Origin of the sequence: Streptomyces sp. NPDC002467, assembly GCF_042889825.1 — a bacterium.
Classification (GTDB): domain Bacteria; phylum Actinomycetota; class Actinomycetes; order Streptomycetales; family Streptomycetaceae; genus Streptomyces.
This window is the reverse complement of the sequence record NZ_JBIARJ010000004.1, coordinates 237,233-293,296: the sequence shown is the minus strand read 5'-3', so window position 1 is coordinate 293,296 and position 56,064 is coordinate 237,233. Positions and strand designations below refer to the sequence as shown.

Below are 56,064 nucleotides of genomic sequence, written 5' to 3'. Positions count from 1 at the left end.
GTCCGCAACCCTGATCGGCACCCTCGCCCGCACCACCGAGCCGCAGACCGCGCTGCGCCGCTTCCTCGCCCTCGACTCCGTGGTCACCACCGGAAACGGGCTGGCGTACGCGGCCTTCTCCGCGCCGCTCGGACGGCTCCTCGGGGTCGGGCAGGGACTGCTGCTGGAACTGGGGCTCTTCCTGGCCGTCTTCGGCGCCGGCGTCGGCCTGCTCGCCTCCCGCCGCCGGCCGCACGCCTTCGCGGTCAGGTTCGTCATCGAGGCGAACTACGCCTGGGCCGTGCTCAGCCTGGTGTCCCTGGTCGTCTGGTTCACGCCCACCACCGCAGGCCTCGTGTGGATCCCGGCGCAGGCGCTCACCGTGGCCTCGTTCGCCGTGTTCCAGCAGCTCGCCCTGCGCTCAGTCTCCGAGTGACCGCAGGTACTTCACCGTCGCCGGGTCGGCCGGGAGCATCGTCTCGATGGCCAGCTCGGCGACGGTCACGTCCATCGGCGTGTTGAACGTCGCGATCGAGGACACGAAGGACAGCAGGTGCCCGTCGTGTTCGATGACCAGCGGCAGCGCGATGTACGGAACGGCTTCCTCCGGTTCGGCGTCGCCCGGCCGCTCCGGCGCGGGGTAGGCCGACACCTCCTCGTACAGCGCGCGCAACGGTTCGGAGCGGGCCAGCGCGATCTGCCGCTCCATCTGGGCCAGGAGGTGTCCGCGCCACTCCTTCAGGTTGCGGATCCTCGGCGCCAGGCCCTCGGGATGCAGGGTGATCCGCATGGCGTTCAGCGGCGGGGTCAGCAGGTGGTCCGGCAGCCCCTCCATCAGTATCATGATGCCCCGGTTGGCGGCGACCACGTTGTACGTGGCGTCCACGACCAGCGCCGGATACGGCTCGTAGCCGGTCAGCAGCCGCTGCATGCCCTCGCGCAGCGTCTCCATCGACGGGTCGTCCAGGGCCGTCTGCGCGTAGTGCGGGGCGTACCCCGCCGCCAGGAGGAGCGCGTTGCGCTCCCGTACCGGCACGTCGAGGCGGTCGGCGAGCCTCAGGACCATCTCCTCGCTCGGCCGGGAGCGTCCGGTCTCGATGAAGCTGATGTGCCGGGACGAGGAGTCGGCGCGGCCCGCCAGTTCCAGCTGGCTGATCCCGCGCCGCTCCCGCCAGGTTCGGAGCAGGGCGCCGACCGTGGGTGTCGTGGTGGTCATGTTCACGACGTTAGCCGAGAAGTTCGCCCCGAGTCGGGCCGGTTCAGCCCAGGTCGAGGACGTTCCGCAGGCCGAGACGGTAGCGCCACAGGTCGTGCCGCTTGGCGGACTCGACCTCCGGAGCCCGGTACAGAGGCCGGATCGAGCACCGCGCGCTCGGGGAGCCGTCGCGGTCCAGGAGCGAGTTGACGGCCGCCCGGGCCGAGGCGTTCGCGCCCTCCATCGTCGCGAGGTCGATGTCCACCGCCACGTAGTCCCCGCTGAGGAAGAAGTTCGGTACGCGGGTGCCGGCGCTCGGCCGGTTGTGGAAGGTGCCGACCGGATGGATCAGCAGTTGGTCCTGGTTGGTGGGGTTCGGGGTGCCGAGCCCGTCCACACCCGGGTCCAGGTGCCAGGAGTGCAGTTTGGAGTCGCTGAGGAGGGTCTTGCCGGTGTCGTTGAGGGAGGCCTTCAGTTGGGCCCACACCTCGCGCGCCACCTCCTCGCGCGTGCACTGCTTGGCCGTCTTCCCGTACAGGATCCCGGGCTTGTCCCACTCCGAGATGTCCACCGACAGGCAGTCCACCGCCACCCCGTCGCCGTAGTCGGCGGGGAAGTCGCGCGAGGGCCAGTGCTCCGCCTGCTGGATCGCGGTCAACGACCAAGGGGAGTCGATGCAGTTGAGGTGCCCGTGCACCAATGCGGCGCGTTCGGTGAGGTAGAACTGGATGCCCGTCATCCAGTCGGTCTCCAGCTTGTCGCAGCGCCCCAGCATCGGGTCGGCGGCCCGCAGTTCCGCGCTCCAGGTCCGGCGGGCGTGCTCCACGGGCAGTGCGCTGACGTAGTGGTCGGCGGTGACGGTCTGCCGGGCGCCGTCCGGGCCCTCGACGACGACCCCGCTCACCCGACCGCCCCCGTACCGCACCTCGCGCACGGTCCAGCCGATCCTGAACTCCACTCCGAGGGAGCGCAGACGGGCCTCCCAGGGGTCGATCCACGCCTCGTTGGTGGGCAGGTTCAGGATCCGGTCCGGCGGGCCGTCCGCGCCGCGCCCCAGCAGGTTGAAGACGAAGGCCTCGCCGAGGGTGCCGACCGTACGGGTGGAGGCCTCCTCGGCCTTGGTCGCCACGATGTTGCGGGTGATGCCGACGGCGAGGATGCGCTGGTACTCGCTCGACATCTGCTCCGCGCGCACGAACTCCCACCAGGGGGTCCGTTCCCAGACGTCGTTGCGGCGCTCGTCGCAGCTGGTCAGGAAGACGAGCACGCGGTTCACGAAATACGCCGTCTCGTGCGGGGGCAGCCGGACCAGGGACTGCAGGATCCCGGTGAGGGCCCGACGCAGCTCGTCGGGCGTCAGCTCGGCGGGGGAGTGCTCGGGCCACGGGATGGGCCCGCGCAGGTCGTCGCGGCCGCCCGACCGGGCGAACATCATCTCGCGCGGGGCGACGAGGTTGTCCCAGACGCCGTTCGCGTTCCCGGGGAAGGGGATGCGCCGCATGGTGTCGGGCAGGTTGTGGTAGATGCCGGGGATGAAGCGGAAGCCGTGTTCGGCGGGGAGCGGCCGGCGGCCGCCGCGGGCGCTGTCGGGTACGTCCATGCTGCGGGCCTTGCCGCCGAGCGCCCGGCGCTCGTACACGGTGACGGCGTAGCCCCGCTCGGCGAGTTCGTGCGCCGCGGTCAGCCCGGCCACCCCGCCTCCCAGTACGGCGACCCGGCGGCCGTTCGCCGCCGCCCGGGCCGGGGAGGCCGTGGCCGCCGCCGCGGGAGCCGCCCCCACGGCGGTGGACAGGGCCCCCGCGGTGGCCGCCGCGCCCGCGCCCGCGATGAACGTACGCCTGGAACCGCCTGTGCCGGTCATGTCGATCCCGCCCCTTCGTCCCTTGCCCGTCGGTATGGCCCCCGACGCTGCTGTTACCGGTGGTAACGGCAGCGTCGGCGCAGGAGCCTATGGCGGGTGGGGCGGGTGGGGAAGGCGCAGGAGCACCCGAGCGCACTATGGCGCGAAAGGATTGCCCGGGCGTGCGCTGTGGGAACCTTGACTACACGTCACGGGGAAAAGGAGCCGGTGCATGCCGAGTGAGCCGCTGTCGCAGAAGGAGATCGAGGACCGGTTGCGGGAACTTCCCGGCTGGGCCTTCGAGGACGACCACATCCTCCGCACCTACCGGCTGGACACGCACTTCGCGGCGAGCGCCCTCGTCGCCCACATCGCCTCGGTGCAGCAGGAGTTGAACCACCACTCCGACCTGACCCTCGGCTACAACACGGTCCGGCTCTCCGTGAACAGCCACGACGCCGGCGGCGTGGTGACGGCCACCGACTTCGCGCTCGCCGAGCGCGTCGAAGCCCTGGCCCCGGCGCACGGCGCCAACTGATGACCACGCACATACCGGATCTGAAGCCGCTGCTCGACTACGACGCGGAGGCCGAGGCCTACGACGCCACCCGCGGCGGCGCCCCGCGTGCCGAGGCCGCCGCCGCGGCGGTGCTCGGCCTGCTCCCCGCCGACACGCGCACGCTGCTCGACCTCGGCTGCGGCACCGGCATCGTCACCACCCGGCTGAACCGCCCCGGCCTGCGCGTCCTCGGTGCGGACGCCTCCCACGGCATGGCCCGGGTCGCCCTGCGGCGCGGGGTGCCCGTGGCCCTCGCCGACGCGGCCAGGCTGCCCGTGCGCTCCGGCTCCCTCGACGCCGTCAGCGCGGTGTGGCTGCTGCACCTGCTGCGCGCCCCCGGCCTGGTGCCGGCCGTGATCGCCGAGGCCGCGAGGGTCCTGCGGCCCGGCGGGGTCTTCGTCACCACCGTGGACAAGGACTCCGCCCACGACGTCGGCAGCGACATCGACGCCGTCTTCGCCGCGCACCTGACCCCGACCCCGGCGGACTCCTCCGGGGAGGTCGAGGGCCACGCGGCGCGCGCGGGCCTGCGCCCCGCCGGAGAAGCCCTCTTCCGGGGCCACGGCCAGGGCCGCAGCCCCCGCGCCTCCGCCGAGGCACTGCTGGCCGGCCAGTACGCCTCGCGCGTGGTCCCGCGCGGCATCACCGCCGCGGAACTGGCCGCCCGGCTGGAACTCCTGCCCGACCAGGACGTGCCGCGCGCGGAACCGACGTACCGGCTGCGCGGCTTCGTACGCCTCTGACACGGGCGGGGCGGGGGCGGGGTCAGACGGGTTCCAGCCGCCACCACTGGGCCGGCGAGTCACTGTCCTCGCCCTGACGGGCGCGGCCCTCCTCGTCGGCCTCCAGCAGCAGGTCGCTGATGCACGCCACCAGCGAGACCACGCCCGGATCGTCCAGGTGCCGCTCGACGAGCCACTCCTGCGCGCCGAAGGCGTTGGCCCGCCACACCTGCACGCGGGCACCGCTCTCCGTCGAGGCGTTCGCGACGTCCAGACGCCGCTCGTTGTCCTCGCTCACCACGTGGAAGACCCCGCCGCCACTGTGCACCGGCGCGATCCGCCAGCGGCGGGCCGCCTCCGGAGCGGGCGGCCCGTCCGGGCCCACCCGCACCCGGGAGGCGCCCTCCAACTGGAGCACCAGCCCGCTCTCCACGTTGCGGATCCGGTACAGCCCCTCGGGAAGATTCACCCGACCGGCCTCACACGTCGAATTCGGCCGGGTCCGGACCGATCCGCCGGCCCGCCGGGCCCGAGCCCAGCGCCTCCAGCGCGGCGACGTCCCCGTCCTCCAACTCGAAGCCGAAGACGTCCAGGTTCTCCCGGATGCGCGAGGGGGTCACGGACTTCGGGATCACGATGTTCCCGAGCTGAAGGTGCCAGCGCAGCACGATCTGCGCGGCGCTGCGCCCGTACTTCTCGGCGAGCGCGGTCACGGCCGGGAGCGTGAGCAGCTCCTGGCCCTGGCCCAGCGGGGACCAGGCCTCGGTGGCGATCCCGCGCCGCGCGTGCTCGGCCCGGAGCTCGGCCTGCGGGAACAGCGGGTGCAGCTCGATCTGGTTCACGGCCGGGACCAGCGGGCTCTCGGCGGCGAGCCGCTCCAGGTCCTCGGCGCGGAAGTTCGACACGCCGACGGCCTTGGCGCGGCCGCTCGCGGCGATCTCCTCGAAGGTCTTCCAGATGGAGACGAAGTCGTCGCGCATCGGGCGCGGCCAGTGGATCAGGTACAGGTCCAGGTGGTCGAGGCCCAGCCGCGTGAGGGACTCGTCGAAGGCGCGCAGCACCGCGTCCCGGTCCCACGTCTGCGAAGGCCCGTTCCACAGCTTGGTGGTGACGAACAGCTCCTCGCGCGGGATCCCGGAAGCGGCGATGCCCTTGCCCGTGCCGGCCTCGTTGCCGTAGATGGAGGCGGTGTCGACGCTGCGGTAGCCCGCCTCCAGCGCGGTGCCGACGGCACGCTCCGCCTCCGCGTCCGCGACCTGCCAGACGCCGTAGCCGAGCTGGGGCATGAGCGTGCCGTTGTTGAGCTTGATGGTGGGGACCTGGTTCACGTGTCCTGATTCCTCGCGTCGGCGGTACGTCCTCGTACGAGGGGCGACAACCGGCCCCCCGTACGACGTATTCCCGCCGCCCCGCCCCGACCGGCCCCACCACCCGGTCGGATCAGCGGGTCCCCAGGTAGGCCTCCCGGACGGACGGATCGGCCCGCACCTCGGCCGGCGTGCCCTCCGCGAGCACCGCCCCGAGGTCCAGTACGACCACACGAGCGCAGAGGTCCATCACGAAGGCCACGTTGTGCTCGACCAGCAGCACCGCGCAGCCCTCCTCCTCGGCCAGCCTCCGCACCACCCGTGCGAGCTGCTCCCGCTCGGGCGCCGACATCCCCGACGCCGGTTCGTCCAGCAGCAGCACGCGCGGCGGATCGGCCACCGCGCGGGCCAGCTCCACCATCCGTGCCTGCCCGACCGGCAGACCGCCGGCGTACGAGGCGCCGAGCGCGCCGATCCCGCAGTCCGCCAGCACCCGCTCGCCGCGGGCCCGGCGCTCCCGCTCCCGGCGGCGCCGGGTCGGCGAGGCCAGCAGATCGGCGGCCGGCCCGCCCCCGCCGCCCCGCCACTCCTGTGCGACCAGCACGTTGTCGGCCACGCTGAGCTGCCCGAAGAGCTGCTGCCGCTGGAAGGTCCGGCGCATGCCGTGCCGGGCCCGCCAGACGGGGGAGCGGCGGGTGATGTCGGCCCCGTCGAGGAGAAGCCGGCCCTGGTCGGGGCGCCGGATGCCGGACAGGACGTCGAACAGGGTGGTCTTCCCGGCCCCGTTCGGCCCGATCAGCCCGCACACCTCGCCCGCCCGGATCCCGAGGTCCACCCCGGCCAGGGCCTTGACCCCGCCGAAGCGCACGCCGACGCCGCGGGCCCGGAGCACGTATCCGTCGCTGTCCCGCTTCATGACCCCATCCCCAGGTAGGCCTCGGCGAGCCGGTCCGCCTCCACCTCGGCGCGCGGGCCGCACCAGGAGACCCGGCCCTGCGAGAGGTAGGCCACGGTGTCGGCGATGCCGAGGATCTCGGCGGCCTTCTCCTCCACCAGCAGCAGGGCGGTACCGGCGTCGCGGAGCTCGGTGAGCAGTGCGTACACCTCGTCCACGACGCGGGGGGCGAGGCCGAGCGAGGGCTCGTCGGCGATGAGCACCCGCGGTGGCCGCTGCAACAGCGGCGCCAGCGCCAGCATCTGCTGCTCCCCGCCGGACAGCGCCCCGGCGGGCACCCCGCGCCGCTCGCCGAGCCGGGGGAAGCGGTCGTAGACGGCGGCCCGGGCGTCGGGCTCCTTGAGGTAGAGCGCCAGATTCTCCTCGATCGTGAGCGAGGGGAAGATCCCCCGGCCCTCGGGGGCGAGGAGCACGCCGGCGCGGGAGCGGAGCACGGGGCCGTCGCGGGTGGCGTCCCGCCCGTCCGCGTACACCGTCCCGGTGATGACGGGCAGCGCACCGGCCGCCACCCGGCAGGCGGTGCTCTTGCCGGCCCCGTTGGGCCCGAGCACGGCGAGGATCTCCCCTGCGCGGACACTCAGGTCCACCCCGTGGAGCACGAGCCCCCCGTCGTACCCGGCCGTTATGCCGCGCAGCTGCAGAGCGGGTGCGGGCCTGTCGGGGGCTCCGCCCCCGTACCCCCGCTCCTCAAACGCCGGAGGGGCTGGATCGTGGCTGCTGCCGTCCGCGGGGTTCGGCTCGCCTGCCCGGAGGGCAACGCCGAGCCCGCCGGAGGCAACTTCGGCTCCGCCGGGGGCAGATCCAGCCTCGCCGGCGTTTGAGTCGCGGGGGTCCGGGGGCGGAGCCCCCGCGGGGTCCGGGGCGGAGCCCCGGGAGCGGCGTCCGGGGTCGCCAACCCCGGTTTCGGGAAGGGGCGGGGTGGGGGATGGCTCCGCGGGGACACGGGCCGCACGCCGCTTCGCAAGGCGCACCGGCACGGCCGCACAGTACCCGTCGGGGTCATTGGCCAGGGCCAGCCCGGCAAGACCGAACAGGATGACGGGAAGGTGCGCCGACGCCGTCACGTAGTCCGCCAGCACCCGCGGGGCAACGGCGAAGACCAGCCCCGCCACCACCGCGTACACCGGCCGCCGAACCCCCGCCGCCACCACGACCGCCAGCCACACCAGCCCCGTCATCGCCGTGAAGTCCGTCGCCGTGATCCGGGTGTTGTACGAGGCGTACATGACGCCCCCGAAGCCCGCCAGCCCCGCCGACAGCGTGAACAGCAGCAGCTTCGTGCGCAGTACGGACACCCCCGAGGCCGCCGCCGCAGCGGGCGCCGAGCGGACCGCCAGCATGGCCCGCCCCGACGGGGAGTTCCGCAGCGCGCTCAGCCCCGCCGCCACCAGCGCGACCACTACCACCAGGGCCACCCCCAGCGCCCGGTCGTCCGACAGGTCCACCGGACCGAACACCGGCCGCGGGATCGACCACCCCGAGTCGCCGTTGCGCAGCCAGCGCAGCTGGAACAGCACCTGGTCCGCGAGGAACGCCAGCGCCAGGGTGGCCAGCGCCAGCGACCTGCCGCCGAGCCGCAGCGCCGGCAGCGCGACCAGGGCCCCCAGCAGCGCGGCCACGCACGTGCCGACCGCCAGCGCCGCCACGAACGGCCAGCCCCGGCTCATCAGCAGCCCGGCGACCAGTGCGGCCGCCGTCACGAAGGTGCCCTGCGCCAGCGAGACCATCGCCCCGAGCCCCGTCACCACGGTGAAGGACATGAACACGAGCCCGATGGCCAGTCCTTGCGCCAGCAGCCCGCTCCAGAACGGCGTGGTCACGGTGTAGAACGCCACGCACAGCAGCCCGGCGCCCACCGCCCACACCCCCCAACGGCGCCCCCACGACGCCCCGGCGAGGTGGTCCACCGGCGGGGCGTCCACCGCCGCGACCCCCGCCGCCCGCGCCCGGCGGGTCAGCACCAGCAGCCCGCCGAAGAGGATGAGGAAGGGGACGGCGGTGCGGAAGCCGGTGATGGACTCGGCGAAGGAGGCGTACCCGGCGACCAGGTTCTGCAGGACGCCCAGCCCGAGTCCGCCGGCGAAGGCGAGCGGCACGGACGCGAACCGCCCGATGACCGCGGCCGTCGCCGACACGAAGAGGAACAGCGTGAAGTCGTGCGCGGACAGCCCCAGCAGCGGGGTCGCCAGTACGCCCGCCAGCCCGGCCAGCCCCGACGCGATCATCCACGCCACCGACGACAGCCGGTCGGCGCTGATCCCGCGCAGCTCGGTCAGCGAGCGGTTGTCGACGGCCGCGCGCAGTTGCAGCCCCAGCCTGGTGTGCCGCATCAGCACCCACAGGACCACCGCCACCACCGCCGTCACCGTCCAGGTGATCAGCTGGTCGGAGTCGATGCCGACCCCGTCGGCGAGCTGCCAGGACTTCGCGGGGCTCGGCCCCACCCCCGGCAGCCCGAACTGGTTCTCGGCGGGTTTCACCGGCGCGCCCGCGTCGGAGAGGAGCTCCACCGCCCACAGCCCGGCGGCGGGCAGGGCCACCAGCAGTCCGATGGTGGCCACGATCTGCGCCGTCTCGCCGACCCGCGCGAGCCGTCGGAACATCAGCCGGTCCAGCCCCCACCCGAGGCCGGGTGCCAGTACGAACACCACCAGCAGCGCCGAGGGCACCGCGGGCAGGCCCAGGCCCGAGTGCACCTCGTAGAAGGTGAGGGCGCACAGGTAGGCGGTGGCCCCGTGCGCGAAGTTGAACAGCCCGGACGCCGAGTACGACAGCACCAGCCCCGTGGCGAGCAGGGCGTACAGGGCCCCGGAGACCAGGCCGCTCAGTACGAAGACGAGCAGATCACCCATGGCCTTGCCCCCGCCCTACTTGAAGGGGATGGGCTCGTGGCACTTGAACGGTACGGAGACCTCGTACGCGCCGTTCTTCAGCTGTACGAGCGCTCCGCAGCCGAAGCTGTCCTTCTGCCCCTTGGGCTCGGCCCGGTCGCCGACGAGCGTGCCCTTGTCGGAGAAGCCCTGCGCGGCGGCCTGGAAGGATTCGACGGTCAGGTCCTTGCCGGCCTTCTGGGCGATGGACACGAAGAGGTCGGCCGACATGTAGCCGGTCAGCATGTGCATGTTGAGCGGCACGTCCTGACCGCCCGCCGCGGCCTTGATGTCGGCCTTGAACTGCGCCATCTGCGGGTCGGTCGACTCGAACGGCTGGAACTGGAGCAGGACGTGCACCCCGTCGAGGGCCTGCTTGGTGGCGTCCTTGGCGAGCAGACCGGGGTCGTAGTCGGTCGGGTCGGACAGCACCCCCTTGTACCCGGCGCGCTTGAGTGCGGTGAACAACCCGATGTTGTTGGGGGTCTGCATGACGGAGACGACGGCGTCCGGCGCCTTGCCGCCCTCGCCCTCCAGGATGTCCTTCACGTACGCCGACCAGTCGCTCGGCACGGTCGTCGAGGGCACGGAGGCCTTGGCGTAGGACACCTTGAACCCGGCGCTGGTGAAGCCCTGCTGGAAGGTGCGGATGCCGAACTTCCCGGCGTCGCTGTCGTTGGCGATGATCGCGACCGACTTGCCCTGGGCGCCGCCGAGGACCTGGCCGATCCCCTCGGGCCAGGTCTGGTTGAGGGTGCCGCCGGGGGTGGGGACCAGGCAGCCGTTGAACCCGTAGATGTACTTGGGCCCGCAGAAGGACGGCAGGGTGCCCCAGCCGAAGGTGGGGACCTTCTCCTGCTCCAGGAAGTCCGCTCCGGAGAAGGTCACCGAACTCATGGGCGCGACGGCGAAGACCTTGTCCTGCTGGACGAGTTTGCGGGCGGCGGCGAGGTTCTTCGCCGGGTCCTGCCCGTCGTCCTCCGCCCCGAGGTACTCGATCTTGCGGCCGTTGACCCCGCCCTCGGCGTTGGCTCTCATGTAGCGGGCCTTGGCGCCGAGGTCGGTGTCCTTCTTGCTGTAGCCGCCGGCGCTGGTCATCGACACGATGCCGCCGACCTTGATCGACTCGGCGGTCACCCCGCGGCGGTCACCGGCGGCGCCGCTCGCCCCGCCCTTGTCGTTGCCGTTGGTGGAGGCGGAATTGCAGGCGGATACGAGCGCGAGGGCCGCTGCCGCGGCGGCCAGGGTGCGGATCGGACGCAACATGTCGGGGATCCCCTCCGGTCGGAATCCCCGCATTCTGTGCGTGACCTGACGGTCCGTCAATATCAATCACACGGTAAAGTGACGAACCGTCAGGTTGCGTTACAGGCCTCCGGGAGGAGCGGTGCCGAGGCAGGTCAGGACTCGTACAGCGCCGCGACTTCCTTCGCGTACGCCTTCTCGATCGCCCGGCGCTTGAGCTTCAGCGAGGGCGTCAACAGCCCCCGCTCCTCCGTGAACTGCCCGGCCAGCACACGGAAGGTGCGGATCGCCTCCGCCTGGGAGACCAGGGTGTTCGCGGCCACCACGGCCCGCCGGACCTCCGCCGTCAGCTCCGCGTCCCGCACCAGCTCCTCCGCCGGCCGCTGCGGCCGGCCGCGCATCGACAGCCAGTGCGCGATCCCCTCCATGTCCAGGGTGACCAGGGCCGCGATGTACGGCCGGTCGTTGCCCACGAGCACGCACTGCGAGACCAGCGGATGGGAACGGACCCGCTCCTCCAGCGCGGTCGGGGCCACGCTCTTGCCGTTGGAGGTCACCAGGATCTCCTTCTTGCGCCCGGTGATCGTCAGGTAGCCGTCCTCGTCCAGCCGCCCCAGGTCCCCCGTGGCCAGCCAGCCGCCGCGCAGCACCTCCTCCGTCGCCTTGGGGTCGCCCAGGTACCCGGAGAAGACGTGCCCGCCGTGCAGCCAGATCTCGCCGTCGTCCGCGATGTGCACGGTGCTGCCCGGGATCGGCCGCCCGACCGTGCCGTACTTCGTCGCACCGGGGGGATTCGCGGTGGCCGCCGCGCACGACTCCGTCAGGCCGTACCCCTCGAAGACCGTGATCCCCGCGCCGTCGAAGAAGAGCCCGAGGCGGCGCGACATCGCCGACCCGCCCGACATGGCGTGCCGCACCCGACCGCCCAGCGCCTCGCGGACCTTCCCGTAGACGAGCTTCTCGAAGAGCTGGTGCTCCATCCGCAGCCCGGCCGAGGGACCGGGCCCGGTGCCGAAGGCCTTCTGCTCGCGCGCTTCCGCGTACCGCACGGCCGTTTCCACCGCCCGGTCGAAGGGCCCCGTACGCCCCTCCGCCTCCGCCTTGCGGCGGGCCGCCGCGAAGACCTTCTCGAAGACGTACGGGACCCCCAGCACGAACGTCGGCCGGAACGCCGCGAGGTCCGGCAGCAGTTCGGCCGCCGCCAGCACCGGCTGGTGCCCCAGCTTGACCCGCGCCCGGACGGCGGCCACCTCCACCATCCGCCCGAAGACGTGCGCCAGCGGAAGGAAGAGCAGGGTCGACGGCTGCTCGCCCTGCCTGGCCTGGAACACGGACTCCCAGCGGCTGACCAGGGTGTCGGTCTCGTACATGAAGTTCGCGTGCGTGAGCACGCACCCCTTGGGGCGGCCGGTGGTCCCGGAGGTGTAGATGACGGTGGCGGTCGCGTCGGGGGTCACCGCGCGGCGGTGCCGGTGCACCACGTCCTCGGCGACCCCGGCCCCGTCCGCGACGAGTTCCCCGACCGCGCCCGAGTCGAGCTGCCAGAGCCTGCGCAGCATGGGGAGCCCGTCGATGACCGATCCCACCGTCATCGCCTGGTCCTCGTTCTCCACGACGCAGGCCGTGCACGCGGAGTCGTACAGGATCCACTGCACCTGCTCGGCGGAGGCGGTCGGGTAGACGGGGACGGGCTGGGCGCCGACCGCCCACAGCGCGAAGTCGAAGAGCGTCCACTCGTACCGGGTACGGGACATGATCGCGACCCGGTCCCCGAACCGCACCCCTTGCGCCAGCAGTCCCTTGGCGAGCGCCAGCACCTCGGCGGCCAGCTCCCCGGACGTCACGTCCTGCCAGTCCCCGCCGGTCTTGCGTCCCAGGACCACCCGGTCGGGCTCCTGCCGCGCGTACTGGAACACGACGTCGGCCAGCCCGCCGACGGGCGTGCCCGTGACGACGGGTGGGACGGTGATCTCCCTCAAGCCCCCGCTCCTCTCCGCGCGCCGCGGTGAACGTACCGCACGGTAAACAACGGTTGATCACCTTGCGGATACCTCCACAAGACCTCCCCAGAGCCCCGCTTGCCGATGCCGGTGGCCCTGCACCCGGACCCCCGCGCCTCAAACGCCGGCGGGGCTGGATGTGCCCCTGGGCGCGGCACATCCAGCCCGTCCGGCGTTTGAGGACCGGGGGTCCGGGGCGGGGCCCCGATCCTGCAGCCTCGCCGGCGTTTGAGGCGCGGGGTCGGGGGCGGAGCCCCGGGAAACGGAGAAAGGGCGGGGCGGGGGCCGGCTCCGCGCAGCGGCACCCGCACCTGCACTCGCAGCCACACCCGCACCCACACCCGCACCCGGAGACCGCGGTCAGCCGCTCCGGCTCAGCCGGTCCGCACCCGACAGCACGGCCGCCGCCAAGGCCTCCGCGGCGGCCGACGGACGCGCCCCGCGCAGCAGCGCGAAATCCACCGGACCGAGCTCCGGCAGCCCGCCGACCCGCACCAGCCCCGGCGGGATCAACCCCCGCGTATGGGCCATCACGCCCAGCCCGGCCCGGGCCGCCGCGATCAGCCCGCTCAGGCTGCCGCTCGTGCACGCGATCCGCCACGCCCGCCCTTCCCGCTCCAGCACCTCCAGCGCTCGGGCCCGGGTGATCCCCGGGGGCGGGAACACGATCAGCGGGACCGGCCGCTCGGGATCCACCCGGAGCCCCTCCGCCCCGATCCACACCATCCGGTCCCGCCACACGAGCCGCCCCCGCTCGTCCCCGGGCCCGCGCCGTTTGGCCAGCACCAGGTCGAGGCGCCCGGCGTCGAGCCGCTCGTGGAGGGTGCCCGAGAGCTCCACCGACAGTTCGAGGTCCACCTCGGGGTGCTCGTGCCGGAAGCCCTCCAGGATCTCCGGCAGCCGGGTCAGCACGAAGTCCTCCGAGGCCCCGAAACGCAGCCGCCCCTGCAGCCGCGTCCCGGTGAAGAAGGCCGCCGCCCGCTCGTGGGCCTCCAGGATGGTGCGCGCGAAGCCGAGCATCGCCTCGCCGTCCTCGGTCAGCTCCACGCTGTGCGTGTCCCGGACGAACAGGGGCCGGCCCGTCGCCTCCTCCAGCCGCCGCACGTGCTGACTGACGGTGGACTGCCGCACGCCGAGCCGTCCGGCGGCCTGCGTGAAGCTCAGCGTCTGCGCCACGGTGAGGAAGGTGCGCAGCTGGACGGGGTCGTACATACCGCCCAGGCTACGCCGGTCATCACGTCGAGCGATGACAGTGAGCACGGTGTACGGGTTTCCCGATCACCGCTCACCCCCGGAGGATGGAGGCAGACAATCCGCACGCCCGGACCTGCCGGCCCGGGCGCCCGGCGTCCGGGGCCATCCGAAGGCACCGACCCCGGAACCGCCGCCCGTCACGCGATCAACCGCGCCCGCAAGGCGCGGTGCCCACAGGGCACGGCACCCGCACCCACCCACCCGCACCGCCTGCGCCCGCAAGGCAAGGCACCCGACCCGACAGGCGCCACAAGGCACCGGCACCCGACACCGCCCGCGCCGGCAAGGCGCCGCCACCCGCCCCGGCCCGCGCCCGCAAGGCACCGGCACCCGACACCGCCCCGCCGCAAGGCATGGGCACCGGCCCCCGCCCCCGCCCCCGACAGCAAAAGGCACCGCACATGCGCCGCCCGCACCTTCCCGCCCGGCTGCCCCTGGATCCGTACATCCTGGCCCTCCTCGGCACCGTCGGCCTCGCCGCCCTGCTGCCCGCACGCGGGCCGGCCGCCACCGTCGCCGAGGGTGCCTCCACCGCGGCCGTGGCGCTGCTCTTCTTCCTCTACGGCGCCCGCCTCTCCACCCGCGAGGCCCTGGACGGACTGCGTCACTGGCGGCTCCACCTCACCGTGCTCGCCTGCACCTTCGTCCTCTTCCCCCTCCTCGGCCTGGCGGCACGCGGCCTCGTCCCCACCCTCCTCACGCCCCCGCTCTACAGCGGTCTGCTCTTCCTCTGCCTGGTCCCCTCGACCATCCAGTCCTCCATCGCCTTCACCTCGATCGCCCGGGGCAACGTCCCCGCCGCGATCTGCGCCGGTTCCTTCTCCAGCCTCGCCGGGATCCTGATCACCCCGCTCCTGGCCGCCGGCCTGCTCGGCGGGGACGCGGGCGGCTTCTCCGCGGACTCCCTCGTCAAGATCGTCCTCCAGCTCCTGCTGCCCTTCCTCCTCGGCCAGGCCCTGCGCCCCTGGGTCGGCGGCTTCCTCGTGCGCAACAAGAAGGTGCTCGGCTACGTCGACCGCGGCTCGATCCTGCTCGTCGTGTACGCGGCCTTCAGCGCGGGCATGGCCGCCGGGATCTGGCACCAGGTCAGCCTCCCGCGCCTCGGCGCCCTGATGGCGGTGGAAGCGGTCCTCCTCGCCGTGATGCTCCTCGTCACCTGGTACGGGTCCGCACGGCTCGGGTTCGGCCGCGCCGACCGCGTCGCCATCCAGTTCGCCGGGTCGAAGAAGAGCCTCGCCGCCGGACTCCCCATGGCCAGCGTCCTGTTCGGCGCCCAGGCGAGCCTCGCGGTGCTGCCGCTGATGCTGTTCCACCAGATGCAGCTGATGGTGTGCGCCGTCCTCGCCCGCCGCCGCGCCCAGGACCCGCAGGAGCCCGGCGACGGCGCCGACCGTGTGGCGGAGGTCTCCCTCCCGTCCGGACAGCGCACGGGCCAGGCCCGATAACGTTCGGTGGTGACCTGGATACGCCCGCTCGCCGCCCACGCCGAACGCCCCTGCACCCTGGTCGTCTGCCGCGGCTGCTGCTGCGGCGACCCGGGCAAGAACCCCGGCACCGACCACGCCGGACAGCTCGCCCGGCTGCGCGAGGCCGCCGCGGCCTCCGGGGGCCGGCTGGCCGTCCGTACGAGCGACTGCCTCGGCCCCTGTGCCCAGGCCAACGTCATCGTGGTCCAGCCCACCAGCGAGGCCCGTCGCCGCGGGGCGCGCGCGGCCTGGTTCGGCTGGGCCCTGGACGACACCGCCACCGACGAGATCATCGCCTGGGCCGAGTCCGGCGGCCCCGGCACCGCCCCGGTCCCGGCCACCCTGGACCTCCACCGCATCGAGCCCCCGGAGCCCGCCCCGGCCCCGAACTCCACCCGCCGAGGCCGCCGAGGCCGCCGCTGAGACCGGCCCCTACCGAATGATCCGCTCGTCGCCCGCGTAGATGTTCATGTCCGGCCCCCGCAGGAACCCGACGAGCGTCATGCCCGACTCCAGCGCCAGGTCAACGGCGAGGGAGGACGGCGCGGAGACCGCCGCGAGGACCGGTATGCCCGCCATCACGGCCTTCTGGACCAGCTCGAAGGAGGCCCGGCCCGACACCAGCAGGACCGCCCCCGCCAGGGGGAGCCGTCCCGCCTGGAGGGCCCGGCCGATTATCTTGTCCACCGCGTTGTGCCGGCCCACGTCCTCCCGCAGGTCCAGCAGCTCGCCCCGCGCCGTGAACAGCCCGGCCGCGTGCAGCCCGCCCGTGCGGTCGAAGACCTTCTGGGCGGCACGCAGCTCGTCCGGGAGCCCGGCGAGGACCTCCACCGGCACCCGGACCGGATCGGCCGCGGCCCCCGGGAACCGGGTCGCGGTACGGACCGCGTCCAGGCTCGCCTTCCCGCACAGGCCGCAGGAGGAGGTGGTGTAGACGTTCCGCTCCAGCGTGATGTCCGGCACCGGAACGCCGGCGGCCAACTGCACGTTGACGACGTTGTACGTGTTGGAGCCGTCCTCGGTCGCGCCCTCGCAGTAGGTGACGGCCTGCACGTCCGAGGCCGCCCCCAGCACGCCCTCGCTCACGAGGAAACCCACCGCCAGCGCGAAGTCGTCACCCGGGGTCCGCATGGTGATGGCCAGCGGTTTTCCGTTCAGGCGGATCTCCAGGGGCTCCTCGGCCACCAGCGTGTCCGGGCGCACACCCGCCACTCCGCCCCGGATCCGGACGACGCGACGGCGCTCGGTGACCCGTCCCATGGTGATCAGTCCAACCTTCTGTTTCCTCGTCCGCAACCGACGGACTCATTGTCCCGGTTCCGCTTCCGGCGCCGCTCCCGGCAGGTGGATCCTCGGGAATCTCCAAAATGCAGCCCCGGAATCCTGTCGGGTCACACGCACACGTACCCATCAGTAGCAGGCAAAGCTGGGTGATCCTGACTTCCGTACGTAGGGGGGACCCCGCCCATGACCGGTTCACGAGTGGTGGCGCTAGGGCACTACCAGCCCGCGAAAGTGCTCACCAACGAGGACCTCGCGGCCATGGTCGACACCACCGACGAGTGGATCCGTTCCCGCGTCGGCATCCGCACCCGCCACATCGCGGGCCCGGAAGAGCCCGTCGACGAGCTGGCCTTCCAGGCCGCGGGCAAGGCACTGGCCGGCGCCGGTCTGACCCCGGACGACATCGACCTCGTCCTCGTCGCCACCTCCACCGCGATCGACCGCTCGCCCAACATGGCCGCCCGCGTGGCCGCCAAGCTGGGCATGGGCGGCGGCCCCGCCGTGATGGACATCAACGTCGTCTGCTCGGGCTTCACCCACGCCCTGGCCACCGCCGACCACGCCATCCGGGCCGGCTCGGCCACCCGCGCGCTGGTGATCGGCGCGGACAAGATGACCGAGATCACCGACTGGAGCGACCGCACCACCTGCGTGCTCACCGGCGACGGCGCCGGCGCGGCCGTCGTCGAGGCCTGCGACGAGCCCGGCATCGGCCCCGTGCTGTGGGGCTCGGTCCCGGAGATGGGCAACGCCGTCCGCATCGAGGGCTCGCCGCCGGTCTTCGCGCAGGAGGGTCAGTCCGTCTACCGCTGGACCACCAGCCAGCTCCCGCCGCTCGCCCGCAAGGTCTGCGAGAAGGCAGGGATCCTGCCGGAGGACCTGGCCGCGGTCGTCCTGCACCAGGCCAACCTGAGGATCATCGAGCCCCTCGCCGCCAAGATCGGCGCCGTCAACGCCGTCGTCGCCCGCGACGTCGTCGACTCCGGCAACACCTCGGCCGGCAGCATTCCGATGGCCCTGTCCAAGCTGGTCCAGCGCGGCGAGATCCCCTCCGGAGCCCCCGTCCTCCTCTTCGGCTTCGGCGGAAACCTCTCCTACGCGGGCCAGGTCATCCGCTGCCCCTGATCCCGGAAGTCCGTGCGGCGCGCCCCTCCACGGCCAGCGCGCCGACGAGCACCAGTACCAGCGCCACCAGCTGCCACGCGCCGCCCAGCCGCATCCCGGCGGCGGCGGTGGCCAGCACCGGCACGACGGCCCCCGCGCGGAAGCGGACGGGCCGTACGCCGAGCACCAGCCGGAAGGCGACGTCCCCGGCCAGGTAGCAGGCCACCCCGCCCGCGAGGGCGAGGGCCGGGCCCGCGGCGAGGTGCTCCCCGAGGTGCCCGATGGTCTTCTTCACGCCCGCCGAGAAGCCGGCGATTCCCAGCAGCATCGGAATGAACGCGTAGTAGTACGCGCGCAGCGCCAGTTTGAAACGGCCCTCGGGCGGCGTTCCCGCGAACACCTGCTCGGCCCGGCCCTCGTCGCGTACGAAGTACATCCACCACAGGGCCGCCCCGACGGCCAGCGTCAGGAACGCGCCCGTGACGATCCCGAGGGTCGGCGGCACCGAACCCACCCCGATGCCGATCGCGATCACGGACTCGCCGAACACGATGATCAGCAGCAGCCCGTGCCGTTCCACGAAGTGCGGGGCGCTGATCGCACCGTGTTGGTCCCCGTCCTCGGCCCCCGGCCCCCTGGCGGCCAGCCACCGCACGATGTGGGCCGTGACGAACTGCAGCGCCAGCGCCAGCACCCACAGCCCCCACGCGGCCGGCCCGTCGAACAGCCCGGCCGCGGTCACCGACAGCGCGGACAGCGCGTTCGGCAGCGCGAACCAGACCACCCCGCGCCCGTGGGCCTCCGTGAACAGCGCGGCGTGCACCAGCACGACCATCAGATAGCCCAGCCCGAAGGCCACACCACCGTCCCCGAAGGCGGTCGGCACGGCCAGCGCGCAGACCAGGAACGCCCCCATGGCCAGCAGGAGCAGCACCCTGCGCACGGGCCGGTCCGGCGGCACCTGGTTGGTCAGGTAGGCGTAGCCCCCGTACATCCAGAACAACACCGTGAAGATCAGCAGCACCTGCCCCGCGCTCCGCGGGCCGATGTCGTCCGCCAGCAGCACCGTCAGCTGGGTGATCGTGAAGACGAAGACGAGGTCGAAGAAGAGCTCCAACGTACTGACGCGGTGCTCGGTTCGCTGCTCGCTTCGGTGCTCGGTTTCCATGCGCGGCTCCCCCCGGATGTGTGCGCCCACATACGACCGCCCGGGGCACCCCGCTGTCCACCCGATCTCGCCATCCGGGAGCCGCTCTCCGCATGCCCGCAGGTCAGCACGGCGTGGCGGAAGACGGGCCGCTCGGATAAGTGGTCCGAGCCCCGTCAATCCTTTGCTATTGTTGTCCATGTCGCCGCGGGAAACCGGGGCGGTCACCTGGTCCGGGTGGCGGAATGGCAGACGCGCTAGCTTGAGGTGCTAGTGCCCTTTATCGGGCGTGGGGGTTCAAGTCCCCCCTCGGACACACAAAGAAGAACCCCACTCCGGTGGGGTTCTTCTGCGTTTGCGGACGGTTCTCCCGTCCGGGTGCGTCCTCGTACGTCCTTCAGGTGCGCAGCACCACCAACCCGCCCGGTGTCGTCAGGCTGCCCGGGGTGACCGGGGTGAAGGTGTGGGGGAGGGCCAGGTCGGGCCCGCCGGTCGCGGCGGCGTCGAAGAGGTACGCCGCGCCCGCCTCGGAGTCGCTGACCAGATGGGGGCCGTCGGCCGCGGCGGCGGCGCCCGTCAGCGGGGTCCGGAACAGCCGCCGCAGATGGCGCAGGGTCTCCGCGGTGACCGGGGACTTCACCGGCTGGGGCGAAGCCGGGGCCGGATCCCAGGGCGTGGCGGGGGCGTCCGGCGGGATCGCCCCCGACAGGAGGAGCGCCAGCAGGACCGGGACGGCCTTGCGACGCAGGGCGTCCGTTGCCGGGCGCAGCCGGTGGGCGTGGGTCGCGGGCAGGGAGAGCGCGAGGCTTCCGGCGGCGTCGCCGGTGGCGATCGGGACCGCCGAGCAGACGACCCCCGGGGCGTATTCGCGCAGGTCGAAGACGGGCGCGCCGGGAGCGACGGCGTCCAGGGCGGTGAACAGGGCCCGGCTGTCGGTGATCGTCCGCGCGGTGAGCCGGGCCGGCCGGTGGCGGGCCACGTGGTCGGCCCGCCGGTCGTGGTCGAGCTGGGTCAGGAGGCACTTGCCGACCGCGCTGGCGTGCGCGGCGTCCCGGAAGTCCACCCACTCCCGCACCGGCGGGGCCCCCGGCCCGTCCGCCATCTGCGTGATCCGGACCTCGCCCCCCGCGTAGCGGCTCAGGTACACGGCGGCGCCCGCGCTGTCCCGGGCCAGGGCCAGGGTCCGCTGGAGCTGGCCCGCCAGGCCGTGGCGGCCGGGAGCCGCGAGCCGGTCGAGGGCGGGCCCGCGCCCGTACACCCCCGCGCCGGGCCGGTACGCGTACTCCTCTTCGCACAGCATGGACAGCAGCGGGCGCAGCTCCGCCTCGGCCAGACCGGTCTCCCGCCCCAGCTGCGCGGTCCGCACACCGAGCGGATGCCGTTCGAGGACCCGTACGACGGCCAGCGCGCGCCGCGCCTCCGCCAGGGCCTCGCCGGCCCCCGCCTGGACCACCGTGCCGCGCGCGGCGGCCGTCAGCGCCGGGTGGCGCAGCGGACCGACGGCCGACCGGGAGGCGGCCGGAGCCGCGGCCCCGGCGGGCGGCGTCACCGTGACCACGGGCACCGGCAGCAGCGGCCGGAACGCGGCCAGCACCCCGGACAACCCGGGCCTCGGCAGCGGCACCGGCCCCAGATCGGGGTCGTCGAGCTGGTCCACGTACCGCAGGACGGCCGCCTGCGCGCACAGCCGCACCTCCCGCAGGTCCCGTCGGCCGCCCGGCCGGAAGCCGCGCCGGCCCAGCTCGCGCGCCCAGTGCCGGGCGTCGTGGTGCTCGCCGCGCCGGGAGTGGTCGAGGAAGAGGCAGTAGGCGGCGGCCGTGGTCCGCGCGGTGCCCCAGCCGGCGGCGAACTGCCACCAGAAGAGGGCGCCCTCGCGCAGCCCCGCCAGGTGCAGCACGCAGCCGAACACGGTGGCCCCGGCCAGGTCGGTGCGCCCGCCCGTCACGAAGGAGTCCAACTGCGCGACGGCCTTGGGCGCGCACACGGCGGCCAGGCAGGCGGCCTTGAGGTCGCGCCGGGCCCGTTCGGCGTCCAGTGGACAGTCCCGCGTCGGGTCGCTCCACCCGAAGGCGGCGCGGCGCCGGGCGCGGTGTCCGGGGACGGGCGTGTGCGGGGTGGCGCGCAGCAGCCGGGCCTCGGCCGCGCCGAGGTCGTAGTGCGGGTAGCGGTCGCGGACGCCCGCCCGGGCCAGGAACCGGGCCAGGGAGCGGGTGGTCTCATCGCCGTCCCGCCCGTCGCGTCCGTCCCGCCCGTCCCGCCCGTCGCGCGGGTCGCCTGCGTCGTGAGGGTCCTGCCGTTCGTTTCGCTTCATGAGCCGGCTGATTCCGCGGAGTCGGCGCCGTCGGGACGGCCGACCGGATCCGCTGACGTGTCGAGCAGGCGGGCGAGCCGCCGGTGGGCCTGGCCGAGGTAGGAGCGGACGGTGGCCTCGTCCACGCCCATCACCGCGGCGGCCTCGCCGGGCGAGCAGCGCAGTCCGTACCGCAGGAGTACGGCGTCGCGCTGGCGCTCGGCCAGCCGGGAGACCGCGGAGTAGAAGCGGATGGTGTCGGTCAGCACCTCGTACCGGTCGGCGTGCGCCTCCTTGAGCGCGGCCTCGAAGGCACTGATGTCCATCGGCTCCGGCCGCCGCCGCCAGGGGTTGAGCAGGTGCTGCCGGCCGACTATGCACTGTTTGAGGACGGTCCAGGCGTAGGCGTCGAGGCGGTCCATGTGGAGCATCCGGAGCCACTCGCCCATGATCGAGTCGAAGGCGGCGTCCACCGCTTCCTCCGCCGCCGCGTCCGATCCCAGCTGCAGGTACGCGAAACGCATGTACGCGGGCCGCCTGTTCGCGTGGAACGCCCAGTACGAGACGCGCGCAGCCGGATCCCACTGGCTCATGGGTGTCGGCCGTCGCCGTCGGCTCGGCAGTCCCACGGCCCCACCGGACTCCTCCGGTCCGCCATCGCTCACCGTTCCACCTCATCCCCTGTGCGGGAACAGGAAATCAGCGCGGGCGCACTCCGGGGGCGCAGAGCGGAAACCTGGAAATATTACGTTCGGTGATGATCGCGTCGTGATCGAAGTCGATCGCGCGGGGGTTCCGCGGGACGCCCGCGCATATGCCCGTCACCCGTCCCTGCACGTCGCCGTGGACCCGGCCGCCTGTAGCATGGGCCCCCTATCCGGATCGTCACGTCACGTAGCACCGCACGTACCGTACAAATGAAATGGAGCATCCGAGGATGGCTCGACACCTGATCACCAGCGCGCTTCCCTACATCAACGGGATCAAGCACCTGGGCAACATGGTCGGGTCGATGCTTCCGGCGGATGTGTACTCCCGGTACCTCCGCCAGCGCGGCCACGACGTCCTGTACATCTGCGCCACCGACGAGCACGGCACCCCCGCCGAGCTCGCCGCCAAGGAGGCCGGCCTCTCGGTCGCCGAGTTCTGCGCGCAGGCCCACGACGCCCAGAAGGCGGTCTACGACGGCTTCGAGCTGTCCTTCGACTACTTCGGCCGCAGCTCCTCCGAGCAGAACCGCGAGATCACCCAGCACTTCGCGCGCAAGCTCCAGGAGAACGGCTTCATCGAGGAGCGCGCGATCCGGCAGGTCTACTCGCCGGTCGACGGCCGCTTCCTGCCGGACCGCTACGTCGAGGGCACCTGCCCGCACTGCGGCTACGACAAGGCCCGCGGCGACCAGTGCGAGAACTGCACCCGCGTCCTGGACCCCACGGACCTGATCGAGCCCCGCTCGGCCATCTCCGGCTCCACCGAGCTCGAAGTCCGCGAGACCAAGCACCTCTTCCTGCTGCAGTCCAAGCTCCAGCACGAGGTCGAGGCCTGGGTCTCGGAGCACGAGGAGGAGTGGCCGCAGCTCGCCTCCTCCATCGCCCGCAAGTGGCTGACCGAGGGCCTGCACGACCGCGCCATCACCCGCGACCTCGACTGGGGCGTCCCGGTCCCGGCCGACACCTGGCCGGAGCTCGCCGCCGAGGGCAAGGTCTTCTACGTGTGGTTCGACGCGCCGATCGAGTACATCGGCTCGACGAAGGAGTGGGCCGATCTGGACCCGGCCGGCCGCGACTACAAGTCGTGGTGGTACGAGGCCGAGGACGTCCGCTACACCCAGTTCATGGCCAAGGACAACGTCCCGTTCCACACGGTGATGTTCCCCGCCACCGAGCTGGCCACCCGCGAGCCGTGGAAGAAGGTCGACTACGTCAAGGCCTTCAACTGGCTGACGTACTACGGCGGCAAGTTCTCCACCTCGCAGAAGCGCGGCGTCTTCACCGACCAGGCGCTGGAGATCCTGCCCGCCGACTTCTGGCGCTACTTCCTCATCGCCAACGCGCCCGAGTCCGACGACTCGTCCTTCACGTGGGAGCACTTCGCCGCCACGGTCAACAAGGACCTCGGGGGCACCCTCGGCAACTTCGTCAACCGCGTGCTCACCTTCTCCCGAAAGAAGTTCGGCGACGAGGTCCCCGCGGGCAGCCCGGCGGGCGAGGCGGAGGCGAAGCTCGGCGAGCAGATCGCCGAACTGCTGGCCGAGTACGAGGGCCACATGGAGGCCCTCCAGTACCGCAAGGCCGCGGCCGCGCTGCGCGCCCTGTGGTCGGCGGGCAACGCGTACCTGGACGAGAAGGCCCCCTGGCTGGAGGTCAAGACCGACCTGGAGGCCGCCGCGCTCACCCTGCGCACCGCGATGAACCTCATCCACCTGTACTCGGTGGTCTCCGAGCCCTTCATCCCGGCCTCGGCGCGGGCCATGCGCACCTCCTTCGCGCTGGCCGACGACACCACGACCTGGATCACGCCGGACCAGGCCAAGGCCCTGGACGCGGTCCCGGCCGGAACCCCGTTCACGGTGCCGCCGGTGCTCTTCGCGCGGGTGACCGAGGAGGACCTGGAGTCCTACCGCGAGCGCTTCGGCGGCTCCCCGGAGGCCTGAGCCCCCGGCGCACGCACGACGCACTGCGCAAGCGTGAGGGCGCGCCCCCTCCCGGCCACGGCCGGGAGGGGGCGCGCCCCTTTCGCGTGCCCGCACGGGCGGGCGTCAGCGAGCGCTCTCGTACCGGCCCACCTTCTCGGAGACCGCGCGCTGCAACGGCTGCATGCGGTCGACCAGTTGCTGGTAGTCGGCGACCCGGCCGTCGGACCACTGGCCCAGCGCGACCACCATCGCCCTGCCTTCGCCCGTGAAGGACTGCACCATGCCGCTGTCGGGAGCCAGGGTGGGCAGGCCGGATCCGCGCGGCGGGGCCTGCGCGCCCACTTGGTAGTCGTCGAAGGCCATCGCCAGTTCGGTCACCAGCTTCACCGTGTCCTGGGGGTCCTTCATGGTGAAGACGGCCAGGTTGTACTGGTTGTTCCGGGCGTCCTTGTAGAGCGCGATCTGCTCGCCCACGCAGCCCTTGCTCTCCTTGATCATGGCGATCAGGCGGGGACCGACCGAGTCCGCCTCCGTACAGGTCTGCAGCACGACCGAGCCGACCCGGGTGAAAGTGCCTCCGGAGCCGTCCGGGACCTGGGCCGGGAAGGCGTCTGCCAACGGGACCATCGGCCGGGCCGCGGCGCCGGCGGCCGGAGAGGCCGAGGAGGTGGGCGAGGGCGACGCCGAGGGCGCGGCGGTGGCGCCGTCCCCGGACGGCGACGAGCTCAGCGTGATCTTCAGCGCGACCACGGCGGCCGCCGCGAGCAGCGCCAGAGCGAGCTGCGGGCCCGGCCCGAATCGCCGGGGCCACACCCGCTTGCGGGGCACGGGCCGCGCGGTGGGTTCGCGCACCGAGGCGGCCTGGACGAACGCCTCGTTGAGGAGCACGTTCCACTTGTCCTCGTCCGGACCGTCCTGATCGCCCTGACCTGCCGATATCCCATCGTTCTTTCGCATGGTGCGACCCTAATGATCAACGCCTTCCATCTGAACCGGGGAAGGTCACATCCCCATCACTATGCGGACGGAGTCGCTCCGCGAGGGCGAGGGCGAGGGCGAGCGCGTGGGCACCGGGACGGGCCCGGCACCGGCCTCACGGACCGTCACATCGCCGCGCCCACCGCGACGAACCCGCAGATCAGGACGAAGAGGATGGCGAGCAGCGGCCATACGAAGCGCAGGTACTTGTCGTAGCCGACCTTGGCGAGGGCCACACCGCCGATGATCACGGCACTGGTGGGGACCCACAGGTTCATCCAGCCGCTGGCCGACTGCCACGCCGTGACCACCAACGCGCGCGAGACGCCCGCGAAGTCGGCGAGCGGGGCCAGGATCGGCATGGCGAGGGTTGCGTGGCCCGACGTGGAGGGGATCAGGAAGGCCAGCGGCAGGTTGACCAGGAAGACGCTCACCGCGAAGACGCCCGACGAGGTCCCCGTCACCACGCCCTCGATGGAGTGCAGCACGGTGTCCGTGATCTTCGAGTTGTTCATGATGACGGTGACCCCGCGCGCCAACATGATCACCAGGGCGGGGGAGATGAAGTCGGCCGCGCCCTGGATGATCGTGGAGCTGAGCTTCGCCTCCCCCATCCGTGCCACCAGCCCCACCAGCACCGCCGCGACCAGGAAGAGCGCCGAGAGTTCGGCGAAGGACCAGTCCAGCTCCCAGGAGTACGGGGCCGCGTCCGCCTCGCCGGTCAGCGCACTGGCCCAGGGCACCACCGAGAAGATCATGAAGCCGAAGACCAGGACGACCACGGCCAGCACCGCCTTGTGCAGGCGGGTCAGTTCCGGTTCCTCCTCCGCGTCCGCCGCGGCCCGCTGCTCGCGGTCGCCGGGCAGGAAGCCGCACACGGATTTCGCCGGGTCCTTCTGGACGCGCCGCGCGTAACGGATGACGTAGAGGACGGTCACGGTGGTCAGCACCACCCACATCACGAAGCGCAGCACGATCCCGTCGCCCAGCGAGATGCCGGCGGCCGAGGAGGCCACACCGGTCGCGAACGGGTTCACGGTGGAGCACAGCACGCCGATGCCCGCGCCCAGGATCGCCGCGCCCACGGCGACCATCCGGTCGTAGCCGAGCGCGAGCATCATCGGCACCAGCAGCCCGTAGAAGCCGAGGGTCTCCTCCGCGAAGCCCTCCACCGTGCCGAGGACCGAGAAGACCACCATCACGGCGGCGATCAGCAGGGCGCCGCGGTCGCGCAGCCGGTGGGCCAGGCGGGCGATGCCGCGGTCGAGGGCGCCGGTGGCGAAGACGACCGTGATGAAGGCCCCGATGGCCAGGACGAAGAGGAACACCCCCGCGCTGCCGTACAGATGGCCGGCGAACGTCGGGCCGACCTCGCCCGTCTTCGGGTCCTGGATGCCGTAGAGGCCGTTGACGGGCGCGAGGAAGAGGTCCTTCAGACGTTCGGTGAAGCTCTGCGTCCCGGCGACCCGGTGGTAGGTGCCGGAGACGGGCGAGCCGTCGGCGTCGCGGTCGTACAGCCCGGCCGGGACGAGGAAGGCCAGCAGCCACACCGCCACGGTGACGATGGCCAGGATCGTCAGAGCGCTGGGGAAGGCGAACTTCTTCGCCGGGGGCGGCGGTTCGGTCTCGGGCGGGGCCGGGGGCGGCGCCGTGCTCACCGCGCGCCGCCCGCCGCCCGGTGGTCCGCCGCGTACTCCCGTACGAACGCGGCCATCGCCACGACCGTGTTGCGCAGCTCGGACAGCAGGACCCGCTCGTTGGGGGCGTGCAGGTTGCACATGCTGTCCTGCGCGCCGAACAGCAGCACCTCGGCGCCCGGAGCCGCGTTCGCGAGACCGTTCACCAGCGGGATGGAGCCGCCCGTGGCCACGTACGAGGCCTCCGTGCCCCAGGCCTCCTTGAGCGCGGTGAGCGCCGCGCGGTACGCGGGACCGCCCGTGCGGGCCTCGAAGCCGGGGCCCGTGTCGCCCGGGGTGACCTTGAGGGTGACGCCGAACGGGCGTTGCGCGCGCAGGTGGGCCACCAGCGCTGCCCTGGCCTCGATCGGGTCCTGGTGCGGGTGGAAGCGCAGGTTCAGCTTGGCCCGGGCGTACGGGACCACCGCCGAGGCGGCGTGCTCCACGGAGGGCGCGTCGAGGCCGATCACGGTGATGGCCGGACCGCTCCAGAGCCGTTCGCCGAGGGAACCGGTGCCGATGAGGGGGACGTCGTCCAGGACGGCGGCGAGCTCGCGGAACTCCTCGTCGGTGAAGGTGGTCCCGTCCCAGGTGTCGCGGCGCAGCACCGGCACGGCCACGTCGCCGTTCGCGTCGTGCAGGGTGGCGAGGGCCCGGAGCAGCACCAGCAGGGCGTCGGGGGCGGCGCCGCCGAACTCCCCACTGTGGCGAGGTTCGGCGAGGGTGCGCACCTCGACCGTCACCTCGCAGGCCCCGCGCAGGCCGGTGGTCAGCGTGGGGGTGCCCGGGCGCAGGTTGCCGAGGTCGGCGATGACCATGGCGTCGCAGGCGAAGCGCCCCGGGTCGGAGGGCGGGTAGTCGTCGAAGGCGCCGCCGTACTCCTCCTGACCCTCGATCACCAGCTTGATCCCGACGGGCGGCCGGCCGCCGTACAGCCGCAGCATCCCGAGGAGGGCGATCACGTTCGACTTGTCGTCGGCGATGCCGCGGGCGCGCAGGCCGCCGGGGACGGGGGTGGGCTCGAACGGCGGGGAGAGCCAGAGGGTGGGCGCGCCGGGCGGCTGGACGTCGTAGTGCGCGTAGAGCAGGACGGTGGGCGCGCCGGGCTCCGGCGGCGGGATCTCGCCGTAGACCACCGGGGCCGTGTCGGGGAGGTCGATCCGCTCGATGGTGGGCACCCCGGCCTCCCGCAACAGGGAGGCGATCAGGTCGTGCGCCTCCTCCACCGGCTCCGGGTCGTAGCCGGGGAAGGCGATGGACGGTATCGCCGCCAGCCGTTCGAGGTCGGCCCGCAGGTCGTCCATCAGGGCGTCGGCCCGGGATTCCAGGGATTCCATGCTCCGAGCATGGGCCGGGGCGGGGGAGGGTGCCGTGGCGTACTGGTCCGGACGAGTGAGCGAAAACGGGGAGCGGCAGGGGAGCCGCCGGGGTTGCGGGAGGTGGCGGCGGCGGCCTACGCCTCGCACGGTCCCGGGCCGGCGGTCACCGGCTCGGGGCTCACCGGTTCGCCGCCCACGACCGGCCGGGCCGCGTGGTCGGCCGGCAGCAGACAGTCCTCCAGGAAGCCCAGACAGCGCAGGTGGTAGGAGCGGGCCGCGTATCCCAGGCTGATGTTGTGGCCCGCCCCGGGCTGCCGGTCCACGCACAGCCGGGGCGCCGCGGACAGCCGTGAACGCAGCTCCGCGAGCGCCTCCGGGTCGTGCCGCCACCAGGTCTCGTGCTCGGCGAAGGTGAAGCGCACGGGCACGCGGACGCGGCCCGCGACGTCCTTGAACAGCGTCGGCCAGCGGCCCATGTCCGCCTGCTCCCGGGCCGGGACGGGGGCGATGATCGAGCCGCTGGTGACGAAGGTGGTCGGCGGGTAGAGGCTCAGCGGCCCCCAGCTCCGCCTGCCCCCGCGTGCCGCCTCGGCGCCCGAGGGGGCGTCCGGCGCGTACCGGTGGCCACAGCCGGAGACCTCCACGCCGAGCAGGTCGGGCGTGGCGTGGCCGGCCGCCGTGAGCAGGGCGACCTTCCCGCCGAACGAGTGCGCCAGCAGGAAGACCCCCGCACCCGTGCGGAAGCGGGAGCGGTAGTCGCGCAGCGCCGCGGCGAGGGTGGCCGCCTGCTCGGTCAGCCCCTGTCCCTCGGGGAGCGGGCCGGCGGACTGCCCGTAGCCGGGCCGGTCGACGGCCAGCACGGTGAAGCCGAGCCGGGCCCCCAGGGTGAGCAGGGAGATGTCGGGCAGGGCCTGGCCGTCGAAGTAGCCCGCGCTCATGCCGGCCCCGTGCACGGCGACCACCGTGGCCCGCGGGGCGCCGTCCCGCGTCTGTGCCTCGCAGAGCATGGCGGACAGCCGGATGCCCCCGGCGTCCAGGCTGATCCGTCGCACTCCCCGGGACGGGCCGGCGGGTGCGGGGGTCATGGCGCCGTCGCCGTGCGGATCGCCTTGCGGCGGGCGGCGGGGGTGAAGGGGTCGGTGTCCACGGGGATCATCCTGTGCTCGCACGTTCGCGTCCGTCGGTTGACGCGCCGAACGGGCCGGCCGGGCGCGGGAAGCGGTGGGCCGGGGCGGGCGGGGATCTTGGGCCGTCCGGCGCGTATCGAACCACCGCCGTGATCGTTTCTTCAGACGTAACCCCTACATCTGCTGCGGAACTCGGGAGGACGCGCGGTGACCGCTTGGCAGTACTTCGCCGGGGCCGGTCTGGTGGCGGCGCTCTGCCCCCTGCACGGCCATGTCGCGGTCGCGGGCGACGGCGACGGGCGCGGCGCCCGGGTCGACGTGTGCGTACCCGGCGGCAAGCCCGGGCGGCCCGTCGTACGGCCTTCCGTGACGCCCCCGGTACGGGTACCCCTGCCCGGGGTCGACCGGCCGACCGTGCACCACCCGGGGACGGGCCCCGCCCCGGCGGGGTCGCCCCGGCCGGCCGACCCGGGCCGGCCGGAGCCCGCAGTGCCGGCGGCGAAGGCAGGGCCCGGGGACGCGAAGCCGCCGGCACCACCCGCACCGGAGCCCGCCCCGGCAGTGGCCGGAGCCCCGGCGGACACCGCCGCTCCGGCTCGGGCGAAGGCCGCCGCCGGGCCCGCGAGCGCCTTCCACGTGCGTCCGTACCGGTCCGTGGCGCTGGAGCGGCGCGGGCCGGGCGGACTGTCCACCGTGATGCTGATGGTGGTCGTCACCACCCCGGCCGTACTCGCCGCCGCCGCCCTGCGTCCGCGCTCCAAGAGCCGCGACTGACCGGCGCCGCGGGCGACCGGCGCCGCAGCCACACCCCGTCAACCCCACCCATCCCACCCACACCACGGGAGAACCCACGTGTCCGAATGGCTGGTCCTGGCCGTCGCCATGGCACTCGTCTGCGCCCTCGTCCTCGCCATCACCCTGATCCGGCACCGCCGGGCCGCGGCGGACGAGGACACCAGCGAAACCCCCGACGTCATCGAGTACATGACGATGATGGTGGGCGTGGTCTACGCGATCGTGCTGGGCCTGGCCATCGCGGGCGTCTGGGAGGCGCGCGGCGCCGCCGAGGACAGCGTCCGCCGGGAAGCGCAGGCCCTGTACGAGGTCACCCAGCGCGCCGACGTCTACCCGGCCGCCGTACGCGACCGGATCCGCGGCGAGGTCGACGCGTACGTGACCCACACCGTCTCCGTGGACTGGCCGCGGCTGACCTCGGGCGAGGCGGCCTCCGCCGAGGGCGCCCGACTGCTGGGCAAGCTGCGCAGCGACGTCACGCACCAGAGCCCGGGCACCGAACTCCAGGCGCAGGCCTACCAGCCGCTGCTGGACCAGATCGCCACCGCCGACGACGCCCGCCACGCGCGGACGCAGAGCTCGGAGTCCACGCTGCCGAGCGTGGTGTGGTTCGGGCTGCTGGTGGGCGGGGTGGTCACCGTGGGTCTGATCTTCACCCTGCAGATCAGGCGCTCGGGGCGGGAGCTGCTGCTGGCCGGGCTGTTCAGCGCGCTGATCGTGCTCCTGCTGTTCATGGTGTGGAGCTTCGACGCGCCGTTCGGGCGGGACGGGATCGACTCGGCCGCGCCCTTCCAGGACCTGTTCCCGGCGATGGCGATCGCCGACGCCGGGTGACGCGGGCGGGTTTCAGGAGAACCTGCTCCGGGAGAGGGCCGCGCGCTGCCGGACCGCCTGCACCACCGGCGAGTGGCGCAGGGCGTGCGAGATCCGCAGCAGGTCGCGCGGCCCTTCGACCGCGTCGGCCGCGTTCTCCTCGCCGGCCTCGATGACCCGGCCCTCGGGATCCGCGGAGCGGGCCTGCACGGCGGCCGCGACCATCGCGGCGTCGCCGACGGCGCGGGCGGCCTCCTCGCCGGCCCCTTCCGCGACGGCGTGCTCGTACGCGTCGTCGCGCAGCCGGCGGTCGAAGTACGGGCCGAGGTGCAGGAACCCGTCGTGGATGTCCGACTCGCGCTGGATCACCCGCAGTTCGGCGGCGGACCACCAGGCCATGTGCACGGCGGGGGCACCGCTGGGCGCGGCGATCTGCACCTCCTGCCAGAGCCAGCCGAGCCTGCGGTACGTCGTCCAGATCTCCCAGTTGTCCGACAGCTTCTGGCAGACGAGGGGGAGGACGAATCCGATCGCGCTGACGAGGGCTCCGGCGGAGGCCAGCGGCGGGGCGGCGAAGGTGCTGAGGTAGTCGAGGTCGTGACCGGCCCAGCGGGCGACGACGGCGGTCATCTTGGTCGCGTCGTAGCTGAGGTTGAACATGTACCCCGCGACGATGATCATCAGGCCGGCCCGCAGCCAGCCGCGCACCTGGAGCGACCAGCGCCAGCACATGGCGACCATCACCAGCGCGGCCACGTTGTGCGCCACCAGGTAGAGGGCGATCATCTCGCGGATGTACGGGGTGTTCGCGTAGTAGGTGTCCAGATCGCGCAGCCGCTCGACCGGGGCGTCGCCCAGGGCGAAGAGCACGACCAGGGCCACGCTGACGAGGCTGTAGCCGAGGATCCACCGGCGCGAGGTGCGGCGGGTCTTCTCGGGCGGGCCGCCCCGCCAGTTGACGATCAGGACCAGGCAGGAGGCGCTGAACCCGGTGATCAGGGAGTACACCAGCGGCGCCGAGATGTTCGGCACCCCGGTCCAGCGGTTGACAGCCTCGATGGTGGGCGGGGCGGCGAAGGCGAACACCGCTCCCGCCATGGTCAGCAGGGCCACTACCGAACGCAGCAGCGGATCACGCCAGTTGTGGCGCAAGGCCGGCAGCTTGAAAGCGAGCGCGACCGCCATCGCGATCGCCGGTATGTAGTAGTCCTGGCCGTTCAACGGTCGTTCCTGTGCCCCCGGTAGCCGAGCGAGGCCTCGATCCGGCCCGCCAGGTGGTCGCGCTGTGCCGGGGCGCGGTGACTCGACGATCCGGCCAGCCAGGTGCGACACCGGCTGCCCAGCAGCAGGCCGAAGGTCTCGGCCTCGGTCTCCTCCCGAACGTCGGCGCGCGTGCGCGCGGCGACGCTGCGGACCGTCTCGCCGATGTCCGCACCGTCGGACAGCAGCCGGGCGGCGACGGCGGCGCCGTCGACGTGGTGGCTGCAGTGGCCGGCCTTCATGTGCCACAGCTCGTGCCCGAGGATCACCAACTGGTGATCGGGTGCCGTGCGTTCCTCGACGACCACGAGATCGCGGTCCGCCATGTCGAGCCACAGGCCGCTGGCCGTCCCCGGCGGGAACGCGGCCATCCGGAACTCCACCGGGCGGCCCCGGTGCCTGCTCATGCCCTCGCACAGGGCGGCGTAGAGGTCCACGGGTTCCACGGGTGCGGTCAGCCGGATGCCGGCCACCAGCTCCCCGCACAACCGCCGCTGCTCTCTGCCTATGCTCACCGTTCTCCCCGTCGGAATGGATCCGGATCAGGACTCAAGGATCAGACCCAGACTGTCGACTGGGTCAGGATTCATTCGGTTTGACGCTCTCGAGGAGCATGTCCAGCCATTCGGTGACCTTGTCCCGGTGCTTGTCGCTGGGCAGTTGGGCGGCGCGCCATGCGATGCCCCGTACGCCGTGGTTCTGGAGGAGTCTTGCCAGGGGATCGCCCGTCGAAGCGGCCGCGGCCGGTACGGTTTCCCGCGCCCGGCCGGCGAAGTCCTGGAGCAACTGCTGCTCGGTCCGTTGGAGGGCGTCGGTGAGGGCGTCGGCGTCGTGGGCGGTGAGGAACCCGGCGTGCACGCCGAAGAAGCGCTGGATGGCGTCACAGTGCTCCATGGTGGGTCGCCGGTCGCCGTTGATCAAGGCGCCGGCCTGCTGCCGGGACATGCCGGCGCCGTCGGCGATCTCCTGCTGGGTGTAGCGGCGGCCGTTGGGTTTGACGCGGGTTCGCCGGAGCAGGTCCAGGCGCTGGAGGAAGCGGGCCTGTAGATCGGGTTCGCCGGCCGGTCTGCCGTCGAGCAGGATCCTGACCACGTCCGTGGGCACGCCCGAAGCCTCGGAGAGGCGCCGCAGGTCGAAGACCTGGCTCCGGTCGCGGCCCATCTTGGCTGCGAGTTCGGCAACGCGCGCGACGGTGGCTGCCAGGGGTGCGTGGGCCACCGCGACGGGAGCCGGGAAGCCGTCTGTCACCAGTGGTTCTCCTAGATCGCGCGAAGTCGGTTCGGACACGTGGTCGGCTTCTGGAATCTAGCCGTTCCGGCCTCGAAGGGCTAGAACGTGCCACAGCTGTGGCGGGAATGAGCTGTCAAGAGGCTGGAATTGCCACAATAGTTGACACTCGAATGAAGTCGGTAGCAGGATCGCCACACGGAAATGAAGATCCAGACCGTGAGGGAGGGGGAGCTCTCGGTGCCACATCTCGCAGCGGTGGGCCCGTCCGACGGCCTCGCCCGAGCCGGTGAAGAGCGCCTGGCGGCCGATGAGTCCGCACGCGGCGCCGTACGGTCGGAGCGACGCAAGGAGATTTTGCGCCAGCGCCGTGAGGAACTGGGCCTGAGCCAGGAGGACCTCGCCGCCCGTCTGCGCATCAGCGTGCGTGCGTACGGGAACTGGGAACGCGGCCTGGTCAAGGAGTGGACGGACCGCAAACTGCTCGCCCTGGCCGAGGCCCTGGAAATGAGCGAGCGGCAGTGCTTCTGGCTGTTCCGCGTCATGGTCGACCGCGATCCGCCGCCCACGTGGCGGGCCGCCGAGGACAACCGGCTGCCCCAGGACCCGGCCCAGCGCGACTACCTGTGCGACTACGCCGCCCTCATGGAGGCCGTGCCCTACCCGAGCTTCCTGGTGGACCGCCGCTGGGACGTCGCCCTCACTAACTCGGCCTTCGACCAGCTCTTCCAGTCCGTGCGGCCGCATCCCACGGCCCTGCCCGACGACAACTTCCTGCGCTTCGTGCTGTTCCACCCGGACGCGGCGGGCGTACTGGAGGACCACGAGCCGGCCTGGTGCGTACCCCTGCTCGCGCAGCTCGCCACAGCGCTGGCCGAGGCGCCGGAGGACGAGGGGCTGAGCAGCATCCGTCAGGAGGTGGCCCGCGACCCGTTCATGGAGGCGGCCTACCGCTACGGGGTGCCGCACTGGCTGAGCAAGCGCGGGGCCGACGCCGCCGAGCAGGACGGGGCGGTGCGCACCGTGCGCCACCCCGACCCGAGGTGGGGCCTCGTGCGCTGCCGGATGGTGGCCGAATCCAGCCGGATGCTCGACGCGATGGGGCTGACCCGGATCACCCTGATCCTGTCGGCGCCACAGGGAGGATCCCCGGGTCCCGTCCGCGGGGGCGAGCTCGTGCACCAGCAGGGCGCCCGACTGCGCGCCGTGCCGCCGCTGGGGGAATGACCCGGCGGGGGAGACTGGTGTCCGGCAGGGCCGTGCGTCGAGGTGCGTGCGCCACGTGACCGGTCGGGAATCGGGTGCCGGGTGACCCGTCGTGTCACCGATCGTGGCACCGGGCCCGGATCGGACTCCGGGGCGGGCCGCGGGCCGCGGACCGTGTGCCACGGTCTTGGCCATGACCATGGCTTCTTCGGCGAAGGGCGGTAAGGGCGTGCGGCTGACGATCCTCGGCGGGGGCGGCTTCCGCGTACCGCTCGTCTACGGGGCCCTGCTCGGCGACCACGCCGAGGGCCGGGTGTCCCATGTGACCCTGTACGACGAGGATCCGGCGCGGCTCGCCGCCATGGCCCGCGTGCTCGTCGACCAGGCCGCGGCCGCCGGGGTGCCCGACGCCCCCGCCGTCGCGGCGACGGGAGACCTCGACGAGGCCCTGCGCGGGGCCGACTTCGTCTTCTCCGCCATCCGTGTCGGCGGTCTGGAGGGCCGCGCCGCCGACGAGCGGGTCGCCCTGGCGGAGGGGGTGCTGGGCCAGGAGACGGTGGGCGCGGGCGGGATCGCTTACGGCCTGCGGACCGTTCCGGTGGCCCGCGAGCTCGCCCGCAGGATCGCCCTCGTCGCCCCCGAGGCGTGGGTCATCAACTTCACCAATCCGGCCGGCCTGGTCACCGAGGCGATGGCCGAGGAGCTCGGCGCGAGGGTGATCGGCATCTGCGATTCCCCCGTGGGCCTCGGGCGGCGCATCGCCCGACTGCTCGGCGCCCGGCCGCAGGAGGCCTGGATCGACTACGTCGGCCTCAACCACCTGGGGTGGGTGCGCGGGCTGCGGATCGGCGGCCGCGACGAACTGCCCCGGCTGCTGGCCGACACCGCGGCCCTGGAGTCCTTCGAGGAGGGCCGGCTCTTCGGGGCCGAGTGGCTGCGCTCGCTCGGCGCGATCCCGAACGAGTACCTGCACTACTACTACTTCAACCGTGACACCGTGCGGGCGTACCAGGAGGCCAAGCAGACGCGCGGGGCCTTCCTGCGCGACCAGCAGCGCGGCTTCTACGCCGAGGCGGGCCGGGCCGGGCAGCCGCCCGGGGCGGCCCTCGCCGCCTGGGACCGGACCCGGGCCGAGCGCGAAGCCACGTACATGGCCGAGAACCGCGAGGCGGCCGGCGTCGGCGAGCGTGACGAGAGCGACCTGGAGTCCGGCGGCTACGAGAAGGTCGCCCTCGCCCTGATGCGGGCCATCGCCCGCGACGAGCGGGCCACGCTGATCCTGAACGTCCCCAACGGCTCCACGCTCCGCGTCCTCGACGCCGAGGCCGTCATCGAGGTGCCCTGCCTGGTCGACGCCAACGGGGCCCACCCGCTGGGCGTCGAGCAGCTGCCGCTGCACGCGGTGGGGCTGGTGACGGCGGTCAAGGCGGTCGAGCGGGAGGTCCTGGCGGCCGCGGCGAGCGGCGCGCGGGCCGACGCGGTGAAGGCCTTCGCTCTGCACCCGCTCGTGGACTCCGTGGGAGTGGCACGACGGCTGGTGGACGGCTACGCGGCGACCCATCCCGGCCTGGCCCACCTGCGCTGACACCGCACTCCCCTCGCCCGTTCGGCCGTACGCCGCATGCGTGCGGCCGGGCGCGCTGTGAGAGTGCGAGATGTGACCACAGCCCCCGCAGCGATCTCGGCGTCACCCGCCCTCGACCGGCGGCGGCGCAACGTCATCTTCGGCACGATCATGCTGGGTGTGCTCCTGGCCGCCCTCGACCAGACGATCGTGGGCACCGCCCTGCCCACGATCGTGGCGGACCTCGGCGGCGCGGCCCACATGTCGTGGGTGGTCACCTCCTACCTGCTCGCCGAGACCGTGGCGACCGTGCTGGTCGGCAAGTTCGGTGACCTCTTCGGCCGGAAACTGATCTTCCAGATCTCCGCGATCGTCTTCATCACCGGCTCCTTCCTCTGCGGCCTCGCGAGCAACATGACCCTGCTCATCGTGTGGCGCGGCGTGCAGGGCGTCGGCGCGGGAGGCCTCATGGTCACCTCGATGGCACTGATCGCCGACGTGGTCCCGCTGCGCGAACGCGGCAAGTACCAGGGCGCGATCGGCGCCGTCTTCGGCGTCGCGACGGTCATCGGCCCGCTGCTGGGCGGCTTCTTCACCGACCACCTGAGCTGGCGCTGGGCCTTCTACGTGAACGTCCCGATCGCCATCCTGGTGGTCATCGCGGCGGCCCGGACGATCCCCACCATGCGCGCGGCGGGCCGGCCGGTGATCGACTACCTGGGCATCGCGCTCGTCACCGCCGGTGCCAGCGCGCTGATCCTGGCCACGAGCCTGGGCGGGAACGAACTGGCGTGGAGTTCACCGACGATCATCGGCCTCTTCGTCGGCGGGGTCGTGGCCCTGGTGCTCTTCTGCCTGGTCGAGGCCCGGGCCGCGGAACCGATGCTGCCGATGCGGCTGTTCCGCAACCCCGTCTTCGCGGTCTGCTCGGTACTCAGCTTCGTGGTCGGCTTCGCGATGCTGGGCGCGATGACGTTCCTGCCGACCTACCTGCAGTACGTGGACGGGGATTCGGCCACGGTCTCGGGCGTCCGGACGCTCCCGCTGGTCATCGGCCTGCTGATCTGCTCCGTCTTCAGCGGCAACGTCACCGGCAAGACGGGGCGGTACCGGATCTTCCCGATCGTGGGCAGCGCCGTCATGGCCCTCGGCCTCTACCTGCTCTCCCTGATGGGACCGGGCACCGACGCCTGGCTGGAATCGCTGTACATGTTCGTCCTCGGCGCCGGCATCGGCCTGTGCATGCAGGTCCTGACGATCGCCGTGCAGAACACCGTCGACTACGCCGACCTCGGCACCGCCACGTCCGGCGTCACCTTCTTCCGCACGCTCGGCAGCAGCTTCGGGACCGCGGTGTTCGGCACGATCTACGCCAACAGCCTGGAGCCCGCGCTCGTGGCGGGCGTGGCGGAGGCGGCCCGGGCCACCGGCGGGGACCCGGCGCAGCTGGGCAAGGCGGCGATGAGCCCGGACGGGGTGCACGGACTCGATCCGGCGGCCGCGGCCCCCATCATCGACGCGTACGCGCACGCCCTGCACACGGTGTTCCTGTGGACCGTGCCGGTGGCGCTGGTCGGCTTCGTGGTCTCCCTCTTCCTCAAGCAGGTCCGGCTGCGCGACTCCGCCCGGGCCGCCTCCACGGACATGGGCGAGGGCTTCGCGTCGCCGGCCACGGCCTCGGGGGACTCGGCCAAGCTGCTGGAGCTGGCGGTCGGCAAGCTCGTACGGAACATGGGACCGGAGGAGGCGCGCGCGATCGTCGACGCCTCCGACACCCGGCTGGACATGGCGGGCGCGTGGGCCGTGATGCAGGTGGACCTGATGACGCGGACGGTCGGCCACGCCAGCCTGGGGCTGATCGCGGGCCGGCGCTCCCTGCCGCCGGAGGTCCTGCTGCCGGTCTTCGAGCGGATGGTCGACGAGGGGTACCTGACGCGGCAGAACGGGTTCTTCTCCCCAACCGCGGCCGGCGAACGGGAGGCCGGGGTCATCTCGGCGGCGTGGGCGGAGTGGCTGAAGGACCGGCTGGAGCAGGACCGGGGGCGGCCGCGGAGCGCCGAACTGCGGGTGGCGGCGGACGCGATCGCGAAGCGCCTGCTGGCGGAGGACCTGGGAGAGGGGAACTTCGCGCCGCGGGTGGTCATGCGGGGGTAGCCGGGCGGGGCCGTCGGGCGACTGCGGCGCGCCGAAGGCCGGGGCCGCCCGGCGGGGTCGGCGCGCGGGGTCGGCGGCCGGCGGCGGGCAGGGTCGGCGGGCGCAGTCGGTGCGCCGGGTGGTGGACCGGCGGGGTCAGCCGGCCTCGTCCACCGCGGCGAGCGGATAGTCGTACGAGGGCGGGTGCGGCAGCGCTTCCAGGTCCGGGCGCCAGGTGCGGAGCACGCCCGCCGACGGCGCGTAGAGGGCGGCGGGGATCGACTCCGGGGCGAACCACTCCCACCGGACGATCTTGTGCGGTTCCGTCACGGCGGGCACGCCCGTCGCCGTGGTGGTGACGGCGGCCGCGGTCAGCCGGGTCACCCCCGACTTCGCGTCGATCCGGACGCCGAGCACACGGATCCCCTCGGGCTCGGCGCGCAGGTCCGTCTCCTCGGCCAGCTCCCGGGCGGCCGCCTGCTCGAAGCCCTCCCCGGGGTCGACCTTGCCGCCGGGCAGCTCCCAGCGGCCGTCGTGCGCCTGGCCCAGCAGTACTCGGCCGTCCGGGTCCACGACCACGAGCCCGACGCCGACGACGCCGTTGGGCCGGGGCGCGGCGCGCTCGGGGCGTTCGGGCTGCTCGGGGTGCCGGTCGGTGGCGGCGCTGTTCATCGGCGTCCTTCCGGTGGTGTGGTGGGCCGGGCCCGCACGTGCATCCTCTCGCCCTGCGGGCCGAAGAGGCTCAGGAACTCGGCGGGACGCGGCCCCGCGTTGAAGAAGGCGTGGGGCGTGCGCGTGTCGAACTCGGCGGCCTCCCCGGGGCCGAGGACCAGGTCGTGCTCGCCGAGCAGCAGCCGTACCTGCCCGGACAGCACGTACAGCCACTCGTAGCCCTCGTGGACCTGCAGCTCGGGCTCGGGATCGGCCGTCGCGCCCCCCGAGGGCGGCAGGATCGTCTTGTACGCGTGCAGACCGCCGAAATCGCGGGTCAGCGGCACATAGGTCCGGCCGTGCCGGACGAACGGCCGCGGCCGGATCCGGGGGTCCCCGGTCTCCGGGGCGCCGACCAGCTCGTCGAGTGCGACCCGGTGCGCGCGGGCGAGCGGGAGCAGCAGCTCCAGCGTCGGCCGGCGCTGCCCCGACTCCAGCCGGGAGAGCGTCGAAAGCGAGATCCCAGTGGCCTCGCTGAGCTGCGCCAGCGTGGTGCCGCGCTGTTGGCGCAGGGCGCGCAGCCGCGGTCCCACGGCGGTCAGCACGCCGGCGAGTTCCTCGTCCTGTTCCTCGGTGGCCATGTTTCCATTTGCCACTTCGGCAAGGACATTTGTCAAATGTGGAAGGCCGGACGGACGCTCACCGGCATGGACGACACAGAGGGAACGATGGACGACTCGTACGACGTGGTGGTCGTGGGCGGCGGAGCCGCCGGGCTCGCCGGGGCCCTGACCCTGGTCCGGGCCCGCCGCTCGGTCCTCGTCATCGACTCGGGCAGCCCGCGCAACGCCCCCGCCGCGCACATGCACGGATACCTCGGCCACGACGGGCGGAGCCCCGCCGAGCTGCTGGAACGGGGCCGGGCGGAGGTGACCGGCTACGGCGGGCTGATCCGGCGGGGCACGGTCATCGCCGCGGACCCGCTGCCCGGCGGCGGATTCCTGGTGCGCTGCGGCGACGGGTCCACCGTCCGGGCGCGGCGGCTGCTGGTCACCACCGGGCTGGTGGACGAGCTGCCCGCGGTGCCGGGGCTCGCGGAGCGCTGGGGGCGGGACGTGCTGCACTGCCCGTACTGCCACGGCTGGGAGGTCCGGGACGAGCGGGTCGCGGTGCTGGCCACGGGGCCCGTATCCGTGCACCAGGCGCAGATGTGGCGGCAGTGGACCGATCGTACGACCCTGCTCGCGCACACCTGTGAGCTCACCGAGGAGGACCGCGAGCTCCTGGCGGCCCTCGGGGTCGCGGTGGTCGAGGGTGAGGTGACCGGCCTCGCGGTCGGCGCGGACGACCGGCTGACCGGGGTGACCCTGGCGGGCGGGGGCGCGGTCGAGTGCCGGGCGCTGGTGGTGGCCCCGCGGTTCACCGCCCGCTCCGGGGTGCTGACCGGCCTGGGCCTGCCGACGACCGCCCTGGAGCGGGCCGGCCGGGTGATCGGCACGTGCGTGGAGTCGAACGCGGCGACCGGGGCCACCGCACTGGCCGGTGTCTGGGCGGCGGGCAACGTGACGGCGCCCATGGCGCAGGTCGCGGGCGCCGCCGCGCAGGGCGTACAGGCGGCCGTCGCCATCAACGCGGACCTGATCGAGGAACAGGGCCGCCGGGCCGTGGAGGCGTACCGGGCGGCGGGCTGAGCGGGCGGGCGTCCGGCCATCGGACGACTGTGCGAGTTTCGGCCAGGGCCGGTCCGCGCAGGCTCTGGGCGGTCTGATCGTCGTACCGTTCTTCGGCTCAGGGGGCGCAATGGCACATGTGCTGGTCATCGGCGGAGGCATCGGAGGCCTGGCCACCGCCCTGCTCGCGGCACGGCACGGGCACACCGCCGAACTGTTCGAGCGCGACGCCCGCGCCCCGGGCACCGCGCTCGACCGCGACTTCTTCGGCTGGCACCGCCCGTCCGTACCGCAGGCGAGCCAGCCGCACGCCCTGCTCGGCGCCGCTCGGGGCGTCCTGCGCGAGGAACTGCCCGACGTGTACGAGGAGATGCTCCGGCTCGGCGCGCGCGAGCGGCACGAGTTGGACTGGTTCGACGTGCGTCCCCCCGAGCGCCCCGGCGACGAGGACATCGTCATGATCCAGGCCCGCCGGATCCTGCTGGAGAGCGCACTGGCCACGGCCCTGCGCGGGGAGGCGGGCGTGGTCTCGCGGTACGGGCAGCCGGTCACCGGGCTGACCACGGTCCCGGGGATCAGGGTGACGGGGGTGACGACCGGCGAGGGGAGCCACGAGGGGGACCTCGTGGTGGACGCGGGTGGTCGTAGGGGCGGCACCGAGCGCTGGCTGGCCGCGGCCGGCTGCCGCCCGGCCGCCGTGGAACGGCACCGCACCGGACTGGCCTACTTCTGCCGCTGGTACCGGCTGCCCGAGGGCATGGAAGAGGGGCCGCGCCGGCCCTGGGCGGTCACCGGCGGGGCCTTCGCGGGGTGCGCCGTCTTCCCCGCCGACAACCGGGTGTTCGCCATCACGCTGTTCGTGCACACCACCGACACCACGCGCTCGGCGCTGCGCGATCCGGCGGTCTTCGAGGCCGCGGCCCGTTCCTTCGCGCCCGGCGAGGCCTGGCTGGCACTGGGCGCGCGGCCGTTGTCGGACGTACTGGCCACCGCGAGCCTGGACAACCGGTGGAGCCCGCAGGCCGACGAGCGGGGTCCGGTGGTGAGCGGACTCGTGCCGGTGGGCGACGCGATCACGCACACCAACCCGACGCTCGGGCAGGGCGCTTCGCTCGCGCTGTGGGCGGCGCGCCGAGTGGCCCGTACCGCGCACCAGGACCCGGGGTCGGAGCGGTACGCCGCCGACCACCACGACTGGGCGGTGCGCACCCTGAAGCCCTGGTTCGACTTCCAGGTGGTCGCGGACGCGGCCATCGGGGAGCGGTTCGCGACCCGGGCCGTGCGCTCGGGGCCGCCACGGGAGGTGGCGGCACTGTTCGAGTGCGCGCTGGAGGACCCGGAGGTGATGCGGGCCCGGGCGAGGGTGCGGCACCTCGCGGAGCCCCCGGAGCGCGCGTACGCGGATCCGGAGATCAGGGCCCGGGTGGCGCGCTGGCTGGAGGCACGGCCGGACTACGCGCCGAAGCCGTCGGGGCCGGACCGGGGGGAGTGGGAGAAGCTGACGAGGGGCTGAGCGGGGTCGGGTCCGGTCCGGGCCGGCGCGGCCCAGGCCGGGCCGCGGCGCTCGGATCAGGCGCTCGCGGTGGTTCCGGCGGTCCCGGTGGTCCCGGCGGTCCCGGTGGTTCCGGTGGTCCACGGCCAAGTGGCTCCGTGGCGGGCCTCGACGAAGCCGACCATCCGGAACGCGGCGTCGGTGAGGCCGCCGAAGGTGTGCCGGTGCGGGCCGGCGGGGCCGTGGGCGGGCCGGTAGCCCGCGAGGTTCCACGTGTAGACCGGAACATCGGCCGGGACCGGGTCGGCCGGCCTGTCGCGGCGGTTGGTCGCGGCCTGCTCGTCGGTGACGATCAGGATCCGGTCGTGTTCCCGGTAGTGCTTCCGCACCGCCGTCGTGGTCTCCGTGCCGCCGAGACTGTGGAACCGTTTCAGCACGTCGAGCACCGGCTCGCCCCGCTCGAACGGCACCGTCCGGCTGCCCCAGCCGAACTCCACCAGATCCGCCTGCTCCGCACGCATGGCCAGCGCCGTGCCGAACACGGCCGCAGCGTCCGCCCGGGTCAGCTTGGACCGCTCGGAGACGGTGTCCCAGAACATGGAGTCCGACCGGTCCACGAGGATCAGGGTCCGGCCGGGCAGCGACGGCACGTTGGCCAGGGAGTGGCCCAGCGCCCGTTCCAGCGCGGCTGCCCAGCGCTGAGACGGCGCGTGCTGGTGCGCGGCCAGGTAGCGAAAGGGGAACTGGCGCGACCGGGCGACCTCGGAGGCGTCCGAAAGCCGGGCGGCGACGAGGGCGGCGACGTCGTCCGAGACCCCCGCCTCGTCGAAGTTCCGCAGGTTCCGCAGGAGCGCCATCGGCCCCATCGCGGGGATCACGGTCTCCCAGACGGCGGCGTCCATCGGCCCGTGGAGCCAGCCCGCCAAGGCCTCCCACGTCATGCCCGCCGCGGCCAGGCGCTCGGAGCCGTCCGGCCCGGTCACCACCGCGCGCCGCTCGTCGGCGGCCGACTCCATCAGAGCCCGGTGGGCGGTCAGCAGGCGGTCGGAGGCAGGCGGAACCGCCGTCTGCGGATGGTGGCGGCGGTCCAGGGCGTACCGGAAGAGCGCGCCCTGCCAGGGCTTGTCCGGATCGGGGGAGGCGTGCACCAGGTTGAGCACGTCGCCGAAGCGGAAGTGCCTGGACGCCGTGTCGTACTTCAGCAGGGACCGGGCCGTGTACAGCCGGCGGACGCCGTCGGCGATGCCCCGCTTCACGGGTGTCGGCACCTTCCGCCCGTAGGTCGAGAACCAGTGGGCGAGCAGTTCGCCGGGCTCGTCGGCGCGCTGGAGCACCGAGTCGATCACGGACCGGTTGGACGGCCCCTCGGACGCCCCCGCGTCGAGCCGGGCCCGCACGTACACGGCGGCGCCCACCAGGGAGGCGGTGCGCATGTTGCCCTCGCCGCGGAGCCAGCGGAGCAGGCCGGCCGTCCACACCGGGTCCTGGACGGCGAGTTCGGCGACGAGGCGGGAGTACCGGTCGTCCCGCTCCTCACCGCTCTCGTAGAAGGTCCGCTGGGTGACGAAGTTGCCGACGGCCAGGAGGAAGAGTTCCTCGCGGGGCTCCCGGACGAAGGCCGGGCCGCCCGCGTAGGTGCGGGTCTTCGCCCCGGCGGGCCGGTGGTGGAACTGTGGCGGGGGCAGGGAGCGGGCGGCCGCCGAGACGTGCGGGGCCACGAGCATCTCGGACCAGACCTTGGAGACGCGCGGGGTGTGACGAGGCAGTGAATCCCCCCGGATTCAAAGGATGGGACGCCCCGGACGAAGCGTTCGACGGGGCGAAGGCGCGCCCGCGCCTGCCGAGATCAAAAGGGGCGGCGGCGTCACTTGGTTGTTGTCAGAAGGAAGTAGCCGCAGCCGGGCGCATCGGAGGCGCGGTCGCGATGCGAACCTACAAGGCCACCGGACCGCACACCACCGATTAAAGCGCGGGCCCGCGGGTCGACCTGCTCGAATACGGACCCGCTCGCGGCTCGACCCGCTCGCGGCGGGCCGAGCCGCTGGTACGTCGGCTCAGTGGAACAGCACGGACGCGTCCCCGGACGCAGTGGTGACCGAGCCCGGGCACAGGAAGCTGCCCGAGGTCTTGGTGGCGGTGAAGGCCCGGTTGACGTACTTCCGGGTCGTCCCGTCGCGGTCCCACACGATGTTCGTCGCCTTGTAGCGGCAGGAGATGAAGCTCTGCCTGCCGGTGATGTCGATCAGATCGGTCCGCGCCGTGCCGGCGGCGTCGTCGAACGTGAAGGCGGGGTTGTTGTTGAGGGTGGCGGCGATGCCGCCGCCGCAGGCCAGATTTCCTCCCGGCGCGTTGATGGTGCCGCGGTCGATGGTGAGGGCGGCCGGGGCGGCCGCGCTGGTGCTCGCGTTGGTCCAGGTGCAGGTGCTGCCGGCGACCACGATGACGCCGTCGGCCTTCAGATCGGCGGCCGAACCCTGTGCGAGGGCGGTGCCGGTGCCGGCGAAGGCCGCCGCGACCGCCAGCATCGCGATCCCGGCCGTTCCGGTGATGCGCGATAAGCGGGTCCGGTGCGTGAAGTGCCTCATGATGCGCTCCTCCATGCCGTACTGGTGGGGGTGGGCGAGGCGCTGGGCCTCTCAGAGGGTGCGGAGTGCGTGCCGGGAGCGTCCCACAGCCACCATGAACTGTCAGGAGCATGTCAGGCATTCGCGCGGGATTGGCTGGAATTACCACCCGGTAGGGAGTGAGGGGCGAGGCCCTAGGCGGGCGCCGGGTCCGGACCGAGTCCGAGCACCTCCGCCAGGTCGTAGCCGACGACTTCCTCCAACTGGGCGTATGTACAGCTCTCCGGCGCCCGGTCGGGACGCCACCGGCGGAACTGGGCCGTGTGTCGGAAGCGGTCCCCCTCCATGTGGTCGTACGCCACCTCGACGACCCGCTCCGGGCGAAGCGGCACCCAGGACAGGTCCTTCTTGCCGGTCCAGCGGCTCGTCGCGCCGGGCAGGCGGGCGCTCTCGTGCGCGGACTCCTCGGCCCAGGCGGCCCAGGGGTGACCGGTCGGGTCCGCCGGCCGCAGGGGTTCCAGCTCCTCCACCAGTTCGGCGCGGCGCTTCATCGAGAAGGCCGCGCACACGCCCACGTGCTGGAGCGCGCCATGGCCGTCGTACAACCCCAACAGCAGCGATCCGACAATCGGACCGCTCTTGTGGAAACGGAAACCCGCGACGACGGCGTCGGCGGTACGTTCGTGCTTGATCTTGAACATGAGGCGGGCATCGGGCCGGTAGGGGAGATCGAGCGGTTTGGCGATCACCCCGTCGAGCCCGGCGCCTTCGAACCGCTCGAACCACTCCTGCGCGAGCGCGGGGTCGGTGGTCGCGGGCGCGAGATGGACGGGGGGCCGGGCGGTGGAGAGGGAAGAGACGAGCGCGGCACGGCGCTCGGTGAGCGGGGTGTCGAGGAGCGCCTCGTCGCCGAGGGCGAGCAGGTCGAAGGCGACGAACGCGGCGGGGGTCGTCTCGGCGAGCAGTTTCACGCGGGAGGCGGCGGGATGGATCCGCTCGGTCAGCCGGTCGAAGTCGAGCCGCCCTCCCTGGATGATCACGATCTCGCCGTCCATCACGCACCGGTCGGGCAGATTGCTCTTCAGGGCCGCCGCCAGCTCCGGGAAATACCTCGTCAGGGACTTGCCCGTCCGGCTGCCGATCTCGATCTCGTCGCCGTCGCGATGGACGATCGCCCTGAAGCCGTCCCACTTGGCCTCGTACTGCATGCCGGGCGGGATCCGGGCCACGGACTTGGCGAGCATCGGTTTCACAGGGGGCATCACCGGCAGATCCATGCTGTCGATTCTGCGACGTTACGTCCGGCCCCGCCCGGTATGCGCGACCGGCCGGGCCCGCCTAACGTGGCCCACATGGGTGCTGCCGGTAACGCGATCGAGCTGGAGGCGGGCGGCCGTACGGTCCGCCTGTCCAACCCGGACAAGGTGTACTTCCCGGAGCGGGGCCTCACCAAGAGGAACGTGGCCGAGTACTACCTGTCGGTCGCGCAGGGCATCACACGCGCCCTGCGCGACAGGCCCACGACCCTGGAGCGCTATCCGGACGGAGTGGAGGGGGAGTCCTTCTTCCAGAAGCGAGCCCCCAAGAACCTGCCCGACTGGATCCCCACCGCTCACATCGCCTTCCCCAGCGGCCGCACGGCGGACGAGATCTGCCCCACCGAGCCCGCGGCCGTCCTGTGGGCCGCCAACCTGGGCTGCCTCACCTTCCACCCGTGGCCGGTGCGGCGCGAGGACACCGACCGCCCCGACGAACTGCGCATCGACCTCGACCCGCAGCCGGGCACCGACTACCACCACGCGGTGGCGGCGGCCCACGAACTGCGGGCCCTGCTGGACGAACTGGGCCTGCGCGGCTGGCCCAAGACCTCCGGCGGCCGCGGCCTGCACGTGTTCGTCCCCATCGCCCCGCGCTGGACCTTCACCGAGGTCCGTCGCTGCGCGATCGCCATCGGCCGGGAGCTGGAGCGCCGGATGCCGGGCAAGGTCACGACGGCGTGGTGGAAGGAGGAGCGCGGCGAGCGGATCTTCTTCGACTACAACCAGACGGCCCGCGACCGCACGATCGCCTCCGCCTACTCCGTCCGCCCCCGCCCGCACGCCCCGGTGTCCGCGCCGCTGCGCTGGGACGAAGTGGACGACGTGGAGCCGCGCGACTTCGACATCGTGACGATGCCGGCCCGCTTCGCCGAAGTGGGCGACCTGCACGCGGAGATGGACGACCACGCCTTCACGCTGGACGCCGCACTGGAGCTCGCCTCCCGCGACGAACACGAACACGGCCTGGGCGACATGCCGTACCCGCCGGACTACCCGAAGATGCCGGGCGAACCCAAGCGCGTCCAGCCGAGCCGCGCCAAACACGAGTCCTGACGGCGCCGCACACCGACGCCTCCGGGCTTCGGCCGCGGGCCGTCGGTCCGCGGTGCCGGTCAACCCACCGCCGCTTCCGTGCCGCCAACGGGTGCGGTCTGACCGGCGGTCCGTGTCGGGCAGCCGGCCGGGAGCGGGCTTGGCCCATGGTGCTGAGATCCATTCGTATCGCTTGGGCGGACTCGGCAGTGACCAGTGACGTGATCAGCCGTAAGTGCGACCGCACGTTCGACATGCTCGACGCGGACGGCAACGGGGTGCTGGAGGAGACGGACTTCATCGGTCTCGCCGAGAAGATCGCGCCGGCCACGGGTGTGGCCGACGGTTCGGCCAAGGAGGAGGCGCTGCCGCGGGAATGGCGACGCTGCTGGGCCCTTCTTCTGGAGCAGGCCGACGCCGATGGGGACGGGCGGATCAGCCGCGAGGAGTGCCACGCGGCGATGTCGCGGGCCTACGGCGCCCGGGCGTCGTTGGAGCGCAACCTGCGTTCCGGGTTCGAGGCCGAGTTCGCGGCCATCGACGCCGACGACGACGGTCTGGCGACGGTGGAACGGATGGCGACGTTCCTCGTCGCGTGGGGCCTGGAGCCGGCCAAGGCGATGGCCGCGGCGACGAGGCTCGACCGGGACGGGGACAGGATGGTCGCCCTCCGGGATCCCGCACAGCGTCGTGAACACCGTGGCGGACAAGGGCCGGGCCAGATCGCCCATCAGGTCGGCACGGCGGGAGGGGATGGCGGCGAAGGCCACCACCGCCGCCTCCGTCTGCTCGCGCAACACCCCTTCGAGGGCCGCGACCCGGCGTGGCGTGTACGGCCACGCCGCGATCGCGCCGGCGCGCAGCCGTGCGTGGTCGGGAGGGTCCGTGGTGGAGGCCACCGGTACACCGCCGCCCTCCTCCAGGGCTCGTACGACGTCCGGTGCCAGGGGCCACATCGGTTCCGGCGTCCCGGCGTTGCCGAAGGTGGTCGCGTCCCGCAGCACGCGGTCGACGTCCGCGTAACGGGACACCACCCACAGCCCCAACTCCGGGTCGAAGCAGGCCGGGTGCTCGGCCCGCAGCCACCGGTACAGCGCGTACGGGTCACGAGCCCCGCGTAAACCGGTGGCCACCGCCGCCGGGCAGACACCCAAGGGAGAGCGGTTCAGGCTGTTCATCGCCTGGACCCTACCGGCCCGTTCTCCCGCGACAACGGCAACGAACGACACGGCGCCCGTCCGAGGGGTGACGCTCCGGCAGCCGTCTCACTCACTAACAACACGAACGATCGTGCTAATATCTCCTCGTCATCCTGCCCCGCCCTGCACTGCTTCTGCCCTGCTTCTGCCCTGCTTCTGCCATCCGGCCCTGCCCTCGCCGGCCGGCCATCCCGCGGAGATCCGGAGAATCGACATGCATCCCATGGCTTCACTCCTGAGCACCACCCTCGACGTCGGCGCGCGTCTGGCCCCGGGCCTTGCCGGACCGCGCGTCTTCGCGTTGTTCGTCCGTCCGCTGGGCCGCGCACGGCTGCGGCCCGACGAGGCGGAGGTGATGGCGCGGGCCGAGACCGGGCGGCTGCTCGTACGGGGCGTACCCGTCACCACGTACCGCTGGGGGGACGGGGAGCGGCCCGTCCTCGTGGTGCACGGCTGGTCCTCGCGCGCCTCGCGGTTCGCCGGCTTCATCGAGGCGCTTCGGGCCCAGGGCCGCACCGTGATCGCCTTCGATTCCCCGGGACACGGGGAATCCGGCGGCCGGGCCGCCACGGTCCGCGACTACCGCGAGATCATCCGCCTGCTGCACGCCGAGCACGGGGACTTCTCGGCCGTCCTCGCCCACTCGATCGGCGTCCTCTCCAGCCTCTTCACCCTGCGGGACTCGGTCCGCGCGGACCGGGTGGTCGCCATCGGGGGAATCGCCGATTTCGGCTACCTCCTGGAGCAGTTCCGCGCCCGGCTGGGCGTGGGCGACGCGGTCGAGAAGGTTCTGCGCCGCCACGTCGAGACGCGTCTCTTCCCCGGCGAAGCCGACATCTGGCAGCGGCTCGACGCCCGTTGGCGGCCGGCGGACGTCCCGGTGCCGATGCTCCTCCTCCACGACACGGACGACGACACCGCGACCCCGGCCCAGTCCCGCGCCATCGCGGCCGCTCACGGCGACCGGGCCCGCCTGATCGAGACCGGCGGCCTCGGTCACCGCCGCATACTCGCCGACCCCGAAGTCATCGCGGCCGCCGCTCGGTTCATCACCACCCCGTACGTCCCCGAGGAAGGTCCCATCAAGAACCCGGAGGCCGGACTCTCCCGAGGCGGCGACCGGGGCCGGACCGACCAGGCGGTCGCGGGTTGGTCCAGCCCCGTTCGCCCGGGTCAGCCGGCCTGACCGACGGCGGAACCGGCACCCGAACCGACGGACGTACCGGCACCCGGGCCGATCGCGGGGGGCCGCTCCGGAAGCTCCTCCGGGACGGCCGCCGCCGCCCGCAGCCGGCCGAGGATCCCCCGGCCGGCACGTTCGTAAGCGAGCGGGTCCTCGTGCAGTACGGAATGGGCGTTGGCCAGCTCCATCATCGCGATCGCCTCGAACGCGAGCTGCGGCACGTCCGCCGGGTCGAAGCCCTTCCGGAACCCGCCCGCCTGCCGGGCCTCGTCCAGGAGCCGCTCGATGTAACGCGTCCAGTCGGACCGCGCCTTGGCGATCTCGTCGCGCACGGGGCCCGGGCGCGAGTCGAACTCCGCGGAGACCGAGTAGAAGAAGCACCCTCCGGGGAAGACCCGGCGCCCGGAGTAGCCGAGCCACAGCTCGCACACCCGCCACACCTTGGCGAGACCGGCCGGGTCCGCGCGCACGGGCCGGACTACCTGCTCGACGAACACGTCCACGGCGGCGCGGACGGTGGCGAGCTGCAGGTCCTCCTTGGAACCGAAGAGGGCGAAGACACCGCTCTTGCTCAGACCGAGATCCGCGGCGATCTTCCCCAGGGACAGGCCCTCCAGACCGTCGACGGAGGCGATGCTCATCGTCCGGTCGAGGACGGTGCGCCGCGTCTGATTGCCTCGTTCCACGCGTCCGTCAGCCATGCCGCCATCTTACCGAACGCACGGTCGTTCACTCTGTGGGATCGGGCGGGGCCCACTGTCAGTGGGGGATGCCATGCTCGAAGGGAGAGGACGGGGAGAGGAACGGGAGAGGACACGGCAACGAGCGTCGCAGGCGCGGTAGCGACCGGAAGGAGTGCTGACCATGCTCACCACGGACTACAAAGACGGCTCCCCGAACTGGGTGGACCTCGGGACGCCGGACCTCGACGCCACCGCCGGGTTCTACGGGGATCTCCTCGGCTGGGACTTCCGGGCGGGCGGCGAGGAGACCGGCGGCTACGGCATGTTCCACCTCGGCGGCAAGACGGTGGCGGGTGGCATGACGGTCCCGGCGGACAAGGGCCCGTCCGCCTGGCAGGTGTACTTCCAGACTTCCGACACCGACGCGACGGCGGCGGCCGTGACCGAGGCGGGCGGCACGGTCACCGTCGAGCCGATGGACGTCATGGACGCCGGCCGCATGGCGGTCTTCGCCGACCCGGAGGGCGTGGGCTTCGGCGTGTGGCAGCCGAGGGGGCACGCTGGCCTGGGCGCGGTGACGGAGCCGGGCTCCCTGTGCTGGACGGAGCTGTACACGGGTGACGTGGCCGCGGCGGCCCGGTTCTACGGCGCGGTGCTGGGGTGGGAGATCCGCGAAATGCCGTACGAGGGCGGCACGTACACGGTGGCCGGACCGGCCGGCGGTACGGACGAGGAGTCCTTCGCGGGGCTCGTCCCGATCTCGGTGGACCCGGTCGAGGACGCCGAACAACCGTACTGGTCCCTGTACTTCGAGGTCGCCGACTGTGACGCGACGGCCGCGAAGGCGGAGGAGTCGGGCGGCAAGGTGCGGCTCACTCCGGTCTTCATGGAGGGGGTCGGTCGTTTCGCGAAGCTGGCGGATCCGTTCGGGGCTCGGTTCGCGGTCATAGCCAGTGCGCCGGCGTCCGGTCCGTGACGTGTTGTTGATCAGGCGTTGATCGGACGTCCATCGAGGGCGGTGAGTATCACCGGCATGTCGATGAACACCACCGCTACCACCGCCACGTCCGCTTCGGCCACCGCTGACACCGCCTGGTACGACCTCGCCCTCTGCGCCCAGACGGGCCCGGGCTTCTTCTTCCCGGAACCCGGCTCGTCACTGCGCGACGCGAAGCGGCTGTGCGGGGCGTGCGAGGGGCGGGTGGCGTGCCTGGAGTACGCCCTGGCGAACGACGAGCGCTTCGGCGTCTGGGGCGGGCTGTCGGAAGCGGAACGCCTGGCGCTGAGGCCGCGCCGCTGATCAGGTACGGGTGCCCTTGCCGCTGGCCCGCACCAGCCCGACCCGCAACGCGAGCTCGAACCCCTCACCTCCCCGTTCCTCCCGGCGGGGCACGTGAGCGACGACCCGCACGGGGTAGTGGCCGCCGACGGGCGAGACCACTCCGCCGAAGCGGGGGTCCCCGGCGAACCAGATCCGGTCCGGGTGGTCGTTGCCCACATCGGGGAGCTCGACCGGAAGCGGGATGATCCGGAACATGGCCGTGTAGTCCTCACGGAATGGGATGGCGATCGTCGCAGGACTCCCCGGCGGGCGGACCGGGCGTTGGCACGGCCACTCTCGCCATGGGTATGCCTGGAGGACCGCGGCGACCCGGCGCCGCCTGAAGTAGGCGATCACCATCCAGGGGAGGAAGGGAGCCACCAGTATGGTGATCAGCCCAAAACCCGTCCGGGCGTGGGGGATTACATCGAAGCAGGCCAGCGCTACCAGCGGAGGGCCACCGAGGCTGAGGACCCAGCCGAGACGGCGCATGGCCAATCGCCTGTAGCCGGCGACCGTTGGTGGATGGTCCCAGGCGACCTTGGTGAGCGTAACGCTCATAGGAGCACCTCCAGGATGCGCGAGGTCTCAGCCGCAGCCAGGGGCCTCGGGTCAGGGTCGGAGAAGCAGAGGGTGTGCGCGATGGCCTCGAGGATGTCCGTATATGCCTCGGCGTGCTGAGTGGAGGCGCTGGTCAGGTCAAGGACGAGCAGGTGGAGCCCGTTCGGGTGCACGGTCGCGAGCCTGGCCTGAAATAGCTCTTGCTCCACATTCGGCACGGAAATGGTCCCGGCGACCAGGCAGCAGGGAAGTGCCGAAGGTAGATCAACGAACCTGCGGATCGAGCTGCTCCACAGCGGGGAACGGGCCAGGGCCAAGGCCGTGCGTGCCACGGTCAGGCGAGGGTTTGGCTGCTCGACACCATGGATGGTCAGGGAGAACAACGAGGTGGCGACACCGGTCGGCTCTTCGGGATGAAAGCCGAACGCAGTGGTCACGACGTCGTGCCCTGCCAGTTGCTTGAGGCCGTCCATGAGCTGAGCCAGTTCCTGTTGAGCTTCTGGGCTGCCCAGTGCCTCGGCGAACAGGTTCAGCGACGCCCTGTCGTCGAGGCCGATGTTGTGGAAGCCCGGAGGCAGGCGGAACCAGACTGTGGGGATGGCGCTTTGCTGCGTCATGGGCGCAGCACCGACCAGACTCGGCTCGACTTCTTGACCGCCGTTGGGGCATCATCCAGTACCCCTCGGGCGCCGTCCACTGCTGTGGATCCCTGTTCGACCGAATCGTTCTCGGAGGCAAAGTCGAGTCCGGCGGTCAGAGCACCTGTGCCTGCCACGGCCACACCTACCCTGTCCCTGGCTGTCTGGGTGGATGACTGCATGGCCCATGCCGTGAGGGGGCTGTCGACCGCTTGCAGCGTTTCTCCGGTCGTCCATGCCGCCTGCTTGAATGCGGTGGCCCCCGGCGCAAGCCCTACCAGTGCGCTGCCCTCAGGCGCCGCGGCCATTGCCGCACGTGCAGCTGCCGTACCCGCCTTGGCTCCGGAAGCGACCGATGCCAGACCGGGCACCATGCCGGCGGTGTCGCCGATCAGGGTCACGCTGCTCTTCCAGAAATCCGCGTCGAACTGTCCCTTTGTAAATCCGTCTGACAGGGACTTTCGAAACTTCGGGTCGGCGGTGTGCGTCACCAGGGCAGCAAGGGACAGCCCGCTTCCGACGAGCATGATTGCCAGCCCGACTGGCGGGCAGAGGAGAGCAGCCGCAGCACCAAGGAATCCCAGGATCGCCGACGCGTTCGACAGGGCGTCGCCCGGGTCGTCCACGATCTTGTGCCAGACCGAGGCCAGGAACCCCGGCTCTTTCGGGGCCAGGCGGTCCACCGCCGCGTTCAGGGTCTGGGCCACCCCACGGGCCGCCCGGCTGTGTTCCGAGGCCAGCTCATGCGCCAGGCGGCGGGCGTCGGACAGGGCCTCGGGGGTCTTCGCCGCGGCCGCCTGGGACTCGTAGCGGGCCGCCAGTGCGCGGTGGGCGACCAGGGTGTCGTGCCAGCCCGTGAGCCGGCGGGCCGCCTCCGCCAGGGAGGTGTGCGCCGAGCCGAGGTAGCGGGGGAGGTCCTGGGACAGGGACGCGCGGAAGGCGGTGGCGGCCTCGCCCTGCCAGGACGAGCTGTGGGACACCAGGGCCTTCACGACCCGCGAGGCCTCCCCGAGGGAGTTCGCCGAGGCGGAGAGCTTCTTCGTCAGGGCGAGGACCGCCGCCGGGTTCCCCGGGGCGGGGTCGAAGCCCAGCGCGGCGTGGTCAGCCATGCGAGGCCGCCGCCCGGCGGAAGGCCTCGCGGATGGCCTCCTCCAGCTCCGCGTACTCCGCCGCGCTGCGGTCCACGCCCTCCCGCACGGCCTTGACGCGTTTGGTCAGCTCCCGGGCGCCGTGGGCCCAGCGTTCCTGGAACCCGTCGCACGCCCGGTCGAGATCCGCCGTGCCGAGCTGGTCCGCCCGTACGTGGTCGAGTGCCCGACGGGCGTCCCGTAAGGAGACCAGGGAGGAGTCCAGGGCGCGGGTCAGACGGGTCAGCTGGTCGATGTCCACCTGGAGCGAGGTCATGACGCGAAACCCTGGCAGAGCGGCCGCTCTGCCAGGGGAATCCACGTCACTCCCAGGAGGGAGCCGAAACCGGTCAGCCCTTGCGGGCGGCGATGCGCGCCGCGCGGGCGGCCAGGCGCTCGTCGAGCTTGCGGGCCTCGGTGTCCAGGCCGTTCATGAAGAGGCCGAGCTCCTCCTGGGCCTTCTGGCCGTCGGGGCCCAGACCGTCGATGTCCATGATCTTCAGGAAGCGGATCACGGGGCTCAGCACGTCGTCGTGGTGGATCCGCAGGTTGTAGACCCCGCCGATCGCCATCTGCGCGGCCATCCGCTCGAAGCCGGGCATGCCGTGTCCGGGCATCCGGAAGTTGACGACGACGTCCCGCACGGCCTGCATCGTCAGGTCCGGGGCGATCTCGAAGGCCGCGGCCAGCAGGTTGCGGTAGAAGATCATGTGCAGGTTCTCGTCCGCGGCGATGCGCGCCAGCATCCGGTCGCAGACCGGGTCGCCGGACTGGTGGCCGGTGTTGCGGTGCGAGATGCGGGTCGCGAGCTCCTGGAAGGCCACGTACGCCACCGAGTGCAGCATCGAGTGGCTGTTGTCGGACTCGAAGCCCTCCGACATGTGCTGCATCCGGAACGCTTCCAGCTTGTCCGGGTCCACGGCGCGCGAGGCCAGCAGGTAGTCGCGCATCACGATGCCGTGGCGGCCTTCCTCGGCCGTCCAGCGGTGCACCCAGGTGCCCCAGGCGCCGTTGCGGCCGAAGAGGGTGGCGATCTCGTGGTGGTAGCTGGGGAGGTTGTCCTCGGTCAGCAGGTTCACCACCAGGGCGATCTTGCCGATCTCCGTGACCTTGGACTGGTCGGGGTGCCAGGCCTCGCCGTCCTCGAAGAAGCCGGGGAAGTTCCGGCCGTCGCTCCACGGAACGTAGTCGTGGGGCATCCAGTCCTTCTGGACCTTCAGATGGCGGTTGAGCTCCTTCTCGACCACTTCTTCCAGCGCGAACAGCAGCTTCGCGTCGGTCCACGCCTCCGAGCTGCCGAGGTGGGGAGAGGTGATCGTCACGGGTACTCCTGGATGTAAAGCGAACTACCTACGGTTCCGTAGCCTACGGAGTCGTAGGTTAAGCGTGACATCAAGACGAGCCAAGTCCCCGGCAGGTGTATGTCTGGTTACATCCTGTTATCTATACAGTTTGGGGACCGTCTGAAAGGCTCAGGGAGGGGCGAAGTCACGCCAAGAGGTGGTCGGCCGCCCCTGCTTTGACCGCGGAGATCAGTGCCCGGAGGGCGTCGATCGAGTCGGTGACGTACGTGGCGGACTCGGTCGTTCCGATATAAGCCTTCCCCTCGGTGTCGCGTCCGAAGCGGAAACAGTTGGCCCCTTCGCTGCAGAAGGCCTCCTCCCAGGTGATCTCGGTCCCGGGGGGCGCGGGGCGCGCGGGGGTGGTGATGCTCGTGTTCATGGCGTCTCTCCTCGTCGGCCCGTTCACAGGCCCTGTGCGACGGCGTGGATGAAATCGCGGGAAGCGGCGGCGGGCAGCGCCAGTGAGCGCAGCCGCTCCAGCAACCCCCGGTAGCGCAGCAGCTTCATGTGGGAGTCCAGCAGCATCGAGCCGTGCGAGCTGTCCAGCTGCACGGTGTCGAGTTGGCGCATCTCGGCCACGGCGTACGTGAAGGACTGCCCGGCGCCCGGGAAGCCGCCCGCGGTGAAGGGGATGACCAGCACGGTCGTGCGCGCCCGCTCCGACTGGTCCAGGATGTGCTCCAGCTGCGCCCGGGCGACCTTCGGTCCGCCGAACTGCATCCGCAGGGCGGCCTCGTGCACCACCGCCTCGTACAGCGGGGGCCGCTCCCGCGCGAACACCTGCTGCCGGCTCATGCGCAGGGCGAGCCGCGCCTGTAGGTCCGGCTCCGGCAGCGGCGGGTCGGCGGTGTCGAAGACCGCCCGCGCGTGCGCCTCGGTCTGCAGCAGTCCCGGTATGTGCGTGGTGACCGCGGTGTGCAACTCGACCGAGTGGTGCTCCAGTTCGCAGATGTCGAGCAGCCCCGGCGGCAACATCCCGCGGTGCTGCTCCCACCACCCCTTGTCCCGCTCCCGCGCCATCGTCGCGAGCAGGTCGACGAGGCCCGTGTCGGGGCAGTCGTAGTTGAAGGCGAGGGTGCGGACGCGCTCGGCGCTGATGCCGATCCGGCCGGATTCGATGTTCGGGATCCGGGTCCGGTCCACCCCCAGCAGGGCCGCGGCCTGCTGCACCGTCATGCCCGACTGCTCGCGGAGTTTGCGCAGCTCGGAGCCCAATCGCTGCTGCCTCGCAGTCGGCGTGCTCCTGGGCGGCACGGGCCCCTCCTTCGCTGCGGGGGCACGCGTGACATTCCGTACCCGTCCTGAAATGCCCTGAGAAATGGGCAACTGGT

The 56,064-nt window shown here is 72.5% G+C and carries 51 protein-coding genes, 1 tRNA gene and 1 pseudogene (1 of these 53 running past the window's edge); 20 read left to right on the top strand and 33 right to left on the bottom strand.

All coding sequences use genetic code 11. The features are described from left to right. Positions 1–415: the 3' portion of a hypothetical protein gene (locus ACFYYJ_RS11010; protein ID WP_389130976.1), read on the top strand. Its footprint begins 2 nt before the window's first position; the window shows 415 of its 417 coding nt (coding positions 3–417); its start codon straddles the left edge of the window (only 1 of its three bases is visible, at position 1); the stop codon is at positions 413–415. Here ACFYYJ_RS11010 and ACFYYJ_RS11005 read toward each other — a convergent pair. Next, positions 401–1,195: a helix-turn-helix domain-containing protein gene (locus tag ACFYYJ_RS11005; protein WP_389130973.1), complete on the bottom strand. Its 795-nt coding sequence runs from the start codon at positions 1,193–1,195 to the stop codon at positions 401–403. The genes ACFYYJ_RS11010 and ACFYYJ_RS11005 overlap by 15 nt on opposite strands. Before the next feature lie 43 nt (positions 1,196–1,238). Further along, entirely contained in the window at positions 1,239–3,035 is a 1,797-nt protein-coding gene (locus ACFYYJ_RS11000; RefSeq protein WP_389130971.1) for an FAD-dependent oxidoreductase, read from the bottom strand. A 211-nt stretch (positions 3,036–3,246) separates the two neighbouring features. Here ACFYYJ_RS11000 and ACFYYJ_RS10995 point away from each other — a divergent pair, with 211 nt between their 5' ends. Beyond that, positions 3,247–3,552: a 4a-hydroxytetrahydrobiopterin dehydratase gene (locus tag ACFYYJ_RS10995; protein WP_384735172.1), complete on the top strand. Its 306-nt coding sequence runs from the start codon at positions 3,247–3,249 to the stop codon at positions 3,550–3,552. A gap of 29 nt (positions 3,553–3,581) precedes the next feature. Next, complete coding sequence (locus ACFYYJ_RS10990; RefSeq protein ID WP_385129026.1) at positions 3,582–4,316, top strand: class I SAM-dependent methyltransferase; 735 nt, start codon at positions 3,582–3,584, stop codon at positions 4,314–4,316. A gap of 22 nt (positions 4,317–4,338) precedes the next feature. Here ACFYYJ_RS10990 and ACFYYJ_RS10985 read toward each other — a convergent pair whose 3' ends face one another. The 7 genes from ACFYYJ_RS10985 to ACFYYJ_RS10955 all read right to left on the bottom strand — a co-directional run bounded on the left by ACFYYJ_RS10985 (position 4,339) and on the right by ACFYYJ_RS10955 (position 13,884). Further along, entirely contained in the window at positions 4,339–4,764 is a 426-nt protein-coding gene (locus ACFYYJ_RS10985; RefSeq protein WP_385128987.1) for an RICIN domain-containing protein, read from the bottom strand. Between the two features lie 10 nt (positions 4,765–4,774). After that, positions 4,775–5,623 carry an aldo/keto reductase gene (locus ACFYYJ_RS10980; RefSeq protein ID WP_385363746.1) on the bottom strand — a complete coding sequence of 283 codons (849 nt, stop codon included), beginning with the start codon at positions 5,621–5,623 and terminating at the stop codon, positions 4,775–4,777. A 112-nt stretch (positions 5,624–5,735) separates the two neighbouring features. Then, positions 5,736–6,518, bottom strand: coding sequence for an ABC transporter ATP-binding protein (locus ACFYYJ_RS10975; RefSeq protein ID WP_385363747.1), 783 nt, complete (start codon positions 6,516–6,518; stop codon positions 5,736–5,738). Next, positions 6,515–9,409 carry an ATP-binding cassette domain-containing protein gene (locus tag ACFYYJ_RS10970; RefSeq protein WP_389130965.1) on the bottom strand — a complete coding sequence of 965 codons (2,895 nt, stop codon included), beginning with the start codon at positions 9,407–9,409 and terminating at the stop codon, positions 6,515–6,517. The genes ACFYYJ_RS10975 and ACFYYJ_RS10970 overlap by 4 nt, the downstream gene beginning before the upstream one ends. Positions 9,410–9,424: 15 nt before the next feature. Then, on the bottom strand, positions 9,425–10,693 hold the full coding sequence (locus ACFYYJ_RS10965; RefSeq protein ID WP_389130963.1) for an ABC transporter substrate-binding protein: 1,269 nt from the start codon (positions 10,691–10,693) through the stop codon (positions 9,425–9,427). Positions 10,694–10,827: 134 nt separating this feature from the next. Beyond that, positions 10,828–12,651, bottom strand: a complete 1,824-nt coding sequence (locus tag ACFYYJ_RS10960; protein ID WP_385366580.1) for an AMP-dependent synthetase/ligase — start codon at positions 12,649–12,651, stop codon at positions 10,828–10,830. 381 nt (positions 12,652–13,032) lie between these two features. Continuing rightward, positions 13,033–13,884 (bottom strand): LysR substrate-binding domain-containing protein, encoded by an 852-nt coding sequence (locus ACFYYJ_RS10955; RefSeq protein WP_389130960.1) that lies wholly within the window; start codon positions 13,882–13,884, stop codon positions 13,033–13,035. Positions 13,885–14,327: 443 nt separating this feature from the next. Between ACFYYJ_RS10955 and ACFYYJ_RS10950 the strand changes: the two genes are divergently transcribed. Beyond that, a complete protein-coding gene (locus ACFYYJ_RS10950) occupies positions 14,328–15,371 on the top strand; it encodes a bile acid:sodium symporter family protein (protein ID WP_385365881.1) in 1,044 nt (347 codons plus the stop codon). Positions 15,372–15,380: 9 nt separating this feature from the next. Next, a complete protein-coding gene (locus ACFYYJ_RS10945) occupies positions 15,381–15,815 on the top strand; it encodes a (2Fe-2S) ferredoxin domain-containing protein (RefSeq protein WP_384751557.1) in 435 nt (144 codons plus the stop codon). Positions 15,816–15,824: 9 nt separating this feature from the next. Here ACFYYJ_RS10945 and fdhD read toward each other — a convergent pair whose 3' ends face one another. Beyond that, positions 15,825–16,652, bottom strand: a complete 828-nt coding sequence (gene fdhD, locus ACFYYJ_RS10940; protein ID WP_385126652.1) for a formate dehydrogenase accessory sulfurtransferase FdhD — start codon at positions 16,650–16,652, stop codon at positions 15,825–15,827. A 207-nt stretch (positions 16,653–16,859) separates the two neighbouring features. Here fdhD and ACFYYJ_RS10935 point away from each other — a divergent pair, with 207 nt between their 5' ends. Further along, positions 16,860–17,801, top strand: a complete 942-nt coding sequence (locus ACFYYJ_RS10935; protein ID WP_384590090.1) for a beta-ketoacyl-ACP synthase III — start codon at positions 16,860–16,862, stop codon at positions 17,799–17,801. Here ACFYYJ_RS10935 and ACFYYJ_RS10930 read toward each other — a convergent pair. After that, on the bottom strand, positions 17,785–18,948 hold the full coding sequence (locus ACFYYJ_RS10930) for a low temperature requirement protein A (RefSeq protein ID WP_389130954.1): 1,164 nt from the start codon (positions 18,946–18,948) through the stop codon (positions 17,785–17,787). The genes ACFYYJ_RS10935 and ACFYYJ_RS10930 overlap by 17 nt on opposite strands. 210 nt (positions 18,949–19,158) lie before the next feature. Here ACFYYJ_RS10930 and ACFYYJ_RS10925 point away from each other — a divergent pair. Then, positions 19,159–19,243 (top strand) — tRNA-Leu (locus ACFYYJ_RS10925). Positions 19,244–19,633: 390 nt separating this feature from the next. Here ACFYYJ_RS10925 and ACFYYJ_RS10920 read toward each other — a convergent pair. Beyond that, positions 19,634–20,380: pseudogene (locus tag ACFYYJ_RS10920) on the bottom strand (IclR family transcriptional regulator C-terminal domain-containing protein); the annotation flags it as partial. A gap of 854 nt (positions 20,381–21,234) precedes the next feature. Next, entirely contained in the window at positions 21,235–21,810 is a 576-nt protein-coding gene (locus ACFYYJ_RS10915; protein WP_385126656.1) for a sigma factor-like helix-turn-helix DNA-binding protein, read from the bottom strand. Between the two features lie 344 nt (positions 21,811–22,154). On the opposite strand from ACFYYJ_RS10915, the gene metG reads away from it, so the two are divergent. After that, a complete protein-coding gene (gene metG / locus ACFYYJ_RS10910) occupies positions 22,155–23,870 on the top strand; it encodes a methionine--tRNA ligase (protein WP_385126658.1) in 1,716 nt (571 codons plus the stop codon). Between the two features lie 105 nt (positions 23,871–23,975). Here the strand turns inward: metG and ACFYYJ_RS10905 are convergent, their stop codons facing one another. The 4 genes from ACFYYJ_RS10905 to ACFYYJ_RS10890 form a co-directional block, all read right to left on the bottom strand. Then, positions 23,976–24,809, bottom strand: a complete 834-nt coding sequence (locus ACFYYJ_RS10905) for a hypothetical protein (RefSeq protein WP_385366727.1) — start codon at positions 24,807–24,809, stop codon at positions 23,976–23,978. Between the two features lie 146 nt (positions 24,810–24,955). Then, on the bottom strand, positions 24,956–26,488 hold the full coding sequence (locus ACFYYJ_RS10900; protein WP_389130949.1) for a YfcC family protein: 1,533 nt from the start codon (positions 26,486–26,488) through the stop codon (positions 24,956–24,958). Beyond that, positions 26,485–27,843 (bottom strand): M20/M25/M40 family metallo-hydrolase, encoded by a 1,359-nt coding sequence (locus ACFYYJ_RS10895; protein ID WP_389130946.1) that lies wholly within the window; start codon positions 27,841–27,843, stop codon positions 26,485–26,487. Before ACFYYJ_RS10895 ends, ACFYYJ_RS10900 begins: the two co-directional genes overlap by 4 nt. 116 nt (positions 27,844–27,959) lie before the next feature. Continuing rightward, positions 27,960–28,910: an alpha/beta hydrolase gene (locus tag ACFYYJ_RS10890; protein ID WP_389130944.1), complete on the bottom strand. Its 951-nt coding sequence runs from the start codon at positions 28,908–28,910 to the stop codon at positions 27,960–27,962. A gap of 249 nt (positions 28,911–29,159) precedes the next feature. Between ACFYYJ_RS10890 and ACFYYJ_RS10885 the strand changes: the two genes are divergently transcribed. Together ACFYYJ_RS10885 and ACFYYJ_RS10880 are read left to right on the top strand one after the other, a co-directional pair. Continuing rightward, entirely contained in the window at positions 29,160–29,726 is a 567-nt protein-coding gene (locus ACFYYJ_RS10885) for a hypothetical protein (RefSeq protein ID WP_389130941.1), read from the top strand. A gap of 78 nt (positions 29,727–29,804) precedes the next feature. Next, on the top strand, positions 29,805–30,581 hold the full coding sequence (locus ACFYYJ_RS10880) for a hypothetical protein (protein ID WP_385365412.1): 777 nt from the start codon (positions 29,805–29,807) through the stop codon (positions 30,579–30,581). 12 nt (positions 30,582–30,593) lie between these two features. On the opposite strand, the gene ACFYYJ_RS10875 is transcribed toward ACFYYJ_RS10880, so the two are convergent. The 3 genes from ACFYYJ_RS10875 to ACFYYJ_RS10865 form a co-directional block, all read right to left on the bottom strand. Next, entirely contained in the window at positions 30,594–31,781 is a 1,188-nt protein-coding gene (locus tag ACFYYJ_RS10875) for an MAB_1171c family putative transporter (RefSeq protein ID WP_385126672.1), read from the bottom strand. Then, the gene (locus ACFYYJ_RS10870; RefSeq protein ID WP_385126674.1) at positions 31,778–32,335 is read right to left on the bottom strand and encodes a toxin-antitoxin system, toxin component; all 558 of its coding nucleotides are present in this window, start codon (positions 32,333–32,335) and stop codon (positions 31,778–31,780) included. Before ACFYYJ_RS10870 ends, ACFYYJ_RS10875 begins: the two co-directional genes overlap by 4 nt. A 64-nt stretch (positions 32,336–32,399) precedes the next feature. After that, a complete protein-coding gene (locus tag ACFYYJ_RS10865) occupies positions 32,400–33,068 on the bottom strand; it encodes a helix-turn-helix domain-containing protein (protein ID WP_385126676.1) in 669 nt (222 codons plus the stop codon). Between the two features lie 219 nt (positions 33,069–33,287). Here ACFYYJ_RS10865 and ACFYYJ_RS10860 point away from each other — a divergent pair, with 219 nt between their 5' ends. The 3 genes from ACFYYJ_RS10860 to ACFYYJ_RS10850 all read left to right on the top strand — a co-directional run bounded on the left by ACFYYJ_RS10860 (position 33,288) and on the right by ACFYYJ_RS10850 (position 37,971). Then, positions 33,288–34,274, top strand: coding sequence for a helix-turn-helix domain-containing protein (locus ACFYYJ_RS10860; RefSeq protein WP_389130936.1), 987 nt, complete (start codon positions 33,288–33,290; stop codon positions 34,272–34,274). A gap of 208 nt (positions 34,275–34,482) precedes the next feature. Next, entirely contained in the window at positions 34,483–35,838 is a 1,356-nt protein-coding gene (locus tag ACFYYJ_RS10855; RefSeq protein ID WP_385365423.1) for a 6-phospho-beta-glucosidase, read from the top strand. Between the two features lie 36 nt (positions 35,839–35,874). Next, complete coding sequence (locus tag ACFYYJ_RS10850; protein WP_389130933.1) at positions 35,875–37,971, top strand: MDR family MFS transporter; 2,097 nt, start codon at positions 35,875–35,877, stop codon at positions 37,969–37,971. A gap of 135 nt (positions 37,972–38,106) precedes the next feature. Here ACFYYJ_RS10850 and ACFYYJ_RS10845 read toward each other — a convergent pair whose 3' ends face one another. Together ACFYYJ_RS10845 and ACFYYJ_RS10840 are read right to left on the bottom strand one after the other, a co-directional pair. Next, positions 38,107–38,622 (bottom strand): NUDIX hydrolase, encoded by a 516-nt coding sequence (locus ACFYYJ_RS10845; RefSeq protein WP_389130931.1) that lies wholly within the window; start codon positions 38,620–38,622, stop codon positions 38,107–38,109. After that, entirely contained in the window at positions 38,619–39,242 is a 624-nt protein-coding gene (locus tag ACFYYJ_RS10840) for a helix-turn-helix domain-containing protein (protein ID WP_385126684.1), read from the bottom strand. Before ACFYYJ_RS10840 ends, ACFYYJ_RS10845 begins: the two co-directional genes overlap by 4 nt. Before the next feature lie 66 nt (positions 39,243–39,308). On the opposite strand from ACFYYJ_RS10840, the gene ACFYYJ_RS10835 reads away from it, so the two are divergent. Both ACFYYJ_RS10835 and ACFYYJ_RS10830 read left to right on the top strand, forming a co-directional pair. Further along, positions 39,309–40,292, top strand: coding sequence for an NAD(P)/FAD-dependent oxidoreductase (locus ACFYYJ_RS10835; RefSeq protein WP_389130926.1), 984 nt, complete (start codon positions 39,309–39,311; stop codon positions 40,290–40,292). 109 nt (positions 40,293–40,401) lie between these two features. Continuing rightward, positions 40,402–41,784, top strand: a complete 1,383-nt coding sequence (locus ACFYYJ_RS10830; protein WP_389130924.1) for an NAD(P)/FAD-dependent oxidoreductase — start codon at positions 40,402–40,404, stop codon at positions 41,782–41,784. A gap of 56 nt (positions 41,785–41,840) precedes the next feature. Here ACFYYJ_RS10830 and ACFYYJ_RS10825 read toward each other — a convergent pair whose 3' ends face one another. From ACFYYJ_RS10825 to ACFYYJ_RS10815, 3 genes are all read right to left on the bottom strand, one after another. After that, complete coding sequence (locus ACFYYJ_RS10825; protein ID WP_389130922.1) at positions 41,841–43,487, bottom strand: TROVE domain-containing protein; 1,647 nt, start codon at positions 43,485–43,487, stop codon at positions 41,841–41,843. Between the two features lie 330 nt (positions 43,488–43,817). Further along, a complete protein-coding gene (locus ACFYYJ_RS10820) occupies positions 43,818–44,348 on the bottom strand; it encodes a hypothetical protein (protein WP_385126691.1) in 531 nt (176 codons plus the stop codon). A gap of 173 nt (positions 44,349–44,521) precedes the next feature. Beyond that, positions 44,522–45,604, bottom strand: a complete 1,083-nt coding sequence (locus ACFYYJ_RS10815) for an ATP-dependent DNA ligase (RefSeq protein WP_385126693.1) — start codon at positions 45,602–45,604, stop codon at positions 44,522–44,524. 75 nt (positions 45,605–45,679) lie between these two features. Between ACFYYJ_RS10815 and ligD the strand changes: the two genes are divergently transcribed. From ligD to ACFYYJ_RS10800, 3 genes are all read left to right on the top strand, one after another. Further along, positions 45,680–46,699 carry a non-homologous end-joining DNA ligase gene (ligD, locus tag ACFYYJ_RS10810; protein WP_385126695.1) on the top strand — a complete coding sequence of 340 codons (1,020 nt, stop codon included), beginning with the start codon at positions 45,680–45,682 and terminating at the stop codon, positions 46,697–46,699. A 188-nt stretch (positions 46,700–46,887) separates the two neighbouring features. After that, positions 46,888–47,799 (top strand): EF-hand domain-containing protein, encoded by a 912-nt coding sequence (locus ACFYYJ_RS10805; RefSeq protein WP_389130919.1) that lies wholly within the window; start codon positions 46,888–46,890, stop codon positions 47,797–47,799. Positions 47,800–48,100: 301 nt separating this feature from the next. Continuing rightward, entirely contained in the window at positions 48,101–49,063 is a 963-nt protein-coding gene (locus ACFYYJ_RS10800; RefSeq protein ID WP_389130916.1) for an alpha/beta hydrolase, read from the top strand. Here ACFYYJ_RS10800 and ACFYYJ_RS10795 read toward each other — a convergent pair. Then, on the bottom strand, positions 49,051–49,761 hold the full coding sequence (locus tag ACFYYJ_RS10795; protein ID WP_389130913.1) for a TetR/AcrR family transcriptional regulator: 711 nt from the start codon (positions 49,759–49,761) through the stop codon (positions 49,051–49,053). The genes ACFYYJ_RS10800 and ACFYYJ_RS10795 overlap by 13 nt on opposite strands. A gap of 163 nt (positions 49,762–49,924) precedes the next feature. Here ACFYYJ_RS10795 and ACFYYJ_RS10790 point away from each other — a divergent pair, with 163 nt between their 5' ends. Beyond that, on the top strand, positions 49,925–50,719 hold the full coding sequence (locus ACFYYJ_RS10790) for a VOC family protein (RefSeq protein ID WP_389130911.1): 795 nt from the start codon (positions 49,925–49,927) through the stop codon (positions 50,717–50,719). 63 nt (positions 50,720–50,782) lie between these two features. Further along, positions 50,783–51,043, top strand: coding sequence for a WhiB family transcriptional regulator (locus ACFYYJ_RS10785; RefSeq protein ID WP_385126757.1), 261 nt, complete (start codon positions 50,783–50,785; stop codon positions 51,041–51,043). Here ACFYYJ_RS10785 and ACFYYJ_RS10780 read toward each other — a convergent pair whose 3' ends face one another. The 7 genes from ACFYYJ_RS10780 to ACFYYJ_RS10750 all read right to left on the bottom strand — a co-directional run bounded on the left by ACFYYJ_RS10780 (position 51,044) and on the right by ACFYYJ_RS10750 (position 55,987). Further along, positions 51,044–51,280, bottom strand: coding sequence for a hypothetical protein (locus ACFYYJ_RS10780; protein ID WP_389130909.1), 237 nt, complete (start codon positions 51,278–51,280; stop codon positions 51,044–51,046). A 341-nt stretch (positions 51,281–51,621) separates the two neighbouring features. Then, the gene (locus ACFYYJ_RS10775; protein WP_389130906.1) at positions 51,622–52,242 is read right to left on the bottom strand and encodes a hypothetical protein; all 621 of its coding nucleotides are present in this window, start codon (positions 52,240–52,242) and stop codon (positions 51,622–51,624) included. Then, positions 52,239–53,372 carry a hypothetical protein gene (locus ACFYYJ_RS10770; protein WP_389130903.1) on the bottom strand — a complete coding sequence of 378 codons (1,134 nt, stop codon included), beginning with the start codon at positions 53,370–53,372 and terminating at the stop codon, positions 52,239–52,241. The genes ACFYYJ_RS10775 and ACFYYJ_RS10770 overlap by 4 nt, the downstream gene beginning before the upstream one ends. Further along, complete coding sequence (locus tag ACFYYJ_RS10765; RefSeq protein ID WP_385126711.1) at positions 53,365–53,667, bottom strand: hypothetical protein; 303 nt, start codon at positions 53,665–53,667, stop codon at positions 53,365–53,367. The genes ACFYYJ_RS10770 and ACFYYJ_RS10765 overlap by 8 nt, the downstream gene beginning before the upstream one ends. A 73-nt stretch (positions 53,668–53,740) precedes the next feature. Continuing rightward, positions 53,741–54,712, bottom strand: a complete 972-nt coding sequence (locus ACFYYJ_RS10760; RefSeq protein ID WP_385126712.1) for an acyl-ACP desaturase — start codon at positions 54,710–54,712, stop codon at positions 53,741–53,743. Positions 54,713–54,878: 166 nt separating this feature from the next. Then, on the bottom strand, positions 54,879–55,112 hold the full coding sequence (locus ACFYYJ_RS10755; protein ID WP_385126713.1) for a hypothetical protein: 234 nt from the start codon (positions 55,110–55,112) through the stop codon (positions 54,879–54,881). A 23-nt stretch (positions 55,113–55,135) separates the two neighbouring features. After that, positions 55,136–55,987 (bottom strand): helix-turn-helix domain-containing protein, encoded by an 852-nt coding sequence (locus ACFYYJ_RS10750; RefSeq protein WP_389130900.1) that lies wholly within the window; start codon positions 55,985–55,987, stop codon positions 55,136–55,138. Between the last annotated feature and the right edge of the window lie 77 nt (positions 55,988–56,064).

Excerpts from the sequence above, each read along its gene's own strand:
- ACFYYJ_RS10950 (WP_385365881.1), top strand. The coding sequence starts at position 14,328 with ATGCGCCGCCCGCACCTTCCCGCCCGGCTGCCCCTGGATCCGTACATC.
- ACFYYJ_RS10895 (WP_389130946.1), bottom strand. The coding sequence starts at position 27,843 with ATGGAATCCCTGGAATCCCGGGCCGACGCCCTGATGGACGACCTGCGG.
- metG (WP_385126658.1), top strand. The coding sequence starts at position 22,155 with ATGGCTCGACACCTGATCACCAGCGCGCTTCCCTACATCAACGGGATC.
- ACFYYJ_RS10850 (WP_389130933.1), top strand. The coding sequence starts at position 35,875 with ATGCGTGCGGCCGGGCGCGCTGTGAGAGTGCGAGATGTGACCACAGCC.
- ACFYYJ_RS10780 (WP_389130909.1), bottom strand. The coding sequence starts at position 51,280 with ATGTTCCGGATCATCCCGCTTCCGGTCGAGCTCCCCGATGTGGGCAAC.
- ACFYYJ_RS10795 (WP_389130913.1), bottom strand. The coding sequence starts at position 49,761 with ATGGCTGACGGACGCGTGGAACGAGGCAATCAGACGCGGCGCACCGTC.
- ACFYYJ_RS10790 (WP_389130911.1), top strand. The coding sequence starts at position 49,925 with ATGCTCACCACGGACTACAAAGACGGCTCCCCGAACTGGGTGGACCTC.
- ACFYYJ_RS11005 (WP_389130973.1), bottom strand. The coding sequence starts at position 1,195 with ATGACCACCACGACACCCACGGTCGGCGCCCTGCTCCGAACCTGGCGG.
- ACFYYJ_RS10825 (WP_389130922.1), bottom strand. The coding sequence starts at position 43,487 with ATGCTCGTGGCCCCGCACGTCTCGGCGGCCGCCCGCTCCCTGCCCCCG.
- ACFYYJ_RS10800 (WP_389130916.1), top strand. The coding sequence starts at position 48,101 with ATGGCTTCACTCCTGAGCACCACCCTCGACGTCGGCGCGCGTCTGGCC.
- ACFYYJ_RS10915 (WP_385126656.1), bottom strand. The coding sequence starts at position 21,810 with ATGAGCCAGTGGGATCCGGCTGCGCGCGTCTCGTACTGGGCGTTCCAC.
- ACFYYJ_RS10970 (WP_389130965.1), bottom strand. The coding sequence starts at position 9,409 with ATGGGTGATCTGCTCGTCTTCGTACTGAGCGGCCTGGTCTCCGGGGCC.
- ACFYYJ_RS10830 (WP_389130924.1), top strand. The coding sequence starts at position 40,402 with ATGGCACATGTGCTGGTCATCGGCGGAGGCATCGGAGGCCTGGCCACC.
- ACFYYJ_RS10975 (WP_385363747.1), bottom strand. The coding sequence starts at position 6,518 with ATGAAGCGGGACAGCGACGGATACGTGCTCCGGGCCCGCGGCGTCGGC.
- ACFYYJ_RS10820 (WP_385126691.1), bottom strand. The coding sequence starts at position 44,348 with ATGAGGCACTTCACGCACCGGACCCGCTTATCGCGCATCACCGGAACG.
- ACFYYJ_RS10765 (WP_385126711.1), bottom strand. The coding sequence starts at position 53,667 with ATGACCTCGCTCCAGGTGGACATCGACCAGCTGACCCGTCTGACCCGC.
- ACFYYJ_RS11000 (WP_389130971.1), bottom strand. The coding sequence starts at position 3,035 with ATGACCGGCACAGGCGGTTCCAGGCGTACGTTCATCGCGGGCGCGGGC.
- ACFYYJ_RS10965 (WP_389130963.1), bottom strand. The coding sequence starts at position 10,693 with ATGTTGCGTCCGATCCGCACCCTGGCCGCCGCGGCAGCGGCCCTCGCG.
- ACFYYJ_RS10770 (WP_389130903.1), bottom strand. The coding sequence starts at position 53,372 with ATGGCTGACCACGCCGCGCTGGGCTTCGACCCCGCCCCGGGGAACCCG.
- ACFYYJ_RS10995 (WP_384735172.1), top strand. The coding sequence starts at position 3,247 with ATGCCGAGTGAGCCGCTGTCGCAGAAGGAGATCGAGGACCGGTTGCGG.
- ACFYYJ_RS10835 (WP_389130926.1), top strand. The coding sequence starts at position 39,309 with ATGGACGACACAGAGGGAACGATGGACGACTCGTACGACGTGGTGGTC.
- ACFYYJ_RS10955 (WP_389130960.1), bottom strand. The coding sequence starts at position 13,884 with ATGTACGACCCCGTCCAGCTGCGCACCTTCCTCACCGTGGCGCAGACG.
- ACFYYJ_RS10890 (WP_389130944.1), bottom strand. The coding sequence starts at position 28,910 with ATGACCCCCGCACCCGCCGGCCCGTCCCGGGGAGTGCGACGGATCAGC.
- ACFYYJ_RS10930 (WP_389130954.1), bottom strand. The coding sequence starts at position 18,948 with ATGGAAACCGAGCACCGAAGCGAGCAGCGAACCGAGCACCGCGTCAGT.
- ACFYYJ_RS10815 (WP_385126693.1), bottom strand. The coding sequence starts at position 45,604 with ATGGATCTGCCGGTGATGCCCCCTGTGAAACCGATGCTCGCCAAGTCC.
- ligD (WP_385126695.1), top strand. The coding sequence starts at position 45,680 with ATGGGTGCTGCCGGTAACGCGATCGAGCTGGAGGCGGGCGGCCGTACG.
- ACFYYJ_RS10785 (WP_385126757.1), top strand. The coding sequence starts at position 50,783 with ATGAACACCACCGCTACCACCGCCACGTCCGCTTCGGCCACCGCTGAC.
- ACFYYJ_RS10755 (WP_385126713.1), bottom strand. The coding sequence starts at position 55,112 with ATGAACACGAGCATCACCACCCCCGCGCGCCCCGCGCCCCCCGGGACC.
- ACFYYJ_RS10935 (WP_384590090.1), top strand. The coding sequence starts at position 16,860 with ATGACCGGTTCACGAGTGGTGGCGCTAGGGCACTACCAGCCCGCGAAA.
- ACFYYJ_RS10845 (WP_389130931.1), bottom strand. The coding sequence starts at position 38,622 with ATGAACAGCGCCGCCACCGACCGGCACCCCGAGCAGCCCGAACGCCCC.
- ACFYYJ_RS10905 (WP_385366727.1), bottom strand. The coding sequence starts at position 24,809 with ATGCGAAAGAACGATGGGATATCGGCAGGTCAGGGCGATCAGGACGGT.
- ACFYYJ_RS10840 (WP_385126684.1), bottom strand. The coding sequence starts at position 39,242 with ATGGCCACCGAGGAACAGGACGAGGAACTCGCCGGCGTGCTGACCGCC.
- fdhD (WP_385126652.1), bottom strand. The coding sequence starts at position 16,652 with ATGGGACGGGTCACCGAGCGCCGTCGCGTCGTCCGGATCCGGGGCGGA.
- ACFYYJ_RS10775 (WP_389130906.1), bottom strand. The coding sequence starts at position 52,242 with ATGACGCAGCAAAGCGCCATCCCCACAGTCTGGTTCCGCCTGCCTCCG.